The organism is Pseudoalteromonas sp. P80D2 (assembly GCF_036680945.1).
In the GTDB taxonomy this organism is placed as follows: domain Bacteria; phylum Pseudomonadota; class Gammaproteobacteria; order Enterobacterales; family Alteromonadaceae; genus Pseudoalteromonas; species Pseudoalteromonas shioyasakiensis.
The window spans coordinates 173015-230685 of record NZ_JAZDAR010000037.1 but is presented as its reverse complement, the minus strand read 5'-3'; the positions used below and the strand labels follow the sequence as shown (position 1 = coordinate 230685).

Sequence of the window (57671 nt, the reverse complement as noted above, 5' to 3'; positions counted from 1 at the left end):
TGATACGCTCAACTTCTGCCCAGCCACCTACTTTATCTAGACCAACAACTAATATGACTAAGGAGCCAATAATGAGTACAGGGGTCTGCAACACCGAGGTCCACATAATGGCTTTCATACCGCCAAGTACCGTATAAATACCGGTGATAACCACTAGGCCAATCGCTGAAATCCAGAAGAAGTCGATGCCCCAAATGCTCTCAATACCTAATATTGTTTTAAATGCGATACCGCCGGCATAAACCGTTACCGCAACCTTGGTTAGTACATAACTAATCAATGAGATAACAGATAAGAAGGTACGTGATTTAGAGTTAAAGCGGCGCTCTAAGAATTCAGGCATGGTGTAGACTTTACTACTCCAATAGAAAGGTATGAAAATCCAACCGAGCAGTAGAATGATCCACGATTGCATCTCCCAGTGAGCCAGTGCCATACCCGATTGTGCACCTGAACCTGAAAGGCCCACTAAATGTTCCGAGCCAATGTTCGATGCGAAAATAGAGGCACCAATCACTAACCAACTTGCATTACGACCCGCTAAAAAGTAATCAGCGGTGTCTTCTTCTTTTTGTCGCATAGACATCACGACAACGCCTAGTAACAGGACAAAAAATCCTGCTAGCACTGCCCAGTCTAAGGTACTTAGTTCGACCATCGTGTGTTCCACCTAATTTTGAAAGAGAATTTTGCTTTTTTAGTTGTTGAATAAAAATATTATATTATAAATAGGTTAAGTGAAAGAGATTTGTTAAAATAAGGTGACAGTCTGTAGGTGAAATGGCGACTATGTTGTTCGAAATATAGACACTTGTATTAGGTTGTTTTTTGCTTGTTATTGATTTTAATCAATTATTTCCAGGATGACGGAATAGCTTTATAGATGTATCATATTACTCAGATCTTTTGAGGAACACACATGGCGCGTTTAGAAAATTTAAACCTATCACAACAAGTTACCAATGAGCTTGGTAAAGCAATTATTGTTGGTGATTATAACACTGAAACGGGGCTACCAACCGAAGCACAACTTTGTGAAGTGTATGGTATTAGCCGCACAGCTGTTCGTGAAGCAGTGAAAATGCTTGCTGCAAAAGGACTGATTTCTTCTCGTCCACGACAAGGTATTCGTGTTGAGTCGGCGGAGAACTGGAACTTATACGACACAAGCGTATTAAAATGGTTGTTAGAAAGCAGCCCATCACTTTACGTACTTAAAGAATTTCTACAAGTGCGATTGGCGATTGAGCCACAAGCAGCAGCACTTGCAGCAAGAAAAGGCGACCAAGCAGCCATTGCAGAAATTAAAATGGCACTAGATAAAATGCAAGCGGCAGCAGAAGAGCCAGAAGGCGTAATGCATGAGCCAGACCTTGCTTTCCATACGGCTATTTTGCATGCCAGTGGTAACCGTTTTTTCTATCAATTACGTGATTTTATTAGCACGGCTCTGCATGTAAGTATTCAGCATACTACACCTGCTAAGGGCAATAAAAAGGCAATCGCTGAAGAGCACTTTAAAGTGTATAACGCGATTGCGAGCGGCGACCCTGAGCGTGCTAAAAACATGATGACGTACATGATTGATGAAGCAATGGCGTTTATTGAAAAAGAAATCGCCGAAAAAGAAGCGGCTCAATAAGTATCACTTTTTGACGTTGTAATTACTTTAAAACAAAAGGTTATCATGCCAAATTCGAACGAGCTAAAAACAGTTTACCCAAGCCTTGCTGGTAAGAGTGTGTTTATTACTGGTGGTGCATCGGGAATTGGTGAAGTAATGGTAACGCGGTTCTGCGAGCAGGGCGCGAAAGTCACCTTTGTTGATATTGCAACTGAGCAAAGCGATGCGTTATGCGCAAAATTAGCTGGTAAATATGAGTTTAATCCGCAGTTTATCCATTGCGATATTCGTGATGTTGAAGCCTTAAAAGCGGCCATTGAGCAAACTCGTCAGCAACAGGGTGACATAGGTGTGTTAATTAATAACGCAGCCGATGACACCCGTCATGCCGCTGAAAATATGGATGTGAAATATTGGGAAGACAAGTTTGCAGTTAACTTGCGCCCGTGTTTCTTTTCATCGCAAGCTGTGGTTGAACAGATGCAGCGTTTAGGTGGTGGTAGCATTATTAATATGGGGTCGGTTAGTTGGCGTATTAAGCAAACAGGTATGCCTGCCTACACAACTGCCAAAGCGGGGATTGAAGGTTTAACCCGTTCATTAGCTGCTTCATATGGTAAAGACAATATTCGTGTGAATTCACTGGTTCCGGGTTGGGTGATGACAGAGCGCCAAATCACTCATTGGCTAACCCCAGAAATGATTGAAGATGTTCGTTTAAGTCAGTGTATTAACGAAACAATTCAACCAGACCATGTGGTAAACGCGGCATTGTTTTTGGCTGCTGATGACAGCCGAATGATGACAGCACAATCATTGATAGTGGATGCAGGTTGGACATAATTTTGCGAAACAATCGCAAAACAACTAGCTTGCAATAAAAATTTTTACATAATTCAAATGATACTATAATAATAAAATATGGGTTATAGAATCAACAGAGCTCATACTTAGGAAGGTGGTAAGAAAGTTTGACCGACTTTGTACTTGTTTATTTAATTCTGATTATTGGCGCTTGCCTGCAAAGTGTTATTGGCTTTGGTCTAGGCATGCTATGTGTGCCTGTGCTTTACTGGCTTATGCCAGAGCTGGTGCCTGGGCCAATGATTCTGAATGCGCTGTTTTTAACGTCGGTGTTAATGATTAAACACCGCGGCGCGATAGACATGAAACAAACAGGCATTTCCATTATTGGTGGTGCAGTGGGAGTTATCTTTGCTGCTGTGGTGATGTGGTATGTCAATGCGAAGCAGTATCAACTCTTGCTAGGAGTGAGTATTTTGGTAGTGGTGGCATTGTCTATCATAGGTATGAAACCGAAAATTTCCACCATTACAAGCTTACTCGCGTCAATGTCGTCGGGCTTTTTAGGTACTACAACGTCAGCCGGTGGCGCGCCGATGGGGCTACTCTATCAAGCTGAAGATAAAGACAAAATTAAAGCAAACCTGAGTGCCTTTTTTGTATTTATAAACTTGTTTGGCATTATTGTATTGATGCTGACAGGCTCTGCCGATATGGCTGATGTAAAGCTGTTCTTTTTCTGCTTACCCGCTATTTTAATTGGCTGGGGCTTGTCGTTTGTGATCAACAATAACCTCAATGAAAAGGCCATTCGCGGCATCATCTTGCTGGTTGCGGGCTTATCTGGTCTAGCACTTATTTTCATACACAGATAGAATGAGAATAGTTCAGCAGTTTGTGTAATGAAGCCTATGCTCGATGACACCATTAAAGTAATCATTTCTAGCCAATGCCAATTAGGTGAAGGTGCCTATTTTGCTAAGGCACATAACTGTTTATTTTGGGTCGATATTTTAGGGCAGCGTTTGTTTCGTTTGCAGTGTCAATCGATGCGCGTTAGCCAGTTTACTATGCCAGAACCTATTTGTTGGGTGATGGAAACCGAGCAAGCAGAGTTAGTTGCAGGCTTTGCCAAAGGCGTTTATAAGCTAAATAGTGAAGACTTTAGCCGCGAACTTCTTTACTCAATCGATCACGAACCCTCACAAAACCGCTTAAACGATGGTAAAACTTCTCGCCAAGGCTTTGGCTTTTTTGGCTCAATGGACTCTCAAGAGCAAACCAATAGTGGCAAGTTATACCGTTTTGGTCATGGTCAGGCTCCGACAGCAGTTGATCATGACTACACCATTAGCAATGGGCCTGCGGTAAGTAAAAATGGCCAGTTTCTATATTCTACAGACTCAGATAAACAAACAATCTACCGCTTTACTCTGAATGAGCATGGCGAGCTTGCTGATAAACAAGATTTTATTCGCTTTACTGACAATATGGGTTTTCCTGATGGCATGACAGTTGATAGCGAAGATCATCTGTGGGTTGCTGCATGGAATGGTTATGGCGTGTATCGTTTTGCTCCAAACGGTGAGCAAGTACAGTTTATTCGCTTACCCGCACCGCGTGTTACGAGTGTCGCATTTGTAGGTGAAGAGCTCACGCATCTGGCAGTGACAACTGCGGCAGTAGGGCTAGAAGACTCAGTGCTCGCTGATTACCCTCACAGTGGTGGCGTGTTTATTCTCGAGCCGGGCGTTAAAGGTATTGCTGAAACGCCCTTGAAGCTATAGGTTTTCCATTACTTGATAACGCAACTCGCCAATAAACGAGCGTGCTGCAGGACCCAGTTTGTCACCGTCTTTAAAGAGTAAATGTAACTTAGCGCTGCGACTGCTGTTATGGGTTAAATTAAGTGCTTTCATTTGCCCTGCCGCAAGTTGTTTTTCTATCGCGACTTTTGGTAACCACGCAAAGCCCAGTCCATTACTGATCATATCAATTGAAGTGCGTAAATGAGTAACAGTCCAGCGTTGATCGGCACCTAACCAGCCACCATCTTGTTTGTGCTTATTCGCTGAATCGCGAACTACAATTTGGCGGTGTGATTTTAAATCTTCGAGTGTGATTTCACGCTCTATCTCATGCAAGGGGTGATCTGGATGTGCTACAGCAATAAACTCGATATCACATAACTCTTCGTGAAAGTTTGCTGCAATTGGAAAGCCGGTAATGGCAATATCAACCTGATCGTTTTCGAGCAGCTCATTGCCCCCCATTAGCACAGATTCATGCAGCTCAATACGCAGTTGCGGGTATTGCGATGACGTGTCGTTAAGTACTTTATAAAGCAGTTGTTGTGGGAAAATAGCATCAACAGCAATGCGTAACTTACTTTCGATACCTTCACCCAAGGTTTGCCCAATGGCCTCAACTTTAGCTGCTTCATCAAGTAAGTAATTAGCACGGCGCAGCATCATTTCGCCAGCTTCAGTGAGCACGGTTTTACGGCCTTGAATGCTGAATAACTTTACATCGAGTGCAGATTCAATTTTGCCAACTGCATTATGAATACTCGACTGGCTTTTATGAATACCTTGTGAGGCTTGGTTAAAGCCTCCAAATTCAACAACAGCACGAAACATGCGCCACTGTTCTAGCGTAATTCTTAGCATGATGTTCCTTTGCTTACTTAACTACCTAATAGTACCTGTAAATGCTGAAAAAGTTTACTTTTTAGGTGAGGGCAACTCAATATACTCAAGCTCATCACCGGGAATTTTAGCAAAACGCTGTGCTTGCCAATCTTGTTTTGCTTGCTCGATGCGCTCTTTGCTGTAAGCAACAAAATTCCAGTGTAAATACGGGACTTTATTGAATTTACTGCCACCGAGTAAAATAAAGCGGCTGTGCACCAGAGTCGTTATTTCGTGTTCACTGTCATCAAGTAGTACAAAGTCGCCTTGGGTATAGCGAGTATCACCCACACTAATTTCACCATAAATAACATACACGGCGGTTTCATGATGAGGATGCGGTTTAGTAATACGGCTACCTTGCCCTGCTACTGTATCGACATAAAACATCGGTGAGTAGTTTTTCACCGGTGAGCTTAAGCCATAGGCATCACCGACAATGAGTCGCATCAGCACGCCTTTTTCGATTCTCTCAGGCAGCTGCTGTTTTTTGATATGCTCAAAGCGTGGTGCTATTTCGGTCATGCTCTCAGGTAAAGCAACCCAGCATTGCAGACCATTAATGTCGTGCTCGCTCGCCCGCACTTCAAGGCTTTCTCTTTCTGAGTGCACTATACCGTGACCTGCGGTCATCCAGTTAACATCGCCGGGTTCTATTTGCAGGCTATTACCTAGCGAATCGCGATGGTAAATACTGCCAGTAAATAAATAAGTGAGCGTTGATAGGCCAATATGAGGGTGAGGCCTCACATTTATGCCTTCACCGCGAGGAAAGTGATTTGGCCCCATGTGGTCAAAAAAGATAAATGGGCCAACCATTTTTTTGTCAAAATGAGGCAAGATGCGCTTTACATCGAGCCCACCAATATCATGGCTGGTTGCTGTTAATAACGTTGCCATATTCGCGCCCTCTTAAAAACAAATTCAGCCAACAACCTAGGTTATTGGCTGGGATAAATGTTATGCCTGACTACGTTTTAACACTAGTTGATCTAGGCTGATTTTGCCTGCACCAACACTGGCTAATGCTAAAAAGCCGCCTGCCATTGCAATGTTTTTGTAGAACATTAAAAATTGCATTTGATCATCAAGCTGAAAGTGGAATAACAAAGCACTAACTAGGCTGAAACCAGCAAAAGCGACAGCGGTAAGTTGTGTTAAAAAGCCCAGTAAAATAAATAACCCGCCAACAATTTCAAAAGCAATCACAAATGGCAGTAAGAACTCTGGTAAGCCTACTGATGCCATGTACTGTGCAGTTGCATCAAAGAATTCTATTTTGCTAAAGCCGGTTAGTAAAAAGATGGCCGATAAACCAATACGTGCCAATAAAGTGCTAATATTTTGTAAGTGTGGTTGAGCTGAGATTAAAGTAAAAAGTTTCATAGTAGGTATCCTGTTTAGTTAAGCAGTGTGTCTGCGATGGAGTAACTATAAGTTCACTTTAAAAGAATTAAAAATTGTAAAATTAGTGTTTATCATTCTTTAAAAAAGAATTAAAAAGGAGGTTGAATATGAAGTTGTTGTTATTAATAGGGTTTTGTTTTTCGGTGGCTACAAGTAGCTTAGTGTTTGCCGAACAAAATTTACCAAATAGTCGTCATTATGAGTTGCTAGCTTCAGATATTGCGGTGCAGCAAAGCTGGCAAGTTAAAGACACAATTAAAGGTTATGAGATGCTGGAATATCAAATTAACCTTAATAAAGGCACTACTTTAAAGGTTGATTTTTCTCCATCAAATTTAAGCAACTACTTTAATATTTTACCAAAAGGCAACCCAACTGCTTTGTTTGTTGGCCCGGCAAAAGGTGATCATGCCGAGGTTAAAATTCCTGATAATGGCGATTATGTGATTCGGGTGTTTCTAATGCGCAATGCTGCGCGCCGTGATGAGCAAAGTGAATTTACAGCCGATATCACGGTATTAAAAAATACATTAAAAGGCATGCACCCAAGCTGGGATGTCGATGGTGATGGGGTAAATGATTGCGAGAAAGACGGTAGCTGCGATCACACGGTTGACTACAGCCTTCCTCGAAAGTCGAATTAGGCCTTTGCTAAGGCCTAATCAGCATATTATTCAGGCGCTACTTCAAGCGTTGTGAATAATGAGTAACGAACGTTATCGATATCTGCTTCTGCTGGTTTTTGATCAACAGATGCTTCAATCAAATACATATCGGCGTGAGCGAATGTCACAGTAAAGAAACCTTTTTTATCAGTTGTTACTTTAACTTCGTCACGCTCATTACGGTAGCGAGCACTACCACGAACAATAGCAAGCTCAACGTCAGCAGCTGGTTTGCCATCCATTAGCAATTGGAACTTAGCTTCTTCACCAGCAAACAGGTCGTTCGGGTGAGTAGGTCCTGAAATTTCTAAGCCCTGACCAAGCAATGTTGGCTTAGAAGTACCATTACGGCTAACAAAAGTATCAACAGTTGCGATTGATTTTACAGTGCGCACGTCGGTTGCGCCTGCTGGTAGGTCTGCTTCTTTTTTACCTGCGAAAACACGGCCGCGATTGCCGTCTTTATCTTTATAGAAAGTCATTAGCATTGGCTTTTGCTGCATAGCAATATGGTAAGTACCGTCTTGCGTTAAGCTCACTGCCGCTGAGTTTTTGCGTTTTAAATAGTATGCGCGAATCGTTTCTTCAACCGGTTTACCGTTTGGAGCAAGGGCAATTAATAAGTTGTCGTCATACTCTGCGCCTTTTTGTTTTGGGCGGTATGCTTTATCTGGGCTAAACAACTCATTAGAAATACTGGCATCGATCATCACATAGTGAGTTTTCTCACCAGATAAAGAAGTGTGAGATGGCATTAACCAACGGGCATGTGCTTGTGCATAGCCAGATGCAATTGCTGTGAAGGTCACGGCGCCGATCAGCGCCGTTTTTAATAATTTTAATTTCATTGTTTGTCCTTAATTACTGGTAATGGTAACAAAGCTAGTCGCGAACTCTTTTTCGCCTTTAATTGTGACTTTGCCGTCTTTCGTTAAGTCGATTTCAACGCGGGTGTAATCTCGGCCACCTTCTTCACGTACAACTTCAACATTAAGCAGGTAGCTACCAGGTTTAACTGGATTACCTTTTAAATCTTTACCTTGCCACTCAATGGTGTAAGTGCCTGGGCGTTTTGTTGCACCTGTTACACCATCAAAGCTGTCGTTGCTACGACCTGCTTTTCGCCACCACTGACGTAAGTCTTTAAACCATTCAGCTTTTTCGACCCAAAGTGCAATAGTGGTAACGTGTTTACGTTCAGGTGTTTCTAGCCATAGCGCCACGTAAGGGCGATGATATGGAGAAACATCTAGCTCAGGTAAGGTAAATTCAACGGTTAGGTTGGGTTCTTTTGCAAAGCTCAGAGGGCTGAACAAACAGCCAATTAGTAGAGCAACGAGTAAGTGGGCTTTTTTCATTAAGATACTCCTTTAAGTTGAGGCACCCAAACTAGATAAATAACCAAAGGCGTGGCAACACCAAGCAGCGTTAACCAAAGGCCTGCGGCACGTTTTTTACGGTTTTGAAAGAGAATAAATAATCCAGTAATAGCAAACAGAATCATCAAAACAGCTGAGATATCAATCACCCAGCTCCATGCTTCGCCTGTATGGCGGCCCTTGTGTAAGTCACCAATCAGACTCATAAAGCCACCAGTTTGATAATCAATATTAAGTTCACCGGTTTGAAAATCGATTTCGGCATAGGCAAAGCCAGCCGGAAGCGGGTAGTCGAGCATTACCAAGGCATCTTCTTTTTCCCACTCAATACTTTTTACATTGCTGAGTGAAAACTGCTGTTGCATGTATTGCTCTATTTCAGGGTAAAGGCTTGGTAATGTGTCGAGGTTTGTTTGCGCTTTTTCAAATAACTCAGCAGAAACAAGTAGTTGGTTCTGACCATTATGTTTATCATTTTCGAGCCAACTAACGTGGTTGAGGATGATGCCACTGACACAAAATAAAATAAGTAAAAAGAATAAAGCCGTTGAAAGGTATATGTGTAAGGCGCGGCTAACGCTATAAAAGCTGCGTTTGTTAAATGAGAACATAATGCGGTTTATTCGTTAAAGATACAAATATGATAATGATTTGTATTACTGATAACAAGCAGGTTTACGTTCTTTACATTTCTTTGTGCTAGAAATGAATAGCGAGATACGCCATCACTGCTAGTTGCGAACTGAGAAAACAAGCAAGCAACATCAAGCGCATCTGTGTGGTTATATTAACTTGAATTAGGGTTGGTTTATTTGGCTCAGATGGGCGGTTAATTAAATAGGCTAATACGCTCAATTCAATCACTGCTACTAAATACATCACCCAAATTGGCGCGGCACTTAGTAGTAAAAAAGCATATCCGATAGCCATACCAAAACCTGCTAATAACTTAGCACGGGTAGGGACAACCTTATGCTCTTGCCAAAACCTTAACGGTTGGCCGTATCTGGGGTGGTTTAGCAGCCAGGCAGAAAGCTTGGGTGATGAGCGGGTAAAGCACGCCAATGCTAGTATAAAAAAGATAGTCGTCGGCATCACAGGTAATGCAATACCTATGATACCTAAACCCACCATCAATAACCCGAGTAACTGATAGCAGCCATTTTTATAGGCGGTAAACGCCGCTCTCACATTCATCAATAAAGTTGGGCCTGATAAAACTTAAATCGTTGCAGTGCTTGCTCGGCACCCTCTATCAAGGTGGCTTGTTGCTGTTCACAGAGCTCAAGGTTATCAATAAGATGATTTAGTTGACAGTCTTTAGAGTATTCACTTGCTTTAGCAAGGTAGCGTGCACCACGTTGATTATTTAACTTTAGCTCAGCTTCTACCTGTTTGCCTAATGTAGCTGCAGAAAATTGCGATCCTTCAATTACATACAGCCAACCAAGTACATAGGCAAAGTCAGTATTTTGAAAGCGGCAGGGTTGCTTTTGATGATTTGGTAATGGGTGCTTTAAATCGTCTAAGTCCTGCTTGATTAAAGATAATCGCGTACGATCATGTAAGTTATCTATATATTGATGTAAACCAGCATGCTCGTAGAGGCCTTTTAATTCTAACTGGTAGGCATACTGTAAGGTTAAAAACTTTTTATAGTTATCTAAATCAGCACTAGGCGCTAGCGCTAATAAATGATGATCAATATTATCGGTTATGATGCTTATCGTTTGTTTTAGCTTTTCAGCTCGAGAAAGTAGCTCGAGTATTGGCATGAATATGTTCCTCAGCAACGTCTTTAGAGTAAATGCACGGGGTAGTTGATGTTGTCATAGGGTTATACCCATAATTTCTAAGTGATAATCAGGCAAAGCTGCTATACAGCTTTTAACAATAAACCGGGCTTAGAATGATTCTATATAATAATGATTTTCATTTGTATAGCCAGAAAGTGTTTTTACTAAAGGTACAGATCGGACCTGAATATTCTTTGTTTTGTGTTTGTAACGTTTTATCAATACTCCAAAGCTACATTATAAAAAAGTAAAAAAGCATGGAGGTGTTTGACTGTGAAGTTTAGTTCCAACATGCTTTATAGCATGTACTAAGCGATACTTGATGGTCGTGTAAGGATATATGTCACAATAAGAATCTTTATAAAACCAATCATGAAAACCAGCCATAGAGCGGGTTCTGCCAAGGCTAATAATGAGAAACTAAAACATATACACGTTACTGCCATGAGCTTTGCTTTGACAGGTATTACTTTGTTTTCTTGCCATAAACGCAATGTTAATCCAAAGCGAGGGTGGTTAAGTAACTGCTTTGCATGTGTTGGTGAAGCATGACTAAAGCACACTAAGGCAAGTATAAAAAAAATCGTTGTTGGCATAATAGGCAAAGCCATACCTACAACACCTAGAGCTACTAAAGTAAACCCACTTAGTTTTAGTGTGGTTTGTTTGTACCTTATTAGTCGAAGGTTAAATTTCATGAATACACTTGGCTTTGAAATTGTTGAAAGCGTGTAAAGGCTTGGCGAGCACCTTCAATTAGAGCAGCTTCTTGGGCTTGTGTTAGCTCTAACGTGTCTATTAGTTGTGTGAGTTCTCGCCATGCACTTCCTCGACCTGCTCCAGGTCCTTTCAAATATCGAGCGCCATGGTTAGCATCGAAGTTTAGCTGTGCCTCTACTTGCTTACCAAGCATAGCAGCTCCAACTTTTGAGCCCTCAACAACATAGAGCCAACCTAAAGCGGTAGCAAAATTTGTCTCATGGGTGATAGAAGGTTCTAAAGGGGTTTCTGGTAATGCGTATTTCAGGTCTTGAAAGTCCTGTTCTAATAAAGACAAGCGACGACGTGCGATTAGATCATTTATATGCTTAGCAAGTTCTGGGTGTTCGTATAATGCACTGACATCTTTCAAGAAGTTGTACTGTAAACTTAAAAATAATATATAGCTGCTTGTATCGGCAAATGGGTTTTGGGCCATGATGCTTTTATCGACATTATTGTGCACATCAGTCGTTGCTGTTTTTAGTGCTTGAGATCGCGAATGTTCAGTAATGGTAAGAGACATGTTTACTCCATAGATAAAGCACATTGCAGTGAAAAATGATCGCTGCAATGTATAAGGTAAAATAAGAACTTAAAGTTTGATTTCTAGGCCAAGAGTAATGGTCTTTCCAGGCTCGGGCATGGCGACAATAGAACCCGTTGAAACTTTATATTGGTCAGTTAGATTAGTTACAGATGCATAGCCACTCAGGCTTTCGTTGAACGTGTAATCAAGGTAAAAATCTAATTGATAACCAGATGGGATATACTCAAGTGCATCAACACCTGTTGATGATAAGAAGCCGCCAGGGTGGCGCTTATCGGTATGCTTTTTATAAATAAAACCTGTATCTAATGAATCATCAAACAAGGTTGCACCGATATTGACGATGTAACTCTTTTCTGGAGGAATTCGCAACGGGGTTAAACTGCCTAAAAAGCCTTCACTATTACAACGTTCAGCACCGCCAATATCTGCCAATTCATTTGAACACATCTCTACGTCTTGGTAATTGATCATTGATGCAGATGCATAGAGGTACTGACTTTTATAATCTAGTTTTAACTCGATACCGGGAAGGGTGAATGAGTCATAGTTTGTAAATGCATAGGTGCGTTGCCAAGAATACGCTTCAGGATCCTTGTTGGCTAGGTTCGCCGTAGCAAGCATATCTTTTATTTCAGTGTGGAATAGGCTGAAATTGAAAGTAAAGTTATCATTGGTTGCGATGATGTCACTAAATGTGCTTTCAATATTCAATTCGTATGAATTTGTTCGCTCAGGAGTAATTGGGTAGCCGGGTGAGAAAGAAAACACCTCATTAGAAACGGTTCCCTCGTATAAACTCGGCATTCGATATGCCTTACTATACTTAGCAGATACAAATGTGTTGCCAATCAGAAGATATGAAGCTTGCAAGGTTAAATCTAGTTTAGCATCAAAGTTATGCTCTAATTCAGCTTGGCGGTCTTCAATTTTGGCATCATGAAGGTTCATGTTTAGTAGTAGTTCTAAGTCATTAAAATCTAATTGCGCATTAGCAAAAAAGCTATTTGAGGTTCGCTTACCATCACGTGATGTAGGGTATTTTGTATAGAAGGTATCTTCATAACCTTCTTTTGGTTTTAATTCTTCAGACTGCCATGCGTAGCCAGTGGTCAAGGTTGTAGGGATCTGGCTGGCAATTTTAAAGCTTGATACATTATAAGCACTAAAGCCTGAACGAGTATTTGCATACTGGTGGGTATATTGTAATGCGTTTGAACCTAGGTTGCTTGCCAATGCATTGTATTGATCTAATTTTGCATGCGTGTTCCAAAGGTTCACTTTCAAATCGATAAGTGAGTTGTTCGTTGGTAAGTAGTGGTAAATAGCACTGATACTATTTACATGTGCTGTACCAAGTTGCCATTGTGGCATTGCCTCTTCACCTGCAGGAATTTCTTCCCATGTGCCGTCAGGTAGGCGGCGGTAATCACCTTCTTCATATTTGTGCCAATAAGAAGCGAGCATTTCCCCTGCGGCTTGTTGATGATGGCGGGTATTGACTTCGAGAGTGTGTTCATCGGTAAACTCATAACTAAATTTAGCTAAGTAAGATTCACTTTCAAAGCTCGTATTAACGACTTCTGCGCCAGGTGATACCGGAGGGAGAATTTCAAAAGTACTCAGCCAACCCTCAACAACTTCAACAAAATCTTCATAACCATTACTACCAGCAAAGTAGTTGCCGACCTTTTTGTCACTAAAAGCAAATACTGCGCTGAAGTCATCATTTTTATAAGCTGTAGCTAGAACCATTGACCCGTTTTCAAAGTCTGTACTGTTATGGCTTGGCGCTACTTGGTAATACTCTTGCTCTACAGGGTCATCACTTACTTTAGGCATGGAGTTGTTGTTGTATGTTTTTAGTTTTACTAATGCGCCTAAATTTTGACCTTCCTTTAAAATATCAGCAGGATTTAAAGTGCTCATACTGACTGTGCCACCGATAGCGCCTGCGCTAAATGGTGAGGCTTTTGCCGTAGGGCCTTTTTCGACATTCACTGTACTGATCAGGTCTGAGTCAATGTAAGTGCGATCAGAGGTGCCCATATAACCGCGGTTAGTGTGAGTAGACTGTAAGCTACCATCAATAAAAATGGGAACTCGGCCTTCACCCTGTACGCCTCGGATGCCCACGTCTAATGCACCTGCTTCGTTACGAATATTATTCGCCTCAATTCCTGAAAAAGTTGAAAAAATATCAGAGTTTGAAAGGCCGCTTGTGCGGTCCATCTCTTCTCGAGTTATTTTTAATTGCGTACCTTTTACTACGATAACTTCTATATCTTTTTGTTTTTCTGTTAAATCATTAGAGACAGCGCTGTCTTTACCGGTAGTAGAAGAGGTTGAGTTTTTTGAATTGGTCGACTTTATAACAATACTGTTATCGATTACTTCTGCTCGAATAGCTGTATTCTTAAGAGCGACTTCTAAAGCATCATATACTGATTTTTGGCCATGTATTGAAGGAGCGACAATACCTTCTAATATTTTTGCATCAGCAATAAGGTTCATGTTCGCTTGCTGTGCTAGCTGGTTAAGTGAGTTACTTAATGATTGCTCAGCAATGTTAAAAGTAAATACCGCTCTATCTTGAGCGGCAAGGGGAGCGCTTAGGGCTAACCCAAGTGCAAATGCCAAAGGTGATAATTTAGTGGTTAAAGAGTAAGGGGTTTTCATTCATTTACATCCAAGTAATTAACTAACTAAAATGAAAACGAATGAGAATGAGAATCCCTCAATAAAAATTTTATAAATTATAGTTTGTTTATAATTATCTGATCTTTTTCTGTTTTTATTTTAACAGGAACTACATGGGGTAATAATTTTAAAAAATTATCCAATTCTGAGGCATTAAATGTTCCAGACAAAGGTAGTTGGCTCAATTCATTGCTGGCAAATTTAAATTCTCTGTCATGGTATCGGTTGAACTCTACAAAAACTTCATTGAGAGGTGTGTTGTCAAAAATTAGTCGCCCATGTTGCCATGCATCAATAAGAGTTGGGTTGATATTTTCAACAGAGATACCTTGCTCATTAACATAAGCTTGCTGACCTTGTATTAGTTCAACGATATGCTGATTACTTTGAACCTTGACTCTACCATGCGAGACGCGAATGCGTGTGTTTAATGGTTTTTTATCGACTGTAAACCTAGTACCTAACACGGTTATTTTAGTGGTATCTGTATTGACGATAAATGGTCGCTTGGGGTTTGTCGTGACATCAAATAAGGCTCGCCCTTTTACTAAGGTATTAGAGCGAATGTGCTCATTAAAATTAATGTTTAGGTTTGTTTGTGCATCTAAATATAGCTTAGAGCCTTCTGGTAGGTTTACTTTAAGCTGCTCACCAACTGCTGAGCTATATTGAGCACTGTAATCGCTGCTTTCAGTATGGGGCAATAATGTGAAACTGATCAGGCTTATCATGAATATCGCTAAGCATGCTGCTGTTGCCATCCATACATTTGCTTGTGAAAAACGAAAGACTTTTGATGTAGATAGGTTCTCAATTTCTTGTTCTGAAAACTGTGCTAACAAGCCGTCTATTTGTTTACTTTCTTCGAAAATAGTCTTGTGATCAGGGTTTAGTGAAAGCCAGTACTGAAATTGCTCTTCTTGCTCTGTAGTAAAGCCACACTTTTGCTGTTCTAGCCACTTATTTGCTTGCTCTTGCAATAATGTTTGCTGACGGTCCATTGTATACTTTCCTATTTTCTATTCAGTGTTTCACGGCATAACATCATGGCTGTTGCTAGGTGCTTTTCAACCATACTAACAGAAATGTTCATTTGCGATGCAATTTGATGTTGGCTAAGATTTTTAAACTTATAAAGTACAAAGGCTTGTTTTGTTTTTTGCGGCAGCTGTTCAATGCATTGGTAAAGTTGCTTGAGTTGTTGCTGTGCCGCGAGTTTTGATTCTGGCTCAAAGTCAGCGGGAGCAATAAGATCTAGTTCAACCTCTTCGGTTACTTTTCGCTTTTTACGATACTGATCAATAAGAATGTTTTTTGCTGTAGTAAAAAATAGAGCACGCTGCTGGGTTGAATCATGATTTGGATTGTTTTTCTTATGATTCAGTATCCTTAAGTAGGCTTCTTGTACAATGTTTTGCGCCTTTTCTTTACAGCCAACGGAGCGTGAAATGTAATTTAAAACTTCAGCGTAATAGCGTTCCAAAAGTCACCTTTTTAGGTAATTTAAAAAGGAAAAGGATACTAGCTGTCAGTCAACTAAATGGCAATAGTTTTCGTTTGCATTTATAACTGGTTTGAGGTGTGACAAATAGCCCAGCGCAAGGCTGGGCTAAATAGGTGTATGGAGCAATAGGGTTACTAAAAGTAATAACCTATATTGATATTGAAGCGGGTTTCAGTCTCGTCGCTGTCGCCAGCAATTGAACCACCAACAAATGGTTGGTTTTTCGCTTGTACAAAATCAAAGTAAGTGAATAAGCCACCTGCGGCAACAGATACACCGGTTACATTCATCCATGTATCTTCGCTGTTATCTGACTTGTCATAAATGATGCCGTAGTCATTATAAAACTGCAGGTTTGTTACCGGCCCCCACTCTACAGGCAGGCTGTAAGCGATATTAGCATTAGTCATGGTCGCTTCTGCGGCAATACTATCGTAAAACGCATAAGCACCCACGGCCATACGGTCGACGTTGTCGATATCGTAGTTATACTCACCATGCTGGAGCTGGAAATTCCATGGACCAATAGTACTGTTTAAGTGCACAGCCCAAGCGTAGTAATCGCCGGCTTTATCTTCACCGTCATGCAAGCCACCCGATAACGCAGAAACACCTAGCTCGGTGGTGCCGCCGTCATGCTCAAAATGATAGCCATAACGACCAGAGAAGGTGTTGTACTCACCAATCGCATTGGTTGGTTCGGCATATACACCTTCATCAGCTGAGCGGAAACCAACAACATCATATGAGTAGCGGTCGCTTCTGTCGCTTACGTAACCATCAACACCACCTAGCTCATCATTTTTGAAAAAGCCAAGATCAATTTGCCAGTTGTCAGCAATTTTGCGCTTGAATAGCACACCCAGATCGTGGTCATCTTCAAGACCAATATAGTAAGTGGTGCCAAAGAAGTAGTTGTGTGAGTTATAAGGCCAGTTACCAAAGGGCACTTTGGTAATACCTGCCTGTACCTGCCAGTCTTCGGCAAAGTCATAGGCTGCATAAGCATACTTAACTGCAGTCATGTAATCGAAAAAACGGATCTCAGCGTTAAGCTGCACATCACCGACATCGCCTGCAAAATTTAGCCTGAAGATGTCAAAATCGAAGTCACCACCGCGGTTTTTATTACCATCGTTATAAGATGTATGGCTGAAGTTGGTACGTACTGCACCCCCGACCTTAATGCCAGATTCTTTTTTAGGAGCTTCAACAGCTGCTGTTTGTTGCTCAAGTTGCTTTTGCTGTTTTGCTACTTGTGCATCAATCTGCGCTTGTTTTTCGGCTTGTTGCTGCGATTTTTCTTCGGCAGCATCAAGTTTGCTTTGCAGTTGCTGCATTTGCTGTTTCAGCAATTGCAGCTGCTTTTGAAGGTCATCAATTTCAGATGCCTGACTAAGACTTGAAGTTGTGCCCAAGGCTATTGCGAGGGCTAACTTTGATAGTTTAAGCATGAATTTTCGCTAGTGTTGGAATGGGTACTACCAAGCATAGTTGATAATCATGCTGAACCCAAGACTAGACACAGAAAATTAATATTAATCAATCAGTTTTAATTTTTACTGTGGTTCTAATGTCTTGGTGATTGCGCCAACTTCAAGCAGAGGTGAAGCATCAAGCTGATCTGCATCCATCATTGCGGCAATACGTTGCATTGATGAAAGTAGTAAGCTTTGCTCCCACTCATCGAGTGCTGAGAACTTTTCAATGAAGTGTTCTTGCAGAGGCTGAGGTGCTTGATCTAGTAGCTGTTTACCCGCTTCTGTGAGATGCAAACTAACTCGGCGTTTATCTAATTGGCTACGTACACGAGTGATCAGGTTACGGTTTTCTATACGGTCTAAGATATTAGTAACCGTCGCTGGGCTTAGATTTACATTTTGTGCAATGCGACTAGCGGTTATGCCATCGGTTTGTGCAACCTCGTTCATAATCAGTAATTGTGGGCCTGTTAAGCCAGAGGTTTTATTGAGCTGTTTTGAATGAAGGTCGATGGCTCTGATCACTTTACGCAGCGACACTAGTAGCTCGTCATACTTTTGCATGTTTCTGTCTCTTAAATAAGGCGGCGTGGAGCAACCGCAATCAAAAAATTTTACACATCTAATAAATTGAGTTCAAATAAATAATGACTATATTGCTTATAATTTATGGCCATAAAGGTTGTTTTTATGCTTTTAAAATAATTAGAGCAGAAATTAAAAAGCAAAAGTTAAAATTTAGATAGAGTAATTGTTGTTAACACTTAAAATGCAACTACGAGGTGACACCATCACTTTGTAGTAAAACAATTTATACAAATAACTAAATATTATTTACTAAAAGCCACTGCATTGGGTAAGGTGGATTTTTCTTTCATTAAATGGGACGAATTATGAAGTTATCGCCATCAGTTACGATTGAGCAAAGTGAAACCGGGCTTGAATTTATTAAAATTGCTAGTGAGTTTTGTAGCGCAACTATTTTTCTGCAAGGTGCGCAGATCACTGAGTTCACGCCAACCGATAAAAAGCCACTATTATGGGTCTCAGAATTAGAAGATTACCAAGAAGGCAAAGGTGTGCGAGGCGGTATTCCGATTTGTTGGCCATGGTTCGGAGTAAGCCAACATGAAGGCTGGCCAGCTCATGGTGTTGCTCGCACAAGTTTATGGCGCGCAGAAGAAGTGAAAGAACAAGACGATTCTATTTATATCAGTTTGTCATTGCCGATGACGCAAGTTGATGAAAAGTATTGGCCTTATAAAACTAAGTTATTGGCTGAGTTTATTTTAACCTCTAGCTTAGAGATGCGTTTAACAACCACGAACTTAGATAACCAAACAGTACAGTTTACTCAAGCACTGCACACGTACTTCCCAACACCAGCAATTGAAGAAACAAAAGTAGATGGTCTGCAAGGCGCGAAATACATTGAATTTGCTGAAGGTCCATTTGAGCAAAATGAATTAGTGTCGTTCACGCGTGAAACAGATATGGTTTACACCGAAGCAAAAGACACTCAGCGTATCATTACACCTGATGGCATTATTGAAGTAGGCCGCGAAAATTCAACATCCTGTGTACTTTGGAACCCATGGATTGATAAATCAAAACGTCTTTCTAATTTTGCTGATGACGAATACCACGTCATGCTGTGTTTAGAAGCGGCTAATGTCCTTGATGATAGTGTTGAACTTGCGCCTGGAGCAAGCCATACACTTGCAACAAAACTACGCTGGGTATAATTTATAACGACTCAGTGTTAGCACGTAAGGCCGGCACAGCTGGCCTTTACAAGGAATTACCGTGTTTAGTAATCAACAAATAGAAACCCTTCCAAAGCATCAAACGATTCAATTCCAACCACTTGCAGATAATGCGATATGGCATGTACAACTAAATTGGTTGTTATTTTACGTGCCTTTAATGGCCGTGATCATTGCAGTACGGCACTTTAATCCAGCCATTAGCGAAGCCATTGCTACACCTTGGCTTTTGGTTTTGCCATTGTTGGTAATACTGTCGATGGTTTACAACCTTTACAGCGTTCGCGCTAAAGGGGTGGCAGTAAGAGAGCATGATATTGCCTTTAAGCGAGGTTTAATTTGGCAACAAATCACCTTATTGCCTATTTCTCGCGTGCAACACACCGAAATTCATCGCGGCCCAATTGAGCGAAAGTTAGGACTCGCAACACTCAGGCTCTACAGTGCGGGTGGCATGAGTGCTGATTTACATATCAGCGGGTTAACGGACGAGCAATGCAATGATGTTCGCCAGTTCGTGCAAAGTTATGGTGATAATGCAGCAACTCAAGAAAATGAGCTTGCCGATGAGTGATCAACAATGGCAACGTGTGTCGCCATGGGCGCTACTGTATTTTATTGTTCACTTTGCACTGCGCTTCATAAAAGATGGGCTACTTAATTTACTGCCAATTTTGGTGTTATTTGTTACGCAAGTTGAGCAAAAGCTGTTTTGGGGGCAAATAGCTGTTGCCGTAGCCTCTTTAGTTTTAGTGCTGTATGCCTTTGCTTATTATCGTAATTTTAAATACCGCATAACAGATGGTCACGAAATACTGCTCAATAAAGGGGTATTTAAAAAAGAGCGGCTAACCCTAAAATTTGCTCGAGTACAGAACGTAAACATTGCCGAGCCTTTTTATTTTCAGCCAGTTAATTTAGTTAATTGTATTTTCGATGCCGCCGGTAGTAGTGCTCAAGAAGCTGTTATCCCGGGAGTTAAGCTTAGCTATGCCGAGCAAGTTCGTGAACAAGTTATGGAATTTAAGGCTCAGTTACAACAGCAAGAGCAGCTACCTGTTGAGCAGAACGAAGCAACAGATAAACCGAAAACCTTAACGATCAGCAATGCTGAAATTGCTAAGTTTGGTTTGATGTCGAACATGGCAATTTTAGCATTGGCTGCGCTTGCCCCATTTATGAATGTGATTTTTGAGTACCTCGAAAAAACCATCATAAACCGCCTAGAGGCCATACTGAATGAGCAGGCTGCTTTTGTTGGTAGCGCTGCTGCAATCGCTGTGTTAATTATGGTTGTTGCCATTGTTTTATGTGCCATTTTACTTTCTGTTGTCATGGCCTTAGTGCGCTTTTTTAACTTTGAGCTGTATTTTCAAGACGATAAGTTTAAGCGTGTGGCAGGTTTATTTGAGCGCCAGCAACTCTCGATCAGCGTGTCGAAAATTCAAAGTGTGCAAATCAAACAAAATATTATTGCCAGGCTCCTTAATCGTTATACCTTAATATGCCCACAAGTGAGTAGTGGTGGTATGGCAGCTGGGGTTGCGGCACATAAAAATAAACAAACGTTAGTGATGCCAGTAATCACTAAAGAGCAAGTGCAAGCCGTGTGTGGCTGGTTATTTCCATGGTTTGTTGATTTAACAGAGCTTAACTTTATTAAGCCTGAGCGAGCTTTACTTTATAAAAATACGTTTTTATATGTGATCCTGCCAACTGTATCTTCTGCTTTAATTTTCAACGCCTTATTTGATGCTGTTACGATGCTGTGGAGCAGTGTCGTAGGCTTAGTTTTGATGATCGGTGTGTTTTTGAATTATCAAAAAACGGGTTTGGCTATGTATCAACATGACGGTCGTTTTTTTGCCGTATTTAAAACCGGTATGCTGGGTGTACAGTATCGTGTTTTTGAAATCTATAAAGCGCAAAGCGTCACCACAATAAGCACTTATTTAATGCGCCGATCACAGCTTAAAAGCTTGTATATACAACTAGCTTCTGGTTCTGTATCAATGCCTTACTTAAAAGCGGAGCTGGCTGAGCAGTTTGCTGATTTCGCCCTATATGAAATAGAAGGCGTTGAGCGGAATTGGTTTTAAATGAAAATGGTTCTCAATATCATTGACTCATTTTAATATCGAGGTATACTAGCGCAACGTCAATAATCACGGGTGCGCAATGATTTATTTACTACCTATTTTAGCTATTTCAGGTGTTGTTGCCTTACTTTGTTATGCACGTTCGCAGCAGGAGTGTAAGGGCTTATGTGTGAGTGTTGCTGTTACAGCAATTGCTTTACTCGTAACCGCAGCTTTAGTCATCGCAGGGCTCGGTGCATTAAGAAGTAGCCTGATGTTTGCCGTGACTATTTTTATTATTTATCAATTACTAGGCTTGGTTCGCCCACTTAAAATCGAGTAATTTCTTACACTTTTTAACTTCAGCCTTTTAAAAAAGCATCGCATACTAGCCCTTAAATTAAGCAACTTGCTAATCAAGGATTGTGATGAAAAAAGCTCTGTTAACTGTGGCACTACTTGCTGCTAGCCACGCTTCAAGCCAAGAGACTTGGCAAACTATTCATACCGAGCACTTTAATGTGCATTTTAGTACTGAGAATCAGCAATGGGCCCGTTCAGCGGCAACAGAGCTTGAAATTGTTCGCTATAAGGTACTAAAACAGCAAAACCGTGCTCTTGATGAAGTGGTCGATGTTCTGGTTTTTGACCCATTTAACGCCTCCAATGGCTTTGCTTTGCCGGTGACTAACAAACCTCTAATGGCTTTGTTTACCACGCCTCCACAATCCGACACGGTGATTTCTAACACTGATGGTTGGCAGCAGTTATTAATTTTGCACGAATATATTCATTTGGTGCACCTTGCTCAGCCTACTCGAAGTGACGTGCGCCAAGCTATTCGTAATAGTTGGGATATTTACGACTTAGTTGAAGGCGAAATGCCGCGCTGGGCTGCTGAAGGGTATGCAACGCTGCTGGAGTCGAAAATGACAGGGCGGGGTCGTTTATACGATAACCTTTCAGAGGCAATACTGGTTGAATTTGCCCAGCAAGGTGCATTGCCACAATATAGCCAATTAAGTAGTACCGAAGGGGGCTATTTAGCTGGCTCAATGGCGTATTTAATGGGATCTCGCTTTCTTGCTTGGCTCGAAGAGAACTATTCAGCGCAAACCCTTGATGCAGTTTGGACGCGCATGCAAGCGGTTAAAGCGCGTGATTTTAATGAGGCCTTTAGCGGAGTATTTGGCGATTCACCTGAACGCCTCTACCGCCGTTTTATTGCAGAATATACTTATAAAGCAATGGCTAAAGAGGTAAGTGAGCAAACACTTACAAGTAAGCTTTGGTTGGAGCTTGATCTATACGCTTCGAACCCTGTTTTAAGTTTAGATAACAGTAAGCTTGCCATTGTCGAGCGCAACAAAGATGACGAAACCCGTTTAGTCATTTATAGCACTGATGACAATCAACAGGCTGCTGATGATTTTGCGAAGCAGCAACAAGCGTTACTCGATGATGACCCTGCTGATATTGCAGATAAAGCCCCCAGTGTTTTTAAACGAAAGCAAAAACATGTGCTTCACCAAATTAATAGGCAGGGTATAAAAAACCCGCAGTGGTTAGACGAAAATACATTGTTTTTCACCGCCACAACAACTGTTGCTAAAGGCTCAATTCAAGGTATTTCTGATCTATACCGCTATGATATTGATACAGGTAAAGTAACTGCATTAAGCCATCATGCAGGGCTGCGCCGCTTTAGTATCAGTGATAACGGGCAAACGGTTTATGCTGAGCAAACGAAGCATGGTTTCTCGGAGCTAGTGCGCCTTGACCTCAATATGGGTGTCGCTACGCCTTTATTTGAGAAAAGCCTAGAAACGGTTTATGACTATCCATCACTAAGCCCTAATAAAACGCAACTTGCCTATTTAAAAGCGACATTGAATGCTAATTGGCAGTTGTATATACAAGATTTAAGATCCCTAAAATCACTTACTGTGCCAATGCCAGAGGGCTATCAGTATGTGTCACAACCTAATTGGCAAGCCAATGGCAAAGGGCTTTATTTTGTTGCCGGTAAAAATGCCGCTCTCGATTTATATCATTATGATATACAAAGCAATTCACTACGACAATTAACGCAAGGCCAAGAAGCTGTTGCACACCCAATGGCAATGAATAACGGTGAACTTTTGTATTTATCGATCACAGCTGAAGGGCCGAATATCAAGCATTTTATTGAGCAACCACAAGGATTAGAGGTTGTTGAATTTGCTAAAAGTGCGGAGCCACCACGAGGGCAAGTAACGAGCGAAGTATTACCTGAGGCGAAAATCTACCCGCAAAGCCCAACTGAGCCAGCCGATTATGATATTTGGCAGCAAAAACCCACCTTTTCGCTGGCATCTCAGTATTACTCAGCTTCATCTTCGCTGCTTACCCTTGGGGTCAAAAGTAACGACTTTTTAAAGCAGCTCGATTTACAAGCAGGCTACAGTGTTGATTTACATGACAAAGCATTGGAAGGGGTGTTCGCGGCCGCTAGGTACTCAGCGTTTGATTTAAAATTTAAAGCGCTGTTATTTGATTACGACCTTGAATCAGCAAAACAGTACCATTCACAAATACCGGTTAAGATAAGTAACACTGGGGCGCATTTAGCCATGAGCTACCCGTTGCAGTTTCAGCAGCTTAGTATTACACCGAGTTTGAGCTATAACTACAGTGATTTTAGTAAGGGGGATGATCAATGGTTAACCCTTGGACTTAAACAAAAATGGCAACATGATAGACAGCGATACGGTTTTGCTCAGTCTGTGAGTGCTCAGTGGTTATCCGGTGATGCTAACTCGAATAATTGGCAGGGCTATAACCTTGCCACCGTATTGAGCGGTTATGCTTTTGATATTCCTGTTTATGTTAATTTTACACAGCAATATCGCGATGACAGTATTCTTGCTCTTGGCGGTTATGAGTCAAACTTAATTAATAATGACACGCAAAGCGGCTTTGTTGTTGCCCCTGAGTTGCCGTTTATTAGTCAATCAGGTAACCGCTATAAAGGTTATGGCGGGGGCATTAGTTACAAAGATTCATTACCTTGGCTTTATTACCAACAGCATCAAGTTGATAACCGAGTCTATGCACAAAGTTACGGGCTAAAATGGCGAGGAGACTTTAGCTTTGGTATGGGGCCCGCTGGTTTAAACGATGTAAACCTTGATTTTGGCGTCGCCCGGGTAGAAGGCGACGACTTCGAAAATGATTTACGGGCTTGGCTAAGCTTCTATTACTCGTTATAGCCTAGTGTTGGTCTTTTAAGGCGAAAAGCTTGGCGTGATATAGCGCCAGTTTTTCGTCTTTATTTTCTATCTCAATGGCTTTTTCTAGCCATTCCTTACTGCTTTGTTCATTACCTTGCTGAAAACTAATAATCGCTAATTCTATATAGGGTTCAGATAAATAAGGGGCTAATGCAATAGCATCTTCGAGCTGTTGTTTCGCCTTGTAAAGCTTGCCATTGTTACGGGCGTTAATTGCCGTTGCCAGTAACTCGAATGGATCCTGCTCTAGCATCGCTAACTGTGAATTGAGCTGCTCAGCCAAAACCTGATCATTCAGTTGCTCGGCCAGCACTGCGTAATTATGTAGTAAATTTGTATCGCTAAAGCCATGCTGCATTGCTGTTTGATAAATATGTTTTGCTCCAGCTAAATCACCCGCTTGGCGATGTAATACGGCAGCTAGATTATAAAGTGAGGGTGCATTTGGGGTGTATTCATTGGCTTTTAATATATAACTGTAGCTTAAGTCGAATTGTTTCAAGGCCAGTGCTTTTGCAGCTAAATTACTGTAATAACGGCTAATTAAGTCTTTTAATTCAGCGCGGCCAGAGTAAAAACTACCACGAGCAGGAAAGTAATCGATTACTGTGCCTGGCGGCACCAAGTAATTATCGTCCTCATTTAAAGGGGCGTAGACTTTGGTGCGAAAATGGCCCGATACATACACTATGTTATTTTGTTTACTATAAACAGGCTCACTTGATACCGCTTGAAAGCCTGTTTGAAGTCCTGCTAGTTGAGCATAAGCATGGGTTAAAATTGCTAAGCTAATACAGTTACCTTGATGACCTTGAAGAGTCTGCTGGGCATTAAGTGTGGCGCTAAAGTAATTAAAATTGGTGAGCTTATTCTCTAAATAGCGATATAGGATTTGGTCATCTCTTAAATCACTACCCTGACGCTTGGTAAAATAATCAAGAAAACGTTTCTTCTCATCTGCAGGGAGCTTAAAGAGCTCTGGGTCGCTAAATTCAACGTGTTTAAAGTGTGCTGCATTGAGTAAGCTGGCCACACTCGGTGGTGGCGTTGGTTGTTGTTTTGTACTCTTGCATCCAACTAAAAAAGTACTTAAAACAAGCGCATATAAAATTGACTTCATGGCTTAACCCTCCTGAGCACTATTTAATCAATGTACCCAGATCACATTAATTATTCAAGTTAGTCGTTAGTGTCATCAGCTGTAAACAGCTTGTACGGATATCTTGCCAATAGACTGTTGTTTATTTTTTATTCTTTATTGCATTCTAAAACGCTCTCATTACAATGCCGCGCTCTTTTAAATCGCTTTAAAAACAGGTGTTTACTGTAATTTTATGGGTGATTTATAAACTGCTAACTTATTAACTAAATTGTAACGAGAGAGGTCTGTTTTGGCGCACTTTTTGCCGATTATTTCATGCTTTATTTTAGCGTTTAGCTTTTATCCGCTTTTAAATAAGATCCGTAAAAATCGCAGTGTGTCGGGCGTTTCGCTGTTAATGATGAGCTTTGGTGTTGCGCAAAGTTTATATTTCATCACCTTTAACCTGTTTTTTCAGCGTTTTTACATGGTTTTGCCGTTTGTTGTTACCGGCATGCTAAGTGGTGTGATTCTTTACTACTTTGTTCGTTACAACGCTGCGCGAAAGCAACGCATGCAGCTAGCTGGGTTATTAGCCATGTCACTCGTGCCTTTTGGTTTGTTGCTTAACCCTCATTATGAAACAGCAACGGTGCTTAACTGGCTAACCTATGTAGGTTTAGTCATGAGCTCTATTCGTGTTATGCCGCAGACTTATAAAACCATTAAAAGTGGTGATATTAGTAATTTAAGTGCGCGTTACTTCAGCCTACAGTTTGTTGCTGGAAGCTGCGGCCTCGCTGCAGAGCTTGCTATGGCGACACCGAGTGTGTCTCACATATTAACCTTTGTGATGATATTACTGACTAATGCAGCGCAACTTGGATGTATTCAGTATTATAAATCGCGCCCAGCAATGGCTTAAAAACAAAAGGCTGCCAAGTGGCAGCCTTTTTTGTGTTGCTAAGCTTATGCTTCAAGCGCTTTACTAATTAAGCGATCGATATATTGCTTATGTGCTTTAGCTGCGGTGTCTGCACCCCATGGTACGCTCATATCAGCAATTTGATTTAACTGATAAAGCGCGGCAGCTTTGGCTAGGTTATCGTGCTTGCTCGCTTTGCCTAAACCAGCAATCGCGATTAGCTGATTCACATATTCAACTTGTAGATTGTGACTTAGGGTATTTGCTTTTTTGCTGTCTACAAAAATGCTTGCTGTTAAGTCATTCATAAATTGGTTAAGTGAATACTCGTTGCCATACATTGCACTGTCTGAAATACGCAGCATGACCGCTGGGTGTAACAACTGAGCAAGTACCAGCTTTTGCATGCCTAAAATCATGCCATGTGGTTTAGGGTCTTCGTTCTTACCATAATGATTAAAACCACGACGCTGCTGTAACAGGTAGTTATACAGTGGCTGCATGCTAGCAAGCACATTTGGCGAGAATACTTTGTCGGCTAACACTTGCATTGCATGTTGCTGGCGCTCAAGTGGCACAGGCGTAAATGGTGCACCATTTTTGTCATCGCCCACCACATTACGTTCTACATAAACACCACCAATTTGACGAGATACCACGCCTGCTTGTGTTCTGTAGCTTCTAAATAAAATGTTCGCTGAGGTAACTAGCTGCTGGTATGACTCACCATTAACCGTGGCATTCTCTTTAAGTTCAGTAAACAGCTTATTGATAAGTTCCATACGGTCATCAGCATATGCGGCAGGATTCGATGACATATCACCAATCATTACACGTGGGTCGATATGGCGGCCTGGGGCACGCATATCATCAGCATCATTACCAAAAGCTAAAGCATGCTCAGATGAGCGAGCGAGAATTTTTTCAAGGCGCTGCTGCTCAGCGGCTTTATCTGCTAATGCTTGGCTGTAGCCGTACTCAATCGCCCAATCATCGTAAGGACCAGGTTTTGTTTGGAAGATATCACCTTGTTGCATGCCTATAGGGGCAATGTTTGCTGGTGCATAGTCCATAACTGAACCCGTTACGATACCTTGCGTTTTACTCTTATCGTGAACTTCTTTTTCATCCCACAAAATAGATGATTTCATATTGTGGTTAAGACCTAGGGTATGCCCCACTTCGTGTAAAACTAGCTGAGTTAAGCCTTGGCGTAAAATCTCTTTGTCTTCAATGCTCGCACCTGTGCCTAAGCCTTTAGCAAGTAGCATGTTTTCTTGGATGCTGTGGCCCAGTGAGCAATGTAAATCTGTGCTGCTTTGACTAGTTTCAAGCGTGGCTGCACCTTGAGTGTATAAGGTGTCGTACATCCAACGGTTTTTCATGAAAACATACTCTAACATGATGTCAGAGCCTAAGATTTCACCGGTTAATGGGTTCGCAAGGGCAGGACCATAACCGCCAAATGGAGGGCGCGGTGATGCAGTCCAACGCAATACATTGTAGTTAATATCGCCCGCATCCCAATCGGCGTCATCAGGTTGTACTTTTACTTCGATGGCATTTTTAAAGCCTGCTTTTTCAAATGAGCTATTCCATGCGAGCACGGCATCACGAATAGTGTCTCGCCACTCAACCGGGGTAGTATTTTCAATCCACCAAGTAATCGGTTTAACTGGCTCAGACAGTGCCGCTGACGGGTCTTTCTTTTGCAAGTCCCAGCGCTTGATGACATCTTCATAAGGTGCCCAATCCGCTGATGTCATATTGTCGAATTCGTTAGTAAAATAACCAATACGTGCGTCATCTTGGCGAGCTTGATAATCATTTTTCGGTAACGCGACAAATGAATGCTGTACTTTAATTGAAACATTACGAGGGTCGCTTACAGCTTTTGAACCTCGTACTGTTGGGTTGGCATTAGAAAATACATAATCCACTACAACATCTAGGTTATTTGGGTAAGGGCGCTGTTTAACGATTCGCGATTTTTTGTCGTTTAACTTACCAAGTTTAAAGCGCTTGCTGGCATTTTTATCTTTTGGGTTCGCCCACGGTGATACTTTATGCAGTGCTTCACTTAAAAAGAGCTTATCAACATTAAAAGCAATTTTACCGTCTTCTTCTTTTTCGATTTTAATACTGGCAAGCACAGCTTCGCTGATGTTGGCATCGGCAGAGCGTGCTAGGGCTGAGTTTTCATCAAATTTATAGCGTGGTGTTTTGCTTATAATATCAATGCGGTCAAAATATTTACGAAACTCAATTAGCTTTGTCTCGCGATATGCCCCTCTGAAGTGACCTGCATCAGTAACACCATCAACAGTGTGAGCAAAATACACAAATGGTGTATCAAGTTGAGATTGGTCGATCACCATTAAGTTATCGCCGGTTTTCGCATCTTGGTAAATGCTGAAAACACCGGCAAACTCGCTTTTATCTTTGATCATTTCAGCCAGTGTTTTTGGCTTCTTTTCTTCTTTTTTCGCTTCGGCGGCATGGCCATTCATGGCAAACGCTAGGCTTAGTGCCAGCGCAATGTTTGTTATTTTCATTGTTAACTCGTTCCTTTAATTATGTCTCAATCAAGTTTAATGAATTAACCCCTTGATAAAAGGGGGGTTGTTAACAAGTGTGAAAGGGAGCCTCTAAGCTTTTGATATTATGTTTATTTTGTTTGTAACAAATTGTTCTTAGATAAATTTTGAGGTTTGTGTTGCCAATTTATCTGTTTTTGTAACAGTTCCTTACAAATGTCACATTAATGTTTCTGTCAGCTTTGGTATGATAGGGCCAGTGAAAATATTATAGGTGTAAGTTATGCGCACAAGTTTATTAAAATGGATATTACCGTTTGTTGCATTAATCGTTGGTGTTGCTGGTTTTAAAGCAATCAACGCGATTGCTCAAGAGCCTAAAGACAAGGATGTAGTTGATGTGCGTCCTTTAGTACAGGTTGAGCCAGTAGCAAGTGATGATCATCAAGTGATTATTAATAGTTACGGCGAAGTGAAACCGCTTGAAAGTACCTTACTTGCCTCGCAAGTGGCTGGTGAAGTTACAAGCTGGCATCCAAATTTTGTTGCTGGTGGCATCGTAGCGCGTGGTGAAGTGTTATTTACCATCGAAAAAGATAACTACGAAGCAGCTGTACTACAAGCTGAAGCGTCACTTGCTAGTGCTCAAGCGGCACTGATCGAAGAGCAAGCACAAGCTAAAGTGGCAGAAGATGAAGCAAGACGTTACCCAGAACGTGAGCGCACAGACTTATTCCTACGTAAACCTCAAGTTTTAAGCGCGCAAGCTGCTGTTAAATCAGCGCAAGCGGCATTAAAACGTGCCGAACGTGACCTTGCTCGCTGTGAGGTAAAAGCACCTTACGATGCGCTGGTGATCAGCCGTGAAATTGGTGTCGGCCAATACATTAATGTAGGCAGCCAAGTTGCTGAAATTAATAATATTGAAAGTGCGGAAATCATTGTACCAATTGCTGGTTTCGATAGTGTATTTTTGCCAAAACGCTTAAAAGGCGTAAAGGCGACCATTATCAATAAAGGCTTAAACAGCTTTACTCGTGAAGCCGAAATTGACCGTGACCTAGGCGTAGTTGATAACGCGACGCGTATGAGCAATTTAGTTGTTCGTGTTGATGACCCATACGGCTTAAAGCATGACGTACAACCTATTAAATTTGGTGCTTACGTACAAGTGAGCTTTGCCGGTGCAACACTACAAAATATCTACCGTTTACCGCAGTCTTTAGTGAATAACCAAACGGTGTGGATTGTGAACGACGAGAATAAACTTGAACCACGCAAAGTAACGGTAGTACGCGAAGAAGGTGAGTATTTCTACATTAGTGATGGCCTTGAAGTGAATGACCAGTTGGTTCTTACGCTACCTGAGTACCCACAAGAGGGTATGGAAGTGAAGGTTGCTGGAATGAAAGAAATGACAAGCGATGCAGAAACTGCAGCGGTTGAAAAGCTTTAAGGTAGCACTATGACTGATACAAACACAGAAAAACAGTCAGGCCTTATTGCCTATTTTGCCAATAACTCGGTCGCTGCAAACTTAATGATGGTGTTTATCATCATCATGGGGATCATTAGTTATTTCACTATTCAGCGCCAGATGTTCCCAAATGTTGAAATTAACTATATTGAAGTACAAGCCAATTATCCGGGGGCCTCACCACAGGAAATTGAAGAAAGTATTCTGATCAAAATTGAAGAGTCACTAAAAGATGTAACCGAGATTAAACGTGGTGTATATCGCTCATTTCGAAATAGTGGCCGTGCAAGTTTAGAGATCAACACAGATGCAGAGCTCACTGATGTACTCGATAAAGTGAAGCTACGAGTAGACAGTATTGCGACTTTCCCTGCTGGCATGGAGCCTGTGACGATTAGTCAGGTTGAATTTCGCCAAGATGTAATCGGTATGACGCTGGTAGGTGATATTCCACTTACTGAGTTAAAGCCAATAGCAAATAAAATAGAAGACGAATTGCTGCAATTATCTAATGTGTCGCTGGTACAAAACGATGTACCACTTGATGAGATTGCAATTGAAATTGACCCTGATTCACTGCGTCAATACAACCTTACTTTAAGTGAGGTGGCCAGTGCAGTACGTCGTTACTCTGCGAATATTTCAGCAGGTCAACTACGTACTGACGCAGGTATTATCTCGGTACGTGTTGAAAATCAATACTACAGCGGTGATGAGTTCCGCCAGATCCCAGTAAAAATTGGTGCTAATGGCGCGAAAGTGCTTTTAAACGACATTGCTGTGATTAAAGACCAATTCACAGAAGGTGAACGCTACTTTAAATTTAATGGCGAAAATGCCGTTTATTTATCAGTAAAAGCAACCAAAGAACAAAACATGATCCCGGTTGCTGATTCAGTTAAAGCGTTTATTGAGCAAAAGAATAAAGAGCTACCGGCGGGCCTGCGTCTTGAGCCATTAATGGACATGACTTACTACCTCAATGCCCGTTTAGACATGATGAAAAGCAATCTATTCCAAGGGGCTATCTTGGTTGCCATTATGTTGTCTATCTTCTTGCGCTTTAAGTTGGCACTTTGGGTAATGATTGGTTTACCTGTGTGTTTCTTAGGTGCAATGATGATGATGCCATTATTTGGTATCAGTATTAATATCGTGTCGTTATTTGCCTTTATTATGGTGCTGGGGATCGTGGTCGATGATGCCATCGTCATAGGGGAAAGTGCCTACACCGAAATTGAGAAAAAAGGCGGTGGTGTTGTAAATGTGGTAAATGGCGCAAAACGCGTTGCTACCCCAGCAACATTTGGTGTTTTAACAACAATTGCTGTATTTGCACCGTTTACATTATCAAGTGGTCCAGAGAGTGCATTTTTCTTTGGTATCGCCGTGGTGGTAATTCTGTGTCTGATATTTAGTTTGATTGAATCGAAACTTATTTTACCGGCACACATTGCCCATACTAAGTTCCCGCCAATTAATCAAAATAGTTGGCGAGCGCGTTTTAACAAACGTTTCTTTAACTTTGTAAATGGCCCATATAAGCGTTTTATTGAGCTGTGTGTGGAGTGGCGTTGGTTTGTGCTATTTGCGTTTATCGGTTTATTGATTTTGACGTTTGGCTTAATTTCATCAAATCAAGTGCGTGTGGTACCAACACCAAAAGTACCTCATGACTTCCCGCAAATTCGTTTAGAAATGAATGAAAATGCCTCGGATATGCAAACGATTAATGCTATTCGTGAAATCGAAGCCATGGTTAACAAGGTAGACCAAGAGACCGAACGTGAATTTGGTCAAAAGCTAATTCGAGATATCTTAGTGTTCAACCAAGGTCGTACTGAAGCACAATTACTTGCTCCGCTGGTAGATGAAGAGCTTCGCCCGTATAACGCATTCGAATTATCTCGTCGTTGGCGTGAACAAATGCCAAGTATCCCAGGTGTGAAATCGCTGCAAATTTACGATGATGTCAATGGCGGTGGTATGGATGGTGAGTTTGGTTACTTACTTTACGGCCCAGATATCGATACCTTAAATGAGGCAGGTCGTCGTTTTATCCAACTACTACAACAGCAAAAAGGCTTATTTGATATTAGTTCGACTATCGATCCGGCGAGCAAAGAGGTGCAATTAAGCTTAAAACCTGTGGCATATGATCTAGGTTTAGACCTTGCCAACATTGCTAACCAAGTGGGCGCAAGCTTTTACGGTGGTGAAGCACAGCGTGTTATTCGTCGCGGTGAAGAAGTACGTGTTATGGTTCGTTACCCGAAACTAACACGTGAAGCGTTTGCATCATTAAAGCACGCCGTTATCACAACGCCTGCAGGCCAAGAGGTGATGCTGGGTGATGTTGTTGAACTGAACGAAAAACCAGGTATTAGCTATATTCGCCGTGAAGGTGGCTATCGTACTGTTTATATCTACGGCAGTATCGATGAAGAAGCGATTGAACCGGGTGAAGTGGTCAAGCAAGTGGACGAGAACTTATTACCACAGCTAAAAGAAGAGTACCCTTCAGTTAAAACTGAGCTAGGTGGTTCTATTGAAGAACAACAAGCGCAAGCTAACGAGCAAATCATGTTCTTTATCGGCGGTATGATCTTAGTGTATATCTTGCTTGCTGTGCCGCTTAAGAGCTATTCGCAGCCTCTTATTGTTATGTCGGTTATTCCATTTAGCTTAACCGGTGCAATTTGGGGTCACTTCTGGTTTGGGTTAGATATTAGCTTGATGTCGGGCTTTGGCTTGATTGCTGCAGCGGGTGTTGTAATTAATGACTCGTTAGTTATGACCGACTTTGTAAACCAAGCACGCCGCGAAGGTATTTCAACTCGCCAAGCGGTTATTGAAGCAGGTTGTGCGCGCTTTAGAGCAATCACCCTGACATCAATTACAACCTTTGCCGGTGTACTACCGATTATGTTCGAAACCAGCTTGCAAGCTAAGTTTGTAATTCCAATGGCAGTAGCACTTGGTTTTGCGGTTATGTTTGCAACTCTAATCACTTTAGTACTAGTACCTTGTTTGTATATTGTAATGAGTGATGTGGGTAATGGCTTCTTGAATGTATTCCGTGCAGGGCACCGAGTCGCGACCAGAAGAAAGCTAGCAAGGGATTAATAACCCATTCGCGAAAAGCCAACCAAGAGGTTGGCTTTTTTGTACCTAACGCATTTGCTAGTAACTATTTGCTATATAAGACGTTTGGTTACATTCTTTTGTTTGATTTGTGATTCGGTCACGATTATACTCAGTCTTGTTTTTGGCAAACTAACTGAAAGGTTAGGACGCAAAGTTTCCGGTCTAAGGTTTTAAACTATGATAGCGGGACCGCTGATAAGCACATAATCTAGTGCTTTGGTTCACTTGCCTCAAACTAAAAGTATTTATTTTGTTCGGTTGTTAGATAATGCCTATTAGTTGTTCTTAGGGTGATATTTTGTTTATGCATACGTCAATGGCCTCCGGGAAGTGGTTGCCGATTGGTTGCTTAAATCATCATACCCAACTGTTTGTTGGAGATAGGGTGATTGTAACCTTTTATGACATGCAAGGAGAGCTAGTCGATTTATCATTCGAATACCCGATCAGTAGTTCCGATCAGGGTGAGCCTCATAATTGGCCACGTTCTGTTGCCGAGCATATAAACGTGCATGTTCCGCTGGTAAAAGCGGGCAAAATGACTGAACAAGGTTTAGTGGTTGCGTACCGTTCAAACCAAATTTATGCCCTTGAAGGTTCGGGCATTACGCATGTAAAAGTGGCGTTTAATTGCATCGCAAAATGTAAAGAGCGAGTGCAAGATAGTCTGCAAGATTATGACTATATATACCCACAAGCATGCAGCGATTACAGTGCAGGTGTTAAAGTACTGCAGCCAAAAACGGGCCATATTTATATGTGCAAACCGTGGCCATTTAGCGAGTTTTGTCGTGTTAAAGATTCACACAACCCACTGTTTGAGCCAGGTGTAGGAAAAAGCTGGGCTATGGCTTGGCAGCAAGTATCGCATTAACAGTTTCCCCCTAAATGCTATTTTAGCATTGCTTAGCCCACTCAATTTGAGTGGGCTTTTTTAATACCAACCCGCAATAATACTTAATCATTTTGAGGGATTAAACCTGTCGCTAACTGCGTTATAAATTTCTCATTTAGAACAACTAAATAACGAAATTTTTGCCTTGTTATCAACGAGGTTTCATTGCCTCAAAATAGACTACTTAATTAAGCTGATTGGTATAATTCTGTGATAAACTGCCAGCAATTCGTTTTTTATTTTGGTTTTTTCTTGTGTCGTCAAATTCGTATTCTTTGTCTTTATTAGCGCATCCTCCTGTTGCAAAAAAACAGCCTCAACAATTAACTACTCACCAACTGACTCGCACCGATAATTATTATTGGATGCGTGATGATGAGCGCGAAAATGAAGATGTATTAGCGCACTTAAATGCCGAAAACGATTATTGCGATAAGCAACTAGCCGCTATAAAACCACTGCGCGAACAGCTATTTAATGAGTTAAAAGACCGTATTGTAAAAGACGACAACACGGTACCCGTGAAAGATGGCCAATATTGGTATCACTCAGAAGTACGTGGCGATGATGAATATGCGCGCCATTATCGCAGCAGCTCAATAGAAGCGCGCGATAAGACCTTGTTGTTAGATGTAAATCAATTAGCCGGCGATTACGAATTTTATGAATTAGGCGAAGTGGCTATTAGCCCTGACGAGCAGCTTCTTGCTTACTCAGAAGACACCGAAGGTCGCCGTATATATACTGTGCGTTTTAAAAATATTGCTAGCGGTGAAATGTTTAGTGATGTGTTGGAAAACACCGAAGGCCAAGTGGTGTGGGCTAATGATAACAAAACGGTGTTTTATGTGAAAAAAGACCTGCAAACCTTATTGGGTTTTCAGGTTTACCGCCATGTTTTAGGCACACCGCAAGCTGATGACGTACTTGTTTATGAAGAGCAAGATAAAAGCTTCTTTATGGGGCTTGGCAAAAGCCGCGATGAAAGCCTTATCATTATTGACCTTGCGACTACAGAAACAAACGATACTTGGGTTCTTGATGCCAATAACCCAAAGGGTGAATTTAGCGCCTTAATGCCACGCGAAGAAGGCCATGAGTTCGATGTCGATAAGCTAGGTGATACCTTTTACATTGTGACCAACTGGCAAGCGAAAAACTTTCGCTTAATGACCGCGACGCAAAGCACCGTTGCCGATAAAAGTCTTTGGCAGGAGCATACACCGCATCGCGAGAACGTATTGTTAGAAGGGGTCGAAATTTTCAATGACTACCTTATCCTCACTGAACGAGAGCTTGGCCAAACACGTTTTGTGGTGGTGGATCAGCAAGCAGAGCGTCTTACTTTAGAGTTTGATGACCCTTGTTATTATGCTGCAATTGCAATGAATCCAGAGCCGAATGTGAGCTCTGCGCGTATTTACTATTCAAGCTTAACGACGCCAGGTTCTTTGTATGATGTTGATTTAAAAACAGGTAACAAAACCTTATTAAAACAACAGCAAGTGCTCGGGGATTTTAATCCAGAGCATTATCGCTCAGAACGCTTAATGGTTACCGCAAGAGATGGTGAGCAAGTGCCGGTTTCTTTGGTTTATCGTATCGACCAATTTAATAAAGACGGTACTAACCCAGTACTGCAATACGGCTATGGCGCGTACGGTATTACCATCGATCCTAGCTTTTCAAGCAGCTCACTAAGCTTGCTTGACCGCGGCTTTGTTTATGCGATTGCACATATTCGTGGCGGCGAAATGCTAGGTCGTCATTGGTATGAGCAAGGTAAAAAGCAAAATAAGCAAAATAGCTTTAGCGATTTTATTGATGTTACTCATGCGCTTACTGAGCAAGGCTATGCACACCCAGAAAAAGTATTTGCGTCTGGTGGCAGTGCTGGTGGTTTATTAATGGGCGCTGTGGTTAACCAAGCACCTGAGCTTTATTTAGGTATCGGTTGTCATGTGCCATTTTTAGATGTGCTAACCACTATGCTTGATGAGAGTATTCCACTGACGACCAATGAATACGACGAGTGGGGTAACCCAAATGATCCTGCGTTTTATGATGTGATTCAGGCGTACTCGCCGTACGATAATATCAAGTCGCAGGCTTACCCTAATATCCTCGTTACAACCGGGTTCCATGATTCTCAAGTGCAATACTGGGAGCCAATGAAGTGGGTTGCTAAGCTGCGTGAACTTAAAACCGATGACAACATTTTGGTATTTAAAACCGACATGGATGCAGGCCATGGTGGCGCATCGGGTCGCTTTAAAAGCCTTGAGGAAAAGGCATTAGAAATGGCGTTTTTTATTGCTTTATTACCGAATTAAGGCTTAGATAAATAAGTAAATAAATTTTATAAGCGTAAACTTAAGTTGTATTTCAAAGGGGTGAGCATGTTTAAAGCCCATGGTGATTGGCGTTATTTTGTTGAGCCGCCAGTGATTTATGTGGAAATTAGTGGCAGCTTTAATAAAGAAGCCGTTGCTTCATTTAGTATTGAAGTCGGTCAAGAAATCATGAAGTACCCTGAAAATTCAATTCAGTATGCTGTGGTTAATTTGGAACAATTTGAATTAGCAACTGCCGATAGTATTGAGATTGCAAAGGCTTACTTTCAGGCTGTCAAAGCGCGGGGTTACAAACGCGTTGATTATATTAAAGCGAATATCATTGCTCGCAATTTATTAGAGACAGTTTGGTCTGGTGTAGAAATGGATATTAACTTTCACCCAGATGCTGAAAGCTTTTTTCAAGCAAGACCCGAGTACGATAATTTAAGAAAGTGGTTAAAGTAATACCTTCTGAATATAAAAAGCCCTCATTTGAGGGCTTTTTCGTGTCAATTCTAAAAATTAACCAAGGTAAGCTTTTAACATCCAAACAAGTTTCTCTTGTTCTTTAATGTAGTCGCCCATTAGCGATGCTGTACCTTCGTCGTCTGCATCACCTGCTTGTGCAAGGATTTCACGCTGCATTTGAATAAGCGTGCTGTAACCTGCTAAAAGGTTTTCTACTGCAGCAGTACCTTCAGTGATATTTTTAGCTTCACTGATCTTGCTATCTTCGATGTACTCAGAGAATGCATGTACCGGTGTACCGCCTAACGTTAAAATACGCTCTGCAATCTCGTCTACTTTCTCAAGTAGTAAGTTATAAATTTCTTCAAACTTAAGGTGTAATTCAAAAAAGTTACGACCTTTAATATTCCAATGAAAGCCGCGTGCGTTCATGTATTGGATTTGGTAGCAGCTTAGTAAAGAGTTTAGTGAATTTACGATATCTTCACTTTTTGCGCTGTTTAAACCAATTGCATTTACCTGTGACATAGATTGCTCCTTAAAAAAACCGTTAAGTGTTTACTTGCTAGTGCTTGGTGTTAAGTATTAGCCATCGTGGCTAATCTGTAAAATGGTTTAATTCGAACACAGTGATAGGTTTTAGCTATCAAAGGCTGGTTTTATCCATTTGTGCACTATCAACATAACTTTGAATCACTTTTATATAGACTTGGGGCAACTGAGCAAAAAATCTACCTTATTTTGCAAATATTCAAAAATTAGGCAGAAAGTATGATCTAAAACAAGGTTTATACTCGCTGATAAATTGGCCGATTTAGAACTTGATTTAGGTCAAAAAAACAACGAACCAGAAGCGCATAATGACTTTACCGCATTTAACCAGGAGAAGAAAAATGGACGGTAAAACAGTTAAAGAAAGCAAAGCTGAAATAGTTGTTGTAGTGATTGCATTACTTGCATTTGTTATCGGTTTGGTAGGTCATCTAGCTGGTGCTAGCTTCGCAAACTTTGATACCTTTGGCTATATTGCTGCACCTGTACCATTGATCTTAGGGATCATTGTTTTAATCTCATATAAAGTGGCTGCAAGTGCTGAAGATTAAAGTATCACTCACTTTGATTTATAAGCTTAATAATGTAATCCATCACTTGGCGTGAGTAGATCATACTGGTGTGACTCAAATGAAACACCTTATGTTCTGCCATGCCATTGAGTTTGGTTTCATCTATCAAAACTGTACCATCAGAGACACTGCCTTTAGCAATCAGTGGCATTAGCCCTATTGGTAAGTCACCAGCAATACTATAAAGCTTGGCATTAAACGGCCAATCGCCATTCTCAGATAATAAAAACTCCACGCTATTTTTTAACAGCATTTCAAAGCCCTTTTGCTGCATTTGCTTAGCAATATGACTGCCTTTATGCGGGGTGCCTAAGGTGATCACCTTTTCGACATGGCGACTTTGAAGAGAATTGGCCTCTAAGTAAGCGCGAGCAACTAAGCCACCCATCGAATGGCAAACTAAGGCGGTAGGTTTACCACCGATAAAGCGATCAATCTTATCGAAAATTGCCGCTCTATCGGGAGAGAGCGTGTTATAGGTCAAATTGAGTATTTTTAGACCTGACTTTTCAAGACGCGCGCACAGTGGGCGCATCACAAAGCCTGACATATAAAGTCCGTGTAATACTACAACCTGCCTAATTGCCATCGCGTTCCTTACATTAACTGTTGCGGTTTAATTTCGATATTTGCTGTATCTGAGCTAACCCATACTTCACCATCTTGAATGGTAATAGTGAGCTTAATATTGCGATCAGCTAAGTCGGCTAATGCCTGAGTCGCGGCATAATCGAGACTAAAAATACTTAAGTTTTTAAAATCATACAACTTAGGTTGATGTTTTTGCCACCAAATCGCTTGGTTATTTTCTCCGTAGGTATATAAAACAACTTGCTTCGACTTATTGCAGGCTTTTTTCAGGCGTTTTTCGTCTGGTAGCCCAAGCTCAACCCATAATTCAATTTCTTCGCTATAGTTAATGTGCCAAAGCTCAGGCTCATCATCGGCGCATAAGCCTTTAGTAAACTCTAAGCCTTCACGGGCATTTAGCGCAAAAGCCAACAAGCGGATCATCAAGCGTTGTTCGGTTTCTGATGGGTGTTGTGCCAGTGTTAAATTGAAATCTTGATAAATGTGGCGGTCCATATCGCTTAACGATAATTGCGCTTTAATAATGGTTGATTTAAGAGCCATAATTGCTTACTTGAAAAAATTTGCGTCATTATAGCGCAATTAATCTTACCGACGCTTAAATATCTCCAGCGAAACTTTTGATTAATCCTTATCTATTATCAAAAGCAGTATTCATAAACCTAAATTACGCCGGTGACATTTTAGTCACATTTACTTTGCTAACGTCTAAAGTTGATTAATTCGAATTCAATAATTAGGGCTATTTGGGAGGATGAAAGTATGTGCAAGTTATTGAAATCAAGATCATGGTTGGTGCCAAGAGGGACGCAATTATGAAAGAACAATTTAGACAGATACTCTGGTCATTTGCATGGCTATTGTTGAGTAGTTTGGCATTTTACTCTTACGCAGTAGAAGAGCCAGGGGCAATAACGGTTATTGTTAAAAATCAGACTACAGATCGACCACTTCCAAACGCACAAGTCATACTTAAGGAACGAGAAACCTCTGCAATACAAACCTTACAAACTGATCTACAAGGGCGTATTGCTGTTGAGCAACTCGACCCGGGCCTTTACTCAATAAAGATTACAAAAAGTGGCTTTGCGGCTTTATACGAACCAAGTATTCGCGTTGTAACTCGTAAAAATACGAAGGTTGAATTTGACCTTAGAGAACAAGCCATAGAAGTAGTTGAAGTAAGAGCCCAACAAGCTGATACATTTACTTCAGGCTCTAGCACCTATCTCGACAGAGAATCTCTGCGAAGTGCCGTGGGAGGAGGTGCAGATCCACTACTTTCTCTAGATGGATTGCCAGGTGTCGCATCTGACAGTGAATTTGCAAGTTTCAGTGTGCGTGGTCGAGGCCCAAGAGATAATTTACTCTTTGTTGATGATTTTCCTTTTGATAAAGCTATTCACTTTGATGCGACGTTAGGTGAAGAGGAAGATGTAGGCGGCGGTGGTCGCTTTTCTATATTTGCCCCAAATGTGATAAATGGAGCAGAATTTTCACCTGGCGGGTGGCAAGCAGCTTATGGTGGTCGTGCAGGGTCTTTACTGAAGCTAGAAGTGGCCGATGGTAACCCTAGTCCATCAGCAAGTTTTCGCTACGACCTTGCTGGTTATGAAGTAGGTTATGACGGCCCTATAAATATCACTGATGAAGCAACTATGCTTTTTTCTGCAAGGCGGTTAGATTTTGGTGCCTTGTTTGAAACTATCGAAGAGCTAGATATTGGTGAACCTGTTTTAAGGGATATTATTTTTAAATCAGTGATACCCATTAATCAAAATAACACTTTTGAAGTGTTACTCATGGATACGCATGAGAAATATACTCGTGGCGTTGAGCATGTTTCTGAATCACCTAATTTTGAAGATACTGCATTGCAAAATGCTGAGCAAGATAGTGACTTGTATGGTTTAACATTGACCACGTTACTTGGTGAAACCGCTGTTTTGACTAATAAAGTTTACTACCGAAAAAGTGATAAATTGAGCTCTGAAGGTGAGGCTTATCCAGATTTTGTGCCCGAGGGAACGCCAGCTTCTGAATACCCTATTCGAGAAGACATTATCACTATATCTGAAGGTGAAACAGAAATTGGTTGGAGAAGTGATTTCGAGGTAGAAAATCAATTAGGGATGTTGAGCGTCGGTGCCCGAATTACGCAAATTGAACTAGATTACAGCACCTTTTTAGATGGTGAATGGAGTCGGTATGTTTATGATAGTGACGATTATAGACCAGACCCACAGCAAAAGTTTATTGTACTAACCCCTGAAAGCCTTAATTCAGTCACGTCTTTGAAAGAATTAAACTATGCAGGCTATATAGAACAAATTTTTGAAATGGGTGATTGGGATTTTGGTACAGGTTTACGATTTGAACGAGATGGGTTTGCTGATGAAAGTTTTATATCACCTCGATTCAGCATTAACTGGATGCCAAGTCAAAAGGTAAGGTATTTTGCAACGGCGGGGTTATTTCATCAGTCACCGCGATATTTAGAACTTGCAGCTAACGAGACTAATAATCTTAAAACTGAAAAAATTACCCATACGAGTGTTGGTTTTAAATATTTCCCTAATGCCAACTGGTCATTACTAACGGAAGTTTATTATCAGCAACTTAGCGACTTAGTGGTTGACCTAGACCGTACCAGTGGAACTTATGCAAATGATGGTGATGGTACTTCATATGGTGCTGATTTTGTGCTTAATGCTACTATTTTCGAAGGTCTTTACGCCAGTGCAACCTATTCTTACAATGATGCGGTCGTAGACCGAAAGGATGGTTTTGGCGACGTAGCTGCTGAATTTAGTCGTGAACATGTTGCCACGTTAGGGCTGACATGGGAAATAAGTGACCGTTGGAAACTTGCTGGACGATATAAATACCTTTCTGGCAGACCAGATGACATATTTATTGTACATGAAGATGTTTTGGGGCCAGGACAGCCTTTACGTTACTCTAAGGAAATTACAGAGCGTAATGTTGGCCGTAAAGAAGGATCAGGCTCATTGAATGTTCGTGTAGATTACCGACGTGCCTTTGGTCCTATTGATGTTACCGCCTTCCTTGATGTTATAAATGTCACGGCAGCTTCATCAGCTGATGACACTGAGTTTGATTACCGCCGAGGAATTGAAGTCGTTGACGATAGCGAAGCTGAACCGCTGATCGGATTGCGATTAGATTACGCTTGGTAAGGAAGAAAAATGCTAGATGCTTTGAATACTGAGCCGATCAGAGCTTTGATTGTTGAAGATAATCGTGACATTAGTGCGAATATTGCTGCGTATCTAGAAAGGCACTGTTATCTCTTGGACTTTGCTTATGACGGTATAAGTGCAATGCAACTAGCGATGAACAACAAGTTTGATGTCATTGTTTTAGACCTAATGCTTCCAGGGATGGATGGCTTACACTTTTGTCAAAAGTTGCGAGCTGAAGCTGACGTTGAAACACCTGTACTTATGCTCACTGCGAGAGACACGCTTGATGATAAACTGAGAGGGTTTGCAGTCGGAGCCGACGATTATTTGGTTAAGCCATTCGCATTGCAAGAGTTACATGTGCGCCTGCAAGCTCTTTATAAGCGGAGTCACGGTAATACCAACAAGATATTGACTGTGTCTGATCTAACGATGAATAAGTCCACCTTGCAAGTACATCGTGCAGGCCAGCTTATTGAGCTTAATCCTGCAAGTATGAAGTTATTGCAGCGGTTAATGGAGGTATCTCCTTCTGTTGTTACACGCGATAGTCTCGAAACTTTATTATGGGCAGATGAGCCTCCCGATGGTGATGCGCTTCGTTCGCACATGTACAAGTTAAGACAGGCAATTGATAAACCATTTGATACACCATTGATTCATACAGTGCACCGTATCGGCTATCGAATTGCAAAGGACGTGCAATAATGTATCGGCATAGTTTGCACAAACGTGTCGCTATCGCGTTTGCAATGTGTGTGGCTGTGCTCAGTATTGCATGGGGGTTTGCTTTCTTTGCTGCAATAAGATTGAGTGAAGATCGCGTGCTAACCCAGCAATTGCAAGTTGCATCAGATAACTACCCTGCTATTACTACAAATCTTAAGGCGTACGATAAAGTAGATAACTTACCTCAATCACTTCAAGCGTGGGCGCAAACAAATCCAGCAGTAGGCTTGTATGAATTTGATAGCGAAGAATTACATGTTGCCGTAATTGATACAGGCAATGAGCAGTCACCTGGGTTTGTAGTGTTTGATGTCGCGCAGATTGAGGCTTCTTCGTCAGAGGATTGGTGGTTATTACTTATTATTAGCAGCCTTGTAGGAACATTGGGGTTATTAGGCTTTGGGCTTGGAATTGTTGTGATGCGTCGAGCTTTGGCTCCCGTAACTCAACTTGCTAAAGCTGTGGCCGACATTAATCCTGAGCAATTATCAAACGAAGATTACAAGCGTATACATGCTAACCGATATACAAATGATGAAGTTGGCATGCTCGCAAGTACAATAGAGCAGGCTTTTGAGCGAGTGAGTGCATTCATCGCAAGAGAACGCTATTTTACAGACTCAGCAAGCCATGAATTGCGCACACCAGTGACAGTCATTACCGGTGCCCTAGAGCTTTTAGAACAAAGCCAATTGACTCCTGCCGATATGAAGGTGCTAGATCGTGTAAGGCGGGCAACACACGACATGAATACAATGATCGAAATGTTTTTGTGTCTTGCTCGTGAAACTGATGATGGCTTGTATGATGAGCAGTTTTTAGTAATGCCACTGGTAAGAAAAGCAGTAGAGCAGCAACGCTATTTGTTAAACGGTAAGCTCGTTGGTGTTGAACTTGATGAGCTCGCCAATCCCATAATTTATGGGCATGCACAGGCATTTTCTATTGCGATTAATAACCTGGTGCGAAACGCGTTTGAGCATACCCTTGCAGGACAGGAGCCGATTGCAATTTTGATTAAAGAGCATGAATTATTAATCACTAATCAGTTCAGTGACGGTGATGCCCAACATACGGCGACTGAAACAGCCTCTCATGGCTACGGCTTAGGTTTAGGTATTGTGCAACGCTTATGTGAGCGCAATGGTTGGTCATTCTCACTGCATGCAGATACAGCGCATGTAGTCGCTCGTCTTTCGTGGTGATGGAAGGCATGATTTTATTTTTAAACAATCCTGCTTGATGTAGTAAACTATACCTATCAGCAAAATCCCCATGGCGTTAGCCTTTAAAATAAAGAGCTTAATAATCTAATGAGTAGAACAGGAATACAGTGGTTCCCGGGTCACATGAACAAAGCCCGAAACGAAATTAAAGAAATCATGCCACAGATGGATGTGATCATTGAGGTACTTGATGCCCGTATTCCTTATAGTAGTGAAAACCCAATGGTTACTGCGCTGCGTGGCGACAAGCCGGTGATCAAAATCATGAACAAGGCGGACTTGGCTGATCCTAAGTTAACGCAAGCTTGGAAAGACTACTTTGAGCAGCAAAGTGGCGTAAAAGCGATTGATTTTGGTAATGATAAAGCGGGTGAAGTACATCGTATTAATGAGCTTTGTAAAAAATTAGTGCCGCATAAAGTAGGCGCTGATAAACAAATTAAAGCCATGATCATGGGTATTCCTAACGTTGGTAAATCAACTCTTATTAATACCTTAGCTGGCCGTATCGTGGCAAAAACAGGTAATGAACCTGCGGTAACCAAAGCGCAGCAACGTATTAAGCTTGACGATGGCATTATGCTTTACGACACACCGGGTATGTTATGGCCTAAAGTAGAGAACGAAAACTCAGGTTATCGTTTAGGGGCAACTGGCGCTATTCGTGATACCGCTATCGACTACGAAGAAGTGGCAAGTTACACCGCTGAATATTTATTGCAAGCATACCCAGAGCTTTTAAAAAGCCGCTATAAAATTGATGAGCTACCAGAGTCTGACTGGGAGTTTGTTGAAATGGCAGGTAAAAAGCGTGGTTGTATCCGTGGTGGTAATCAAATCGATACTTACAAAATGTCTGAAATTCTTATTAACGAATTACGCGATGGCATTATTGGTCGTATTACCATGGAAACACCAGCTATGCGTGAAGAAGAAGAGCAAATGGTTGCTGAGCTTCGCGCTGCTGCAGAGGCGAAAAAAGCCGCTAAAGAAGAAGAGAAAAAGCAACGCCGTGCACGTGCACGTAAGAACCGTCGATAAAGTTAATGCATTAATTTTTAGACATAAAAAAAGCCCTGCAAGGGCTTTTTTAGTTTCATATCTACCGTCACCGATATGAGCAATGTAGCAAGTAAAATAAGTAGGGTCGCTTATATGTCGCCAATATCAAGGGGCGTTGCCATTAGTAACATATAAGCTAAAGCTTTAACGTGGCGACACGCGTTTCTGGGGAGAAACAAATTCAATCTGAACAAGTCATCATACTTCGCTTGGCTTGTTGAGATTAATTATCAATTAGGTTTGCGATGCTGTCAACACCTTTTTGAAAATAATTCTCATTTAGTTTGAGTTGCAGATTTGGTACGAATTTTAGACATAAAAAAAGCCCTGTAAGGGCTTTTTGAGTTTCATATCTACCGTCACCGATATGAGCAATGTAGCAAGTAAAATAGTAGGGCGATCACCTGTTGCCAATATCAAGGGGCGTTGCGATTAGCAACAGGCGATCTTAGCTTTATCGTGGGCCACACGTGTTTCAGGGTCGAGAAACAAATCAGTTTATTCCGAACAAGTCATAACACTTTATTGTCTTGTTGATAGTGATTATCAATTAGATTTACGTGGCTGTCAACACTCAATTGAAAATAATTCTCATTTCTTTGTGTTTGTTTTTTAAACTTCCGTAATACAATGTATTAGCACTAAAGTTAGGCTGTAAATTACGTGCAATAAAAACTATGCTGGGGCTATAACAATTAAAATAATCACATGCGATGTTCTCAATTTGGTCAATAAGCCTTCTTGCAATTGTATATCTGGCAATTTTATTTGCGGTTGCAGGCTGGGCTGATAAAAGAAAAGTATTGCCTTTTAAAGGCTTAACCTATGGTTTATCACTTGGGGTGTATTGCACCTCTTGGGCGTTTTTTGGTACCACAGCACAAGCTGCATACAATGGCTGGTGGTTGGCTCCGACCTATGCCGGTACTATTTTGTTATTCATTTTTGGCTGGCAAGTTTATTGCCGCATAGCGCATATTTGTCGGCAGCAAAAAATAACCTCAATGGCAGATTTTATTGCGACCCGATATGGTCAGTCGTCGAGTTTGTCTGGGCTCATTTCATTGATTTCAGTGATTGCCATTGTGCCCTATATCTCTTTACAGCTGAGTGCAACGGCACAAAGTATCAACTTACTTACCGATCGTGCTGCCACACAAAGCCATGAAGTATGGGCCGATAGCACTTTTTACATCACGATTGTATTGGCACTATTTGCTATTTTATTCGGCGCGAGGCGGCTAAAGCCCAGCGAACATAATCCAGGTTTGATAGCCAGTATTGCCTTTGAGTCTGTGGTTAAGTTGTTGGCGTTTTTAGCGGTGGGTTTGTATGTGTGTTTTGCACTATTTGATAGCCCAGTGGCGCTGTTTGAAAAAGCGCATGACCTAAATATTGATCAGCAAGTGGCGGCCACACAAAGTCCAACCTATGTGTATGTTGCTCATACTTTGCTTGGTATTTTGGCGACCTTATGTTTGCCAAGACAATTCCACATGAGCTTTATCGAAAAAAATAACGATAAAGAGCTGGCCTCGGCGCGTTGGCTATTTCCGATTTACCTCTTACTTATTAACCTGTTTATTCTACCGATTGCATACGCCGGATTAATTTACTTTCAAGGTCAAGAAGTCGGCTACGACACCTTTGTATTGGCTTTACCCATGGCGGCTGATGATGCTTTTGTGGCGTTATTAGCCTTTTTAGGCGGCTTTTCAGCGGCAACCAGTATGGTGATTGTGTCATCAATTGTGCTTTCAGTGATGATCACTAATGACTTTATTAACCAATTTATTTTACGCCGCTCGCAACTTACATCGAGTAGTCGCGGGCTTGATAAAAATAACCTTTTACATGCGCGTAAAATCGTTATCGTATTGATTCTATTGCTTAGTTACTTCACTCACCGAGTGCTGGGCGAAAGTACAACCCTTGCCAATGTGGGTTTGATGTCGTTCACCTTAGTCGCGCAATTTTCGCCGGCCATGATCATAGGCTTATGGTGGCGACAAGCATCCTGTCGCGGTGCGCAATTGGGGATTTTAAGCGGTTTTATTATTTGGGGTTATACACTTTTACTACCGAATATCGCCGGAGGTTTAGGAAGCGATAGCTTATGGCTTGTGAATGGACCGTGGGGAATAAGCTGGTTAGCACCAACCGACTTATTCTCATTAGGCATGGAAAGCATTAGCCAAGCTTTATTGCTATCGCTAGGTGCGAACTGTTTAGTGTATTTCTTAGTACCGTTATTTAGTCGAGCAACCTTAGCTGAACGCTTACAGAGTAATAAGTTTGTTTCGCAGCTGAATGATTCGAAGGTAAGCAATCATCTACAGCCTTTGAGCTACCATGACCTAGGTGCACTATTGCAACGATTTGCCGAAAAAGAAGCGGCACAGTCTTTGGTAAATCATTACTTTCCGGATGATAAAAGTAAGTGGAAGCGCCCTGCCAATGTCGAGTTAGAGCTATTAGTTGAGCGCGAGATGTCTGCGGTGATCGGCGGCGCATCGGCACGGCTTATTTTAGATGTGGCGAAAAATGAGCAGCGCCAGCCTCTAGAGCAGGTTGCTGAGTTTGTGGATGAAGCAAGCCAAGTACTTAAATTTAATCGTGACTTACTGCAATCAACAATCGAAAACATTCAACAAGGGATCAGTGTAGTTGATAGTGAGCTGCGCTTGGTAGCTTGGAACCAAGGCTACAAAAACATGTTCGCCTACCCAGATGATGCGCTTTACATAGGCCGCCCGGTTGCCGACATTATTCGTTTTAATGCCGAGCGCGGCTTATTTAGCGGTGAGAGCATGACCAGCGAAGTCGAAAAACGCTTAGCCTATTTACGCCAAGGCAGCGCTTATAAATACCAGCGCTCGCACAATGATGGCCGGGTGTTTGAAATGCAAGGTAACCCACTGCCCGGTGGTGGCTTTGTAACAACCTATACCGACATCACCGAGTTCGTAAAACAACAAAAAGCGTTAACCGAAGCAAATGTTAGCCTTGAAGAAAAAGTCGCAGCACGCACCTTGGCATTGACTCAAGCAAACCAAGAGTTGTCGATGGCAAAGCAAGTGGCGGAACAAGCAACGGTCAGTAAAACGCGCTTTTTTGCCGCTGCCAGCCATGATTTACTGCAACCTTTCAATGCTGCGAGTTTGTTTTGTTCTTTAATGAATGAAAAAGCCCAAGACACCGAACTTAAAGAGCTGGCGATGAATATTAAGAATTCATTAGGCAGCGCCGAAGAGTTGTTATCGAGTATTTTAGAGTTAACCAAGCTCGATTCAGGCTCGTTTAAAGTACAAATGAGCGAGTTTGCTGCCAGCTCGTTGGTTGAGCCACTGCGTAATGACTACGAAGCCCTTGCCCGTGAAAAAGGCTTAAAGTTTATTATTGAAACCTGTGATGTGCGCCTGCATACCGACAAAGCGCTGTTACGCCGAGTACTACGTAACCTTTTGAGTAATGCGATTCGTTATACCGAGCAAGGTGAAGTACGCTTGAAAATGCAGTACGACGATGACCATGTATCCTTTATTGTTGAAGACACAGGGATTGGTATTGCATCGAGCGATCAACAAACTATTTTCCAAGAGTTTAAACAGCTTGGTGCAAAACCAAGCGCCGAGGGGTTAGGCTTAGGGTTGGCAATCACCAAACGTATATGTGACTTACTTAAAATTCCGCTAGTGATGGGGTCTGAACTTGGTAAAGGCACGCAATTTACCCTAACTCTGCCTTGTAAAGTGAGTACTGCGCCAGCGCAAGCGAAAGGCGCTGAGGCATCACAAGAAACCGAGCTGGGGCAATTGCGTATTTGGTTGCTTGATAACGACCGCAACGTGTTAGAGGCACTAAAGCAGCTACTCGAAAATTGGGGCTGTGAAATCTCAACAGCCACAAACTTAGTGGAGCTTGAGCAGTTAAAGGCAAGCCAAGCCCTGCCGCAATTGTTGATTATTGATTATCAGCTTGATGATGGGGTAACGGGACTTGAAGTGATTGAGCAAGCGGCACTAACACGCTTACCAGCCATCGTTAATACTGCGAATCATGATGAAGGCATACGCGAGTTAGTGCTCGATGCGGGCTATCCATTGCTTTATAAGCCTCTGAAAGCGCCCGCCTTAAAACGCATGATTAAGCGACTGACTTAATCTGCGTTTTGCTCAGTTGCTGGGGTATTGGCTTTAATTAAGCGCTCTACCTCAGCGACAAACTTCTTATCTAAGTCATCTTCATGGCTCAAAAATAACAGCATTTCATCACCATTGTGGTCAATGACAGTTACCGTGGTGGTTAGTAGGGCGCTTTTAGCATAATCAACGTTGAGCTCTTTAATGTCACTAAAGCGGCGTTGATCTTTTTCGAGCACACCTTGCTCATTTTCCCAGTAACTAAAAATGGTGTTTTCTGTGATGCCGTTTCCATCAGTTTTAAAATCGAAAAATGCGTCACTATAAAAATAGTGCACATTCTCGTTGGCAGGAATAATTTCTTTTCTTTTTAGAAAGTTAACTTGATAGGACCAAAGCTTATCGCCGGTTACTATGGTTGAGCTTGGCAACAAATATAGCTCATAAATCAAGCCATAAAATAACCAAGGCAACATGAATATCGAAATGATAACCTGCCTCGCTCGCCACTGAGAGTGGTACTCAAGAGCCTGTTCTGGTTGCTTGAGGTTTTGAATGTAATTAACCAGTGGCAACCATAGAATAGGTATAACTAAAAACAGCCAAGTACCGTATTCCCAGTTATAGCTTACGACTTCAGCAATGATAATCGCCAGCCATAACACGAACCCAACCGCAACGGGCATGATCTTATTTTTGCCAAAGGTTTGCTCGCTGTGCTTGCAAAGTTCAAGTAACAACGGAATAAAAAACAGAGGTGCGAATATCCCTCGAGCAATAGGCATAATGTGGCTTTGTTGTTGCTCTTTTATCGCTTTCCAGTTGCGATAGCTCCAGTAGTGAATGAATATTCCTAAGCTCAATAAGCTGTAAATAACAAACTTACTGTTACTGACAGGGTAGAACTGTTGCTCAGCAAAAACTGGGCGGTTACTTGCTTCTATACGCCAAGCCGCGATGAAAAAGATGATTGCCGCCAAGTAACTTAAAATAAAAACGCTATACCAGTTGGTTTCGTCATCCGCTGGTGTGGTTGTTGAGCTATTTGTGCCGTATTTAATGATGCCGAAATGGGTCGCGTTATTGAGTTTTTTGCGCTCGCTTAGGTAATGGTCTATTTGATCGGCTGGGATGTGATCCTGCTTAGCGCTGTAATCAAAGTATAAGGTCAACACCGAGTCTTTAAATGTCACGCGTTTTTCGAAATGAAAAAATGGGTTGTCGATCGTGACCTGCTCATCATCAAACTGCCAATTAGTATCCGTAAACGTAACCTTTATGGTTGTTTCGATATTATTAGGGTAACGAAACCACATTGGTGCATTGTTACGCTCTCGCTGTTCTGGCTTATAAACTGAGTTTTGAATTTCACTGGCGTAAAAGTCGTTTTGAAAATCATTACCCTCAGGTCGCCAAAAGTTATCAATAGTATAGTGCTCATTGGTAATTAGCTGACCGGTGTCTTCTGGAGATTCAACCAGCATAGGTTTGACTGTTTTTAAGCCCTTGTAGGTATCTTGATAATATTCGCGGTAATCATCTTCTATGCTTTTTAAGCTGTTTTTAGCGATTGAACTACGGCGGTTAATTGCTTCAAAGTCGCCGTATTTATATTGAGTTGAAAAACTAACTGGCTCATTAATACCTTCTGGGATCTGATAATTATCAAAAACCTGAACGCGTTTTAGGGCAGGTTCTGTGAACATATCTGTAAAGCCTGTTTCACCTTGCTTTATTATTAACGCGACATCGTAGTTCGGTTGAGCTAAATGTGCTAAATCGCCGCGCTGATACGAAATGGTTGGATCAAGCCAATAGCGCTTACCTTGGTGCTCTAAGGTGACAATCACATGGTCAAACAAGCTAGGAGAGACCGGTAAGCTGGCAGTACGTTTCCTGTCTTCGGTGTTAACTAAAGCTGGATGAGCCTCTACGCCGAGCGCTTTAAGTAAAGAAATGAGCAAGACGGTTTTGTCTTTACAGTCGCCATAGCGCAGTGCCAAGGTTTCTGATGCAGGAGTAGGCTGGTGCGAGTTGGTGCCCATTTCTAGGCCTAAATAACGTACTTCGTCTTGGCTAAAGCGCAGGGCTGCAACAATTTGAGACTCTAAATCGGTATGTTGAAACTTAATTTGACGGGCAATTGTTTCAATAGCAGGGCTTACTTCGATGGCCGATTGGTATAAAGGTAACGACCAATTGATCACCTCTTGCCAATTATTTACTTCAGAGAAATACACTTCTTTGTAAGGTGAATACCAATGCGGTACTTCGCTTGCGGAGCGAATTGTCGGCTCATTGTGTTGGCTAATTTGGTAGTCAAAACCCGTATCTAGCTTGGTTTTAGTAACTGGTGACTCGCCATTCATAAAGTTGATATATAAGGGCGTAGGCTTTTGCCACTTTACCCGCATAAATTGCTGCACTATCGGCACCGACCAGTTCAGTGTGCGCATGGTGCTGAAGTGTTGATAAACAGGATTACTCCCCGAAATCGTATAGCTGTAATCTAAAATATCCATGACCCGCATATCATCAATAATGACATTTAGGCTTAAGGTGCCATTGTATATACGACTTGCTAAGTCAGTCTCGCGTTGTAACACCTGTAGCTCGGCACTATTTAGTTTATCTATATATTGGCCGTCACGAATGATGCCTAAACTATTGAGCGTAAGAGATTGATAATTTGGGTCAAAATCAATATTCAGCTGGCTAATATAATCAACCCCAGACTGATTGACTGCTTGCATTACAGTACGATTAAAGCGTTGCTGTGGGGCTTGCTCAGATACCTGAAGCTGAGTGTCGAGCATCAGGTAGAAAGTCCCGTCTCGTATTTGGTCTCGAGGAATCTCAGGGGTGAGTAACTTATGTTGTTTTACCCAGTTAGCTGCGGGTGCAACCTGATACTCTTCAGCGGCTGCAAAGCAGCTCACAAAGAATAAAAAAACAGCCAGTACCTTAAGTTGTAAGTGCATCCATTTCATTGTTATTTTCTAATTACGTTTAGTTTTATATGACAAATTACTGAATTTCACGGCATGAGCCAAATAAAATTCAATATAAATGCTTCTTTTTAGGTCCAATGCTCAATAAGCGCTAATTTTCAGTGCTTTCTTTATCAGGTAAGTCTTTTATTTCAACGCGACTATTTACTTCATAGTATTTTTGCGTGATTTTTTTCAAAATCTCGCGGCGTAATGTGCTTACGGTGCCAGCTTTAGTTAAGTGGTTACCATAGGTCGTAAATGTTTTATCCCAGCCCAGTGCCACAATACTAGGATCGACAACAACAGCATTACCTCCACCATAAGCAACATCGGTACCTAAAATATCGGTAATATCGTAATTATCGAGACTAAAAGAGAGGTTTTGCACAACTTGGTCTTTATCTGGTTCTTGAATAACTAATGATTGAAGATGGTCAGCTAAGTCTTCTTCAAAGTTAGGGAAATAGTTTTTCTTTTCAAGGTATAACGAAGAAACACGTGTGCTATGAGTATCAATAACACTGCCTCGATTTGAATTTACAAATTGCACTGCATTGTTAGTCAGGGCGGTAAATACATTTTTCGCTGTATATGGGTAGTTAAGTAAATTTGGGCTACCAATATAACCACGGTAATAGCCATATATTAATAGCGGGTCATTGTTAAATAGCGGTGCAACAATGTTGTACTCTATATCGTTCAATGAATATTGATTACCGTTAAAGTTAAAGCGTGGCTTATCAAAAAAACTTGGCTCTTCGTTTATTAGCTTAGATAAGTTTTTTACTGGGTACTGCTGGACTAACTCATTGAGTACCGTCACGTTATAAAGATTGAACCAGTAAGCGAGCAGTTCAGACTTTGGCAAGTTACTCAAGTTAATCTTATTTGGCAGGTCGGCCATATTTTTTTGTATGACCTGCAAGGCTTGCCTCATTTTGGGATTGTCTTTATATGAATCATAATAAAAGCGGTTTGCTTCTGTTGCTGTTGAAGGTTTAGGGCTGGATGATAAATGTGTACCAATTGTCGTGGTGTGTGAGGTGATGCGGTAGCGGTCAGACATGCCTAAATCAATGACCGAAGCACTTAATATTTGCCCATAGCCAGTGTAATCAAGAGTGATTGTGGAGTTTTCATCATATTGATGAAATTGGCTAAATTTTTCTTGGTTAATTGCTGTAATGGCTGTTTTATTAATAGGAGCCGTTGAATTACAGGCCGTTACCAAAATAAGTGATGTTGTTAATGTGGTGGTCTTTATAGCGCTTTTCATTTTTACCACCTTCCTTAGTACAAAAAACAAACATATTACTTTTGCTTTAAATTGGCAATATCCAGGTAATTAACACAGAAAAAACAAGACTTAAAGTTGGCTATTGCGGTTTTGCTAAGTGTTTTAGTTGGGTATTTAAGGGAGTATTAAAGCGGCTTATAGCGAGCCGCTTTAGGGTTATATTATTTATCTTCAGACTCTTTAGCTGGTAAGTCTTTTATTTCAACGCGAGTATTTGCTTCATAGTATTTTTGCGTGATTTTTTGCAAAATCTCGCGGCGTAACGGGCTTACATGGCCGACTTCTTTAGTTAAGTTTTCACCATAAGCAACAAAATTAGTATCAAAGCCATCTGCTACTATACTCGGATCGGCGACAGTCGCGTTACCTCCACCATATTCAACATCGGTACCTAGAATGTCGGTAATGTCGTAGTTATCGATACTAAAAGAGAGGTTTTGTACAACTTGGTCTTTATCTGGCTCTTGAATTACTAACGATTGAAGGTGGTCAGCTAAATCTTCTTCAAAGTTAGGAAAATAGTTTTTCTTTTCAAGGTATAAAGAAGAAACACGAGTGCTATGGTTACCTATCACACTACCACGATTTGAATTAACAAACTGCACTGCATTGGTGGTTAGGGCTGCAAACACATTTTTTGCTGTATATGGGTGGTCAAGCAAATTTGGGCTGCCAATGTAGCCACGGTAGTAGCCATATATTAATAGCGGGTCATTGTTAAATAGCGGTGCAACGATGTTGTACTCAATGTCGTTTAATGAATACTGGTTACCGTTAAAGTTAAAGCGTGGCTTATCAAAAAAGCTTGGCTCTTCATTTAATAACTTGGTCAGGTTCTTAACAGGGTACTGCTGCACTAACTCATTGAGTACCGTCACGTTATAAAGATTGAGCCAGTAAGCGAGTAACTCTGATTTTGGTAAGTTACTTAAATTAATTTTGTTTGGCAGGTCGGCCATATTTTCTTGCACTATTTGCAAGTCTTGCTTCATCTGAGGATTCTTTTTGTACGAATCATAATAAAAGCGGTTTGCTTCTGTTGCAGTCGACGGTTTTGGGTTCGACGACAACCGGGTGCCAATTTTGGTTGTGTTTTGTGAAATGCGATAGCGGTCTGACATACCTAAATCAATCACCGAGGCATTTAATATTTGCCCGTAGTCAGTGTACTCAAGGGTGATATTTGATTTTTCATCGTACTGATGAAATTGGCTAAATTTTTCTTGGTTTATGGCTGTCGTTGCTGTTTTATTAATAGGAGTCGTTGAATTACAGGCTGTAACTAGAATAAGTGATGTTGCTAATACGATGGGTTTTATAGCGTTTTTCATTTTTATAACCTTCCGTAGTTTAAAAAATAAACATAGCGTGGTTTTTCTGAAAGCGCAACAATCTGTTGTTTTTGTGAATTTTATTAAAAAATAAGCGTATAGTAGAAGAAATAAAAATAAAAAGGACAACTCATGGAAGAAGCAAAACAACAAAACCAAATCGAAACACCAGAAGCTAAAAGCTCCGTAAATGATGACTTAGTTGGCATAAAAGGTTGGCTCATTCTTGTGGCGATAGGTGTGGTGATCAGCCCTTTTAGAGTATTTATCGAATCAATTAATACCTTTAAACCCATTTTCACTACCGAGATGTGGCAACGTTTAACGTCGCAATTCGGTGATATGTATCATCCGCTTTGGGAGCCTTTACTAATCATTGAAATGGTGTTTAATGCAGCATTATTTTTAGCTTCGCTTTATTTAATTGTGTTGTTTTTTAAGCATAAGAAAGCGTTTGTAAGTTGGTACTTAGCGATATTATTTGGTGGATTAGCGTTTATTGCTATCGATGCCTACGCGGTTAGTTTAATTGTGCCCGATGTCGATGTGTTCGACGATGAAGTTAGAACTATGATTATCAGAGGCCTTATTCAAGCTGTGATCTGGGGACCTTACATGCTGTTATCTAAGCGTGTGAAAGCCACATTTGTAAAATAAGTTAGCTGGGCACAGTAATTGTAGCTTGCGTGCCTTGCTGGGGTTTTGAGTTTATTGATAATTCAAAGCCTTGGTTGCGCACAAGTTCTCGGGTTATCACAAGCCCTATACCTGTGCCATTTGCCTTGGTTGAGTAAAATGGTACGAACAAGTTATCGGGGTTTTGAATACCACAACCTTGGTCGCTAATTGCAATATTTAAGTTATCACCTTGTCTTGACCAAGTGAGGCTAGGGGCAGAATTGCTGCCAGCTTCAAAAGCATTTTTTATCAAGTTGATTAACGCTTGTTCTAGCTGACCTAGGTCGGCATTAAAATGTAACTCTTCGCTGCTATTTATTACTAGTTCAGGAAAGATAGCGCTTAAGCGAGTGTTTAATTGCTCGCTACTGATTACCTGTTTTTGTGCGGGTGGTAGCTTGGCAAACGCACTGTAACTGGCCACAAAATCAAGCAAGTGTTGAGCGCGTTTTTCTATTACTTGCAGCATATCTTGGGCGAGATCATCGTGACTGCTAATTTGCCCTTGGCGCTTAAGGGTTTGCAATGATTGACTCATCGAATAAATCGGCGTGAGTGAGTTACGCACTTCATGATTTAACACTCGAATTAACCGTTGCCAAACAAGTTGTTCGTTATCGCGAAGCTGTTGCTCAATTGAAAAGAAGGTTAGTAATTCAAAGTTTCTGCCGGTCCGCCAAAAAGTCTGCGATGAGATTTGAAAGCGTTGTTTAAACAGCGAGTCACTATTTTGTTGCCATTCGCCATCATGCAGAGCAATGCCTAAGTCGCTGGCCGATTTACCTTCAATTTGGCGATGACTAATACTGTTTATAAACGCCTTATTACTAAAGTAAATTAAGCCATGGGGGTCTAGTATAACGATGGGTAAGTCCAGCATGCTGGCAAACTCAAAAACAAACTCTTCTGTTTGCATATAATGGCGTTTGTTCTTGGCTATTTTATTGCTGAGCTTGGCAAAATCTTGCTTAAGCGCTGCGACTCGTCCACTTTGATAAGACGCTAAATGCCAACTATTACTTTCGTCATTTGCCAGTGCATCTAGTTGCAGACCAAAGCGTTCAACCACATCGGTGATCGTACGGTAGCTTTTAATTAAAGCAAAAGCGCTTATCCCGATAAACGGCAATAATAGGCTGATACTGGCAAACCAATCTAGTTTTAAGCTGAGCGAAAGGGCAATACCAAGCGTTAATAGCACCGCTACAAGCATATAAAAATAGCGTCGAATACGCTGCTCTAACGACAGCTTGTTACTCATTTAGCGTTCTACTTCTTTTAAATCGAGCTGATGTTTATCAATGCGACGATAAATTGCCGATTTGCTTAACCCTAAAAATTCTCCTGCGGCGATAACATTGCCATTAAATTGCAGCAGTGCTTTTTGAATCATCTGTTTTTCAAGCTCTTCAAGGGGCAATAGTGGCAAAGCCTGTTCGGCATTGCTATTTGTTTGCTCGCAACTTGGTTGATCTAAAATGAGGTCATTGGCTTGAATATTGTTGTTATCGCTCATGATCACCGCGCGTTCAATACAATGGCTTAGCTCACGAATATTACCAGGCCAACTGTAATTTTTTAGCGCCTTTAGGGCATCATCACTGAGCGCCATATTCGCTCGTTGATATTTTTTACCATGCACCAACAATAAGTGTTCTGCCAAGGGGGCGATGTCGTCTTTTCTGTCACGAAGCGGTGGAATGTGCAGTTCAATGGTATTGAGTCTAAATAATAAATCACGGCGGAACTCACCCTGCTCAATGGCCGTAGCTAATTCACTATTGGTAGCAGAAATAATGCGAACATCGGCGGTTTTGGTTTGGCTTGAGCCTAGCACTTCAAATTCTTTGCTTTCTAGCACACGGAGCATTTTACTTTGTAGCTCAAGGCTTAAAGTCGCAATTTCATCTAAAAATAAGGTGCCGCCTTCGGCAATTTCAAAACGCCCTAG

48 protein-coding genes, 1 pseudogene and 1 riboswitch (2 of these 50 running past the window's edge) are annotated in these 57671 nt (G+C 41.4%); of the genes and pseudogenes, 23 read left to right on the top strand and 26 right to left on the bottom strand.

The features are described 5' to 3' along the window. Nucleotides 1-658: the 5' end (the start) of a sodium:solute symporter gene (locus VRK28_RS11310; RefSeq protein WP_332393946.1), read on the bottom strand. Its footprint begins 971 nt before the window's first position; 658 of the gene's 1629 nt are visible here — the first part of the coding sequence; it begins with the start codon at nucleotides 656-658; its stop codon lies off the left edge, out of view. A 261-nt stretch (nucleotides 659-919) separates the two neighbouring features. Between VRK28_RS11310 and VRK28_RS11305 the strand changes: the two genes are divergently transcribed. The 4 genes from VRK28_RS11305 (at nucleotide 920) to VRK28_RS11290 (ending at nucleotide 4215) form a co-directional block, all read left to right on the top strand. Next, nucleotides 920-1642: a FadR/GntR family transcriptional regulator gene (locus VRK28_RS11305; RefSeq protein WP_063527568.1), complete on the top strand. Its 723-nt coding sequence runs from the start codon at nucleotides 920-922 to the stop codon at nucleotides 1640-1642. A 45-nt stretch (nucleotides 1643-1687) separates the two neighbouring features. Further along, on the top strand, nucleotides 1688-2467 hold the full coding sequence (locus VRK28_RS11300) for an SDR family NAD(P)-dependent oxidoreductase (RefSeq protein ID WP_332393945.1): 780 nt from the start codon (nucleotides 1688-1690) through the stop codon (nucleotides 2465-2467). 128 nt (nucleotides 2468-2595) lie between these two features. Beyond that, nucleotides 2596-3303, top strand: coding sequence for a sulfite exporter TauE/SafE family protein (locus VRK28_RS11295; RefSeq protein WP_062566342.1), 708 nt, complete (start codon nucleotides 2596-2598; stop codon nucleotides 3301-3303). Between the two features lie 27 nt (nucleotides 3304-3330). Next, nucleotides 3331-4215 carry an SMP-30/gluconolactonase/LRE family protein gene (locus VRK28_RS11290; RefSeq protein ID WP_332393944.1) on the top strand — a complete coding sequence of 295 codons (885 nt, stop codon included), beginning with the start codon at nucleotides 3331-3333 and terminating at the stop codon, nucleotides 4213-4215. Here VRK28_RS11290 and VRK28_RS11285 read toward each other — a convergent pair. From VRK28_RS11285 to VRK28_RS11275, 3 genes are read right to left on the bottom strand one after another with little or no spacing between them, the layout of a single operon-like run. Beyond that, a complete protein-coding gene (locus VRK28_RS11285; protein WP_054562975.1) occupies nucleotides 4210-5097 on the bottom strand; it encodes a LysR family transcriptional regulator in 888 nt (295 codons plus the stop codon). The two genes, VRK28_RS11290 and VRK28_RS11285, sit on opposite strands and share 6 nt — an antisense overlap. 54 nt (nucleotides 5098-5151) lie before the next feature. Beyond that, nucleotides 5152-6018 (bottom strand): pirin family protein, encoded by an 867-nt coding sequence (locus VRK28_RS11280; RefSeq protein WP_332393943.1) that lies wholly within the window; start codon nucleotides 6016-6018, stop codon nucleotides 5152-5154. A gap of 60 nt (nucleotides 6019-6078) precedes the next feature. After that, entirely contained in the window at nucleotides 6079-6504 is a 426-nt protein-coding gene (locus VRK28_RS11275) for a DoxX family protein (RefSeq protein ID WP_054562973.1), read from the bottom strand. A gap of 128 nt (nucleotides 6505-6632) precedes the next feature. Between VRK28_RS11275 and VRK28_RS11270 the strand changes: the two genes are divergently transcribed. Further along, nucleotides 6633-7169 (top strand): hypothetical protein, encoded by a 537-nt coding sequence (locus tag VRK28_RS11270; protein ID WP_251602813.1) that lies wholly within the window; start codon nucleotides 6633-6635, stop codon nucleotides 7167-7169. Between the two features lie 26 nt (nucleotides 7170-7195). On the opposite strand, the gene VRK28_RS11265 is transcribed toward VRK28_RS11270, so the two are convergent. The 12 genes and pseudogenes from VRK28_RS11265 to VRK28_RS11210 all read right to left on the bottom strand — a co-directional run bounded on the left by VRK28_RS11265 (nucleotide 7196) and on the right by VRK28_RS11210 (nucleotide 17923). After that, the gene (locus VRK28_RS11265) at nucleotides 7196-8038 is read right to left on the bottom strand and encodes a DUF4198 domain-containing protein (RefSeq protein WP_175079643.1); all 843 of its coding nucleotides are present in this window, start codon (nucleotides 8036-8038) and stop codon (nucleotides 7196-7198) included. A 9-nt stretch (nucleotides 8039-8047) separates the two neighbouring features. Then, nucleotides 8048-8548 carry a DUF2271 domain-containing protein gene (locus tag VRK28_RS11260; protein ID WP_332393942.1) on the bottom strand — a complete coding sequence of 167 codons (501 nt, stop codon included), beginning with the start codon at nucleotides 8546-8548 and terminating at the stop codon, nucleotides 8048-8050. Continuing rightward, complete coding sequence (locus VRK28_RS11255; protein ID WP_274167910.1) at nucleotides 8548-9180, bottom strand: PepSY-associated TM helix domain-containing protein; 633 nt, start codon at nucleotides 9178-9180, stop codon at nucleotides 8548-8550. The genes VRK28_RS11260 and VRK28_RS11255 overlap by 1 nt, the downstream gene beginning before the upstream one ends. Nucleotides 9181-9376: 196 nt before the next feature. After that, nucleotides 9377-9766 (bottom strand): annotated as a pseudogene (locus VRK28_RS11250) (YbaN family protein); the annotation flags it as partial. Next, nucleotides 9766-10344: a biliverdin-producing heme oxygenase gene (locus VRK28_RS11245; protein WP_332393941.1), complete on the bottom strand. Its 579-nt coding sequence runs from the start codon at nucleotides 10342-10344 to the stop codon at nucleotides 9766-9768. The gene VRK28_RS11245 and the pseudogene VRK28_RS11250, both read right to left, overlap by 1 nt. A 329-nt stretch (nucleotides 10345-10673) precedes the next feature. Continuing rightward, entirely contained in the window at nucleotides 10674-11063 is a 390-nt protein-coding gene (locus VRK28_RS11240; protein WP_058586044.1) for a YbaN family protein, read from the bottom strand. Continuing rightward, nucleotides 11060-11650, bottom strand: coding sequence for a biliverdin-producing heme oxygenase (locus VRK28_RS11235; RefSeq protein ID WP_062566336.1), 591 nt, complete (start codon nucleotides 11648-11650; stop codon nucleotides 11060-11062). Before VRK28_RS11235 ends, VRK28_RS11240 begins: the two co-directional genes overlap by 4 nt. Nucleotides 11651-11719: 69 nt before the next feature. Beyond that, nucleotides 11720-14353: a TonB-dependent receptor plug domain-containing protein gene (locus tag VRK28_RS11230; protein WP_332393940.1), complete on the bottom strand. Its 2634-nt coding sequence runs from the start codon at nucleotides 14351-14353 to the stop codon at nucleotides 11720-11722. A gap of 77 nt (nucleotides 14354-14430) precedes the next feature. Then, entirely contained in the window at nucleotides 14431-15375 is a 945-nt protein-coding gene (locus VRK28_RS11225; protein ID WP_332393939.1) for a FecR family protein, read from the bottom strand. An 11-nt stretch (nucleotides 15376-15386) separates the two neighbouring features. After that, nucleotides 15387-15857, bottom strand: a complete 471-nt coding sequence (locus tag VRK28_RS11220) for an RNA polymerase sigma factor (protein WP_130167350.1) — start codon at nucleotides 15855-15857, stop codon at nucleotides 15387-15389. A gap of 155 nt (nucleotides 15858-16012) precedes the next feature. Next, a complete protein-coding gene (locus tag VRK28_RS11215) occupies nucleotides 16013-17332 on the bottom strand; it encodes a porin (protein WP_062566332.1) in 1320 nt (439 codons plus the stop codon). Nucleotides 17333-17437: 105 nt separating this feature from the next. Continuing rightward, nucleotides 17438-17923, bottom strand: a complete 486-nt coding sequence (locus VRK28_RS11210; protein ID WP_054562966.1) for a MarR family winged helix-turn-helix transcriptional regulator — start codon at nucleotides 17921-17923, stop codon at nucleotides 17438-17440. Nucleotides 17924-18252: 329 nt separating this feature from the next. Here VRK28_RS11210 and VRK28_RS11205 point away from each other — a divergent pair, with 329 nt between their 5' ends. The 5 genes from VRK28_RS11205 to VRK28_RS11185 all read left to right on the top strand — a co-directional run bounded on the left by VRK28_RS11205 (nucleotide 18253) and on the right by VRK28_RS11185 (nucleotide 24454). Further along, nucleotides 18253-19104: a D-hexose-6-phosphate mutarotase gene (locus VRK28_RS11205; protein WP_062566331.1), complete on the top strand. Its 852-nt coding sequence runs from the start codon at nucleotides 18253-18255 to the stop codon at nucleotides 19102-19104. 61 nt (nucleotides 19105-19165) lie between these two features. Beyond that, nucleotides 19166-19699: a PH domain-containing protein gene (locus VRK28_RS11200; RefSeq protein ID WP_062566330.1), complete on the top strand. Its 534-nt coding sequence runs from the start codon at nucleotides 19166-19168 to the stop codon at nucleotides 19697-19699. Continuing rightward, nucleotides 19692-21224, top strand: coding sequence for a PH domain-containing protein (locus tag VRK28_RS11195; RefSeq protein WP_332393938.1), 1533 nt, complete (start codon nucleotides 19692-19694; stop codon nucleotides 21222-21224). The genes VRK28_RS11200 and VRK28_RS11195 overlap by 8 nt, the downstream gene beginning before the upstream one ends. A 79-nt stretch (nucleotides 21225-21303) precedes the next feature. Then, the gene (locus tag VRK28_RS11190; RefSeq protein ID WP_054562962.1) at nucleotides 21304-21546 is read left to right on the top strand and encodes a hypothetical protein; all 243 of its coding nucleotides are present in this window, start codon (nucleotides 21304-21306) and stop codon (nucleotides 21544-21546) included. An 85-nt stretch (nucleotides 21547-21631) separates the two neighbouring features. Beyond that, nucleotides 21632-24454 (top strand): TolB family protein, encoded by a 2823-nt coding sequence (locus VRK28_RS11185; RefSeq protein WP_332393937.1) that lies wholly within the window; start codon nucleotides 21632-21634, stop codon nucleotides 24452-24454. Between the two features lies 1 nt (nucleotide 24455). Here VRK28_RS11185 and VRK28_RS11180 read toward each other — a convergent pair whose 3' ends face one another. Beyond that, the gene (locus VRK28_RS11180) at nucleotides 24456-25595 is read right to left on the bottom strand and encodes a tetratricopeptide repeat protein (protein WP_332393936.1); all 1140 of its coding nucleotides are present in this window, start codon (nucleotides 25593-25595) and stop codon (nucleotides 24456-24458) included. A 271-nt stretch (nucleotides 25596-25866) separates the two neighbouring features. On the opposite strand from VRK28_RS11180, the gene VRK28_RS11175 reads away from it, so the two are divergent. Further along, entirely contained in the window at nucleotides 25867-26481 is a 615-nt protein-coding gene (locus VRK28_RS11175) for a hypothetical protein (protein ID WP_332393935.1), read from the top strand. A gap of 44 nt (nucleotides 26482-26525) precedes the next feature. On the opposite strand, the gene VRK28_RS11170 is transcribed toward VRK28_RS11175, so the two are convergent. Continuing rightward, nucleotides 26526-29036 carry a zinc-dependent metalloprotease gene (locus VRK28_RS11170; RefSeq protein ID WP_332393934.1) on the bottom strand — a complete coding sequence of 837 codons (2511 nt, stop codon included), beginning with the start codon at nucleotides 29034-29036 and terminating at the stop codon, nucleotides 26526-26528. Nucleotides 29037-29301: 265 nt separating this feature from the next. Here VRK28_RS11170 and VRK28_RS11165 point away from each other — a divergent pair, with 265 nt between their 5' ends. From VRK28_RS11165 to VRK28_RS11145, 5 genes are all read left to right on the top strand, one after another. After that, the gene (locus VRK28_RS11165) at nucleotides 29302-30474 is read left to right on the top strand and encodes an efflux RND transporter periplasmic adaptor subunit (RefSeq protein WP_054562957.1); all 1173 of its coding nucleotides are present in this window, start codon (nucleotides 29302-29304) and stop codon (nucleotides 30472-30474) included. Between the two features lie 9 nt (nucleotides 30475-30483). After that, nucleotides 30484-33621, top strand: a complete 3138-nt coding sequence (locus VRK28_RS11160; protein WP_332393933.1) for an efflux RND transporter permease subunit — start codon at nucleotides 30484-30486, stop codon at nucleotides 33619-33621. Nucleotides 33622-33755: 134 nt separating this feature from the next. After that, nucleotides 33756-33839: riboswitch (cyclic di-GMP riboswitch) on the top strand. 107 nt (nucleotides 33840-33946) lie between these two features. Then, nucleotides 33947-34516 (top strand): hypothetical protein, encoded by a 570-nt coding sequence (locus VRK28_RS11155; protein WP_062566323.1) that lies wholly within the window; start codon nucleotides 33947-33949, stop codon nucleotides 34514-34516. A gap of 275 nt (nucleotides 34517-34791) precedes the next feature. After that, nucleotides 34792-36870, top strand: coding sequence for a S9 family peptidase (locus tag VRK28_RS11150; protein WP_332393932.1), 2079 nt, complete (start codon nucleotides 34792-34794; stop codon nucleotides 36868-36870). A 66-nt stretch (nucleotides 36871-36936) separates the two neighbouring features. Continuing rightward, nucleotides 36937-37338, top strand: coding sequence for a hypothetical protein (locus VRK28_RS11145; protein ID WP_130167357.1), 402 nt, complete (start codon nucleotides 36937-36939; stop codon nucleotides 37336-37338). A gap of 57 nt (nucleotides 37339-37395) precedes the next feature. Here the strand turns inward: VRK28_RS11145 and VRK28_RS11140 are convergent, their stop codons facing one another. Beyond that, nucleotides 37396-37869, bottom strand: coding sequence for a Dps family protein (locus tag VRK28_RS11140; RefSeq protein ID WP_054562953.1), 474 nt, complete (start codon nucleotides 37867-37869; stop codon nucleotides 37396-37398). A 365-nt stretch (nucleotides 37870-38234) separates the two neighbouring features. Between VRK28_RS11140 and VRK28_RS11135 the strand changes: the two genes are divergently transcribed. Further along, nucleotides 38235-38444: a hypothetical protein gene (locus VRK28_RS11135; RefSeq protein WP_054562952.1), complete on the top strand. Its 210-nt coding sequence runs from the start codon at nucleotides 38235-38237 to the stop codon at nucleotides 38442-38444. A gap of 4 nt (nucleotides 38445-38448) precedes the next feature. On the opposite strand, the gene VRK28_RS11130 is transcribed toward VRK28_RS11135, so the two are convergent. Both VRK28_RS11130 and VRK28_RS11125 read right to left on the bottom strand, forming a co-directional pair. After that, complete coding sequence (locus VRK28_RS11130; RefSeq protein ID WP_062566321.1) at nucleotides 38449-39054, bottom strand: PGAP1-like alpha/beta domain-containing protein; 606 nt, start codon at nucleotides 39052-39054, stop codon at nucleotides 38449-38451. 8 nt (nucleotides 39055-39062) lie between these two features. Further along, nucleotides 39063-39599 (bottom strand): YaeQ family protein, encoded by a 537-nt coding sequence (locus VRK28_RS11125; RefSeq protein WP_054552313.1) that lies wholly within the window; start codon nucleotides 39597-39599, stop codon nucleotides 39063-39065. 272 nt (nucleotides 39600-39871) lie between these two features. On the opposite strand from VRK28_RS11125, the gene VRK28_RS11120 reads away from it, so the two are divergent. From VRK28_RS11120 to VRK28_RS11100, 5 genes are all read left to right on the top strand, one after another. After that, entirely contained in the window at nucleotides 39872-42256 is a 2385-nt protein-coding gene (locus VRK28_RS11120) for a TonB-dependent receptor (RefSeq protein WP_062566392.1), read from the top strand. Between the two features lie 9 nt (nucleotides 42257-42265). Continuing rightward, on the top strand, nucleotides 42266-42970 hold the full coding sequence (locus tag VRK28_RS11115) for a response regulator transcription factor (protein ID WP_082710961.1): 705 nt from the start codon (nucleotides 42266-42268) through the stop codon (nucleotides 42968-42970). Continuing rightward, nucleotides 42970-44196 carry a sensor histidine kinase gene (locus VRK28_RS11110; RefSeq protein WP_244269407.1) on the top strand — a complete coding sequence of 409 codons (1227 nt, stop codon included), beginning with the start codon at nucleotides 42970-42972 and terminating at the stop codon, nucleotides 44194-44196. The genes VRK28_RS11115 and VRK28_RS11110 overlap by 1 nt, the downstream gene beginning before the upstream one ends. A 108-nt stretch (nucleotides 44197-44304) precedes the next feature. Continuing rightward, nucleotides 44305-45258, top strand: coding sequence for a ribosome biogenesis GTPase YlqF (gene ylqF, locus VRK28_RS11105; RefSeq protein WP_058586080.1), 954 nt, complete (start codon nucleotides 44305-44307; stop codon nucleotides 45256-45258). Between the two features lie 734 nt (nucleotides 45259-45992). Next, the gene (locus VRK28_RS11100; RefSeq protein ID WP_062566319.1) at nucleotides 45993-49442 is read left to right on the top strand and encodes a PAS domain-containing hybrid sensor histidine kinase/response regulator; all 3450 of its coding nucleotides are present in this window, start codon (nucleotides 45993-45995) and stop codon (nucleotides 49440-49442) included. Here VRK28_RS11100 and VRK28_RS11095 read toward each other — a convergent pair. The 3 genes from VRK28_RS11095 to VRK28_RS11085 all read right to left on the bottom strand — a co-directional run bounded on the left by VRK28_RS11095 (nucleotide 49439) and on the right by VRK28_RS11085 (nucleotide 55042). After that, complete coding sequence (locus VRK28_RS11095) at nucleotides 49439-52411, bottom strand: DUF3857 domain-containing transglutaminase family protein (protein WP_062566318.1); 2973 nt, start codon at nucleotides 52409-52411, stop codon at nucleotides 49439-49441. The two genes, VRK28_RS11100 and VRK28_RS11095, sit on opposite strands and share 4 nt — an antisense overlap. A gap of 112 nt (nucleotides 52412-52523) precedes the next feature. After that, nucleotides 52524-53690 (bottom strand): DUF547 domain-containing protein, encoded by a 1167-nt coding sequence (locus VRK28_RS11090; RefSeq protein WP_062566317.1) that lies wholly within the window; start codon nucleotides 53688-53690, stop codon nucleotides 52524-52526. A 182-nt stretch (nucleotides 53691-53872) separates the two neighbouring features. Next, the gene (locus VRK28_RS11085) at nucleotides 53873-55042 is read right to left on the bottom strand and encodes a DUF547 domain-containing protein (RefSeq protein WP_062566316.1); all 1170 of its coding nucleotides are present in this window, start codon (nucleotides 55040-55042) and stop codon (nucleotides 53873-53875) included. 132 nt (nucleotides 55043-55174) lie between these two features. Between VRK28_RS11085 and VRK28_RS11080 the strand changes: the two genes are divergently transcribed. Continuing rightward, entirely contained in the window at nucleotides 55175-55699 is a 525-nt protein-coding gene (locus tag VRK28_RS11080; protein WP_062566315.1) for a DUF2569 domain-containing protein, read from the top strand. 1 nt (nucleotide 55700) lies between these two features. Here the strand turns inward: VRK28_RS11080 and VRK28_RS11075 are convergent, their stop codons facing one another. Both VRK28_RS11075 and VRK28_RS11070 read right to left on the bottom strand, forming a co-directional pair. After that, a complete protein-coding gene (locus VRK28_RS11075; protein ID WP_062566314.1) occupies nucleotides 55701-56981 on the bottom strand; it encodes a sensor histidine kinase in 1281 nt (426 codons plus the stop codon). Further along, nucleotides 56982-57671, bottom strand: partial view of a sigma-54-dependent transcriptional regulator gene (locus VRK28_RS11070; RefSeq protein ID WP_062566313.1) — the 3' portion only. It continues 687 nt past the right edge of the window; only the last 690 of its 1377 coding nucleotides appear in the window; its start codon lies beyond the right edge, outside the window; it ends in the stop codon at nucleotides 56982-56984.

Coding starts and splice junctions, on each gene's coding strand:
- VRK28_RS11125 (WP_054552313.1), bottom strand. CDS start 39,599: ATGGCTCTTAAATCAACCATTATTAAAGCGCAATTATCGTTAAGCGAT.
- VRK28_RS11225 (WP_332393939.1), bottom strand. CDS start 15,375: ATGGACCGTCAGCAAACATTATTGCAAGAGCAAGCAAATAAGTGGCTA.
- VRK28_RS11120 (WP_062566392.1), top strand. CDS start 39,872: ATGAAAGAACAATTTAGACAGATACTCTGGTCATTTGCATGGCTATTG.
- VRK28_RS11145 (WP_130167357.1), top strand. CDS start 36,937: ATGTTTAAAGCCCATGGTGATTGGCGTTATTTTGTTGAGCCGCCAGTG.
- VRK28_RS11290 (WP_332393944.1), top strand. CDS start 3,331: ATGAAGCCTATGCTCGATGACACCATTAAAGTAATCATTTCTAGCCAA.
- VRK28_RS11090 (WP_062566317.1), bottom strand. CDS start 53,690: ATGAAAAGCGCTATAAAGACCACCACATTAACAACATCACTTATTTTG.
- VRK28_RS11115 (WP_082710961.1), top strand. CDS start 42,266: ATGCTAGATGCTTTGAATACTGAGCCGATCAGAGCTTTGATTGTTGAA.
- VRK28_RS11235 (WP_062566336.1), bottom strand. CDS start 11,650: ATGTCTCTTACCATTACTGAACATTCGCGATCTCAAGCACTAAAAACA.
- VRK28_RS11205 (WP_062566331.1), top strand. CDS start 18,253: ATGAAGTTATCGCCATCAGTTACGATTGAGCAAAGTGAAACCGGGCTT.
- VRK28_RS11135 (WP_054562952.1), top strand. CDS start 38,235: ATGGACGGTAAAACAGTTAAAGAAAGCAAAGCTGAAATAGTTGTTGTA.
- VRK28_RS11305 (WP_063527568.1), top strand. CDS start 920: ATGGCGCGTTTAGAAAATTTAAACCTATCACAACAAGTTACCAATGAG.
- VRK28_RS11260 (WP_332393942.1), bottom strand. CDS start 8,548: ATGAAAAAAGCCCACTTACTCGTTGCTCTACTAATTGGCTGTTTGTTC.
- VRK28_RS11180 (WP_332393936.1), bottom strand. CDS start 25,595: ATGAAGTCAATTTTATATGCGCTTGTTTTAAGTACTTTTTTAGTTGGA.
- VRK28_RS11110 (WP_244269407.1), top strand. CDS start 42,970: ATGTATCGGCATAGTTTGCACAAACGTGTCGCTATCGCGTTTGCAATG.
- VRK28_RS11155 (WP_062566323.1), top strand. CDS start 33,947: ATGCATACGTCAATGGCCTCCGGGAAGTGGTTGCCGATTGGTTGCTTA.
- VRK28_RS11160 (WP_332393933.1), top strand. CDS start 30,484: ATGACTGATACAAACACAGAAAAACAGTCAGGCCTTATTGCCTATTTT.
- VRK28_RS11195 (WP_332393938.1), top strand. CDS start 19,692: ATGAGTGATCAACAATGGCAACGTGTGTCGCCATGGGCGCTACTGTAT.
- VRK28_RS11245 (WP_332393941.1), bottom strand. CDS start 10,344: ATGCCAATACTCGAGCTACTTTCTCGAGCTGAAAAGCTAAAACAAACG.
- ylqF (WP_058586080.1), top strand. CDS start 44,305: ATGAGTAGAACAGGAATACAGTGGTTCCCGGGTCACATGAACAAAGCC.
- VRK28_RS11140 (WP_054562953.1), bottom strand. CDS start 37,869: ATGTCACAGGTAAATGCAATTGGTTTAAACAGCGCAAAAAGTGAAGAT.
- VRK28_RS11230 (WP_332393940.1), bottom strand. CDS start 14,353: ATGAAAACCCCTTACTCTTTAACCACTAAATTATCACCTTTGGCATTT.
- VRK28_RS11215 (WP_062566332.1), bottom strand. CDS start 17,332: ATGCTTAAACTATCAAAGTTAGCCCTCGCAATAGCCTTGGGCACAACT.
- VRK28_RS11285 (WP_054562975.1), bottom strand. CDS start 5,097: ATGCTAAGAATTACGCTAGAACAGTGGCGCATGTTTCGTGCTGTTGTT.
- VRK28_RS11075 (WP_062566314.1), bottom strand. CDS start 56,981: ATGAGTAACAAGCTGTCGTTAGAGCAGCGTATTCGACGCTATTTTTAT.
- VRK28_RS11210 (WP_054562966.1), bottom strand. CDS start 17,923: ATGCAAAAGTATGACGAGCTACTAGTGTCGCTGCGTAAAGTGATCAGA.
- VRK28_RS11255 (WP_274167910.1), bottom strand. CDS start 9,180: ATGTTCTCATTTAACAAACGCAGCTTTTATAGCGTTAGCCGCGCCTTA.
- VRK28_RS11100 (WP_062566319.1), top strand. CDS start 45,993: ATGTTCTCAATTTGGTCAATAAGCCTTCTTGCAATTGTATATCTGGCA.
- VRK28_RS11185 (WP_332393937.1), top strand. CDS start 21,632: ATGAAAAAAGCTCTGTTAACTGTGGCACTACTTGCTGCTAGCCACGCT.
- VRK28_RS11165 (WP_054562957.1), top strand. CDS start 29,302: ATGCGCACAAGTTTATTAAAATGGATATTACCGTTTGTTGCATTAATC.
- VRK28_RS11265 (WP_175079643.1), bottom strand. CDS start 8,038: ATGAAATTAAAATTATTAAAAACGGCGCTGATCGGCGCCGTGACCTTC.
- VRK28_RS11095 (WP_062566318.1), bottom strand. CDS start 52,411: ATGAAATGGATGCACTTACAACTTAAGGTACTGGCTGTTTTTTTATTC.
- VRK28_RS11080 (WP_062566315.1), top strand. CDS start 55,175: ATGGAAGAAGCAAAACAACAAAACCAAATCGAAACACCAGAAGCTAAA.
- VRK28_RS11240 (WP_058586044.1), bottom strand. CDS start 11,063: ATGAAATTTAACCTTCGACTAATAAGGTACAAACAAACCACACTAAAA.
- VRK28_RS11170 (WP_332393934.1), bottom strand. CDS start 29,036: ATGAAAATAACAAACATTGCGCTGGCACTAAGCCTAGCGTTTGCCATG.
- VRK28_RS11190 (WP_054562962.1), top strand. CDS start 21,304: ATGATTTATTTACTACCTATTTTAGCTATTTCAGGTGTTGTTGCCTTA.
- VRK28_RS11085 (WP_062566316.1), bottom strand. CDS start 55,042: ATGAAAAACGCTATAAAACCCATCGTATTAGCAACATCACTTATTCTA.
- VRK28_RS11130 (WP_062566321.1), bottom strand. CDS start 39,054: ATGGCAATTAGGCAGGTTGTAGTATTACACGGACTTTATATGTCAGGC.
- VRK28_RS11280 (WP_332393943.1), bottom strand. CDS start 6,018: ATGGCAACGTTATTAACAGCAACCAGCCATGATATTGGTGGGCTCGAT.
- VRK28_RS11300 (WP_332393945.1), top strand. CDS start 1,688: ATGCCAAATTCGAACGAGCTAAAAACAGTTTACCCAAGCCTTGCTGGT.
- VRK28_RS11270 (WP_251602813.1), top strand. CDS start 6,633: ATGAAGTTGTTGTTATTAATAGGGTTTTGTTTTTCGGTGGCTACAAGT.
- VRK28_RS11275 (WP_054562973.1), bottom strand. CDS start 6,504: ATGAAACTTTTTACTTTAATCTCAGCTCAACCACACTTACAAAATATT.